At 62.0% G+C, this 51,181-nt stretch carries 54 protein-coding genes; 12 read left to right on the top strand and 42 right to left on the bottom strand.

What is annotated here, in order from left to right; genetic code table 11:
• The 4 genes from F3J14_RS14070 to F3J14_RS14055 form a co-directional block, all read left to right on the top strand.
• Positions 1 to 1,264: tyrosine-type recombinase/integrase (locus tag F3J14_RS14070; RefSeq protein WP_166723501.1), on the top strand; the 1,264-nt coding region annotated here is incomplete at its 5' end.
• A gap of 338 nt (positions 1,265 to 1,602) precedes the next feature.
• Positions 1,603 to 2,019: a surface-adhesin E family protein gene (locus tag F3J14_RS14065; protein ID WP_166723500.1), complete on the top strand. Its 417-nt coding sequence runs from the start codon at positions 1,603 to 1,605 to the stop codon at positions 2,017 to 2,019.
• A 60-nt stretch (positions 2,020 to 2,079) separates the two neighbouring features.
• Positions 2,080 to 3,123 carry a hypothetical protein gene (locus F3J14_RS14060; protein WP_166723499.1) on the top strand — a complete coding sequence of 348 codons (1,044 nt, stop codon included), beginning with the start codon at positions 2,080 to 2,082 and terminating at the stop codon, positions 3,121 to 3,123.
• Positions 3,124 to 3,437: 314 nt separating this feature from the next.
• Positions 3,438 to 3,881 carry a hypothetical protein gene (locus F3J14_RS14055; protein WP_166723498.1) on the top strand — a complete coding sequence of 148 codons (444 nt, stop codon included), beginning with the start codon at positions 3,438 to 3,440 and terminating at the stop codon, positions 3,879 to 3,881.
• A gap of 176 nt (positions 3,882 to 4,057) precedes the next feature.
• Here F3J14_RS14055 and F3J14_RS14050 read toward each other — a convergent pair whose 3' ends face one another.
• The 3 genes from F3J14_RS14050 to F3J14_RS14040 form a co-directional block, all read right to left on the bottom strand.
• Complete coding sequence (locus F3J14_RS14050; RefSeq protein WP_166723497.1) at positions 4,058 to 4,489, bottom strand: hypothetical protein; 432 nt, start codon at positions 4,487 to 4,489, stop codon at positions 4,058 to 4,060.
• Positions 4,465 to 5,748 (bottom strand): DUF6402 family protein, encoded by a 1,284-nt coding sequence (locus tag F3J14_RS14045; protein WP_247682214.1) that lies wholly within the window; start codon positions 5,746 to 5,748, stop codon positions 4,465 to 4,467. Before F3J14_RS14045 ends, F3J14_RS14050 begins: the two co-directional genes overlap by 25 nt.
• 231 nt (positions 5,749 to 5,979) lie before the next feature.
• Entirely contained in the window at positions 5,980 to 6,273 is a 294-nt protein-coding gene (locus F3J14_RS14040) for an H-NS histone family protein (RefSeq protein ID WP_166723496.1), read from the bottom strand.
• Positions 6,274 to 6,455: 182 nt separating this feature from the next.
• Between F3J14_RS14040 and F3J14_RS14035 the strand changes: the two genes are divergently transcribed.
• Positions 6,456 to 6,917, top strand: a complete 462-nt coding sequence (locus F3J14_RS14035; RefSeq protein WP_166723495.1) for a hypothetical protein — start codon at positions 6,456 to 6,458, stop codon at positions 6,915 to 6,917.
• Positions 6,918 to 7,036: 119 nt separating this feature from the next.
• On the opposite strand, the gene F3J14_RS14030 is transcribed toward F3J14_RS14035, so the two are convergent.
• The 4 genes from F3J14_RS14030 to F3J14_RS14015 form a co-directional block, all read right to left on the bottom strand.
• Positions 7,037 to 8,098 (bottom strand): hypothetical protein, encoded by a 1,062-nt coding sequence (locus F3J14_RS14030; protein WP_166723494.1) that lies wholly within the window; start codon positions 8,096 to 8,098, stop codon positions 7,037 to 7,039.
• A gap of 128 nt (positions 8,099 to 8,226) precedes the next feature.
• A complete protein-coding gene (locus F3J14_RS14025) occupies positions 8,227 to 8,502 on the bottom strand; it encodes a hypothetical protein (protein ID WP_059475720.1) in 276 nt (91 codons plus the stop codon).
• Positions 8,503 to 8,828: 326 nt separating this feature from the next.
• Positions 8,829 to 9,356 carry a hypothetical protein gene (locus F3J14_RS14020; protein WP_166723493.1) on the bottom strand — a complete coding sequence of 176 codons (528 nt, stop codon included), beginning with the start codon at positions 9,354 to 9,356 and terminating at the stop codon, positions 8,829 to 8,831.
• Between the two features lie 354 nt (positions 9,357 to 9,710).
• The gene (locus F3J14_RS14015; protein WP_166723492.1) at positions 9,711 to 9,848 is read right to left on the bottom strand and encodes a hypothetical protein; all 138 of its coding nucleotides are present in this window, start codon (positions 9,846 to 9,848) and stop codon (positions 9,711 to 9,713) included.
• 103 nt (positions 9,849 to 9,951) lie between these two features.
• On the opposite strand from F3J14_RS14015, the gene F3J14_RS14010 reads away from it, so the two are divergent.
• Positions 9,952 to 10,737 (top strand): hypothetical protein, encoded by a 786-nt coding sequence (locus F3J14_RS14010; RefSeq protein ID WP_166723491.1) that lies wholly within the window; start codon positions 9,952 to 9,954, stop codon positions 10,735 to 10,737.
• Between the two features lie 228 nt (positions 10,738 to 10,965).
• Here F3J14_RS14010 and F3J14_RS14005 read toward each other — a convergent pair whose 3' ends face one another.
• Positions 10,966 to 11,379: an antirestriction protein gene (locus F3J14_RS14005; RefSeq protein WP_043172972.1), complete on the bottom strand. Its 414-nt coding sequence runs from the start codon at positions 11,377 to 11,379 to the stop codon at positions 10,966 to 10,968.
• Positions 11,380 to 11,556: 177 nt separating this feature from the next.
• On the opposite strand from F3J14_RS14005, the gene F3J14_RS14000 reads away from it, so the two are divergent.
• Positions 11,557 to 13,542 (top strand): ParB/RepB/Spo0J family partition protein, encoded by a 1,986-nt coding sequence (locus tag F3J14_RS14000; RefSeq protein ID WP_166723490.1) that lies wholly within the window; start codon positions 11,557 to 11,559, stop codon positions 13,540 to 13,542.
• Between the two features lie 190 nt (positions 13,543 to 13,732).
• Entirely contained in the window at positions 13,733 to 14,575 is an 843-nt protein-coding gene (locus F3J14_RS13995) for a DUF932 domain-containing protein (protein ID WP_166723503.1), read from the top strand.
• 36 nt (positions 14,576 to 14,611) lie between these two features.
• Here F3J14_RS13995 and F3J14_RS13990 read toward each other — a convergent pair whose 3' ends face one another.
• The gene (locus tag F3J14_RS13990) at positions 14,612 to 15,175 is read right to left on the bottom strand and encodes a hypothetical protein (RefSeq protein ID WP_166723489.1); all 564 of its coding nucleotides are present in this window, start codon (positions 15,173 to 15,175) and stop codon (positions 14,612 to 14,614) included.
• 847 nt (positions 15,176 to 16,022) lie between these two features.
• Complete coding sequence (locus F3J14_RS13985) at positions 16,023 to 16,610, bottom strand: hypothetical protein (RefSeq protein ID WP_348771993.1); 588 nt, start codon at positions 16,608 to 16,610, stop codon at positions 16,023 to 16,025.
• Positions 16,611 to 16,637: 27 nt separating this feature from the next.
• Here F3J14_RS13985 and F3J14_RS35675 point away from each other — a divergent pair, with 27 nt between their 5' ends.
• Positions 16,638 to 16,883, top strand: coding sequence for a hypothetical protein (locus F3J14_RS35675; protein ID WP_247682213.1), 246 nt, complete (start codon positions 16,638 to 16,640; stop codon positions 16,881 to 16,883).
• On the opposite strand, the gene F3J14_RS13980 is transcribed toward F3J14_RS35675, so the two are convergent.
• The 27 genes from F3J14_RS13980 to F3J14_RS13850 form a co-directional block, all read right to left on the bottom strand.
• The gene (locus F3J14_RS13980; RefSeq protein WP_348771992.1) at positions 16,844 to 19,873 is read right to left on the bottom strand and encodes an LPD7 domain-containing protein; all 3,030 of its coding nucleotides are present in this window, start codon (positions 19,871 to 19,873) and stop codon (positions 16,844 to 16,846) included. The genes F3J14_RS35675 and F3J14_RS13980 overlap by 40 nt on opposite strands.
• 1 nt (position 19,874) lies before the next feature.
• A complete protein-coding gene (gene mobC / locus F3J14_RS13975; protein ID WP_166723486.1) occupies positions 19,875 to 20,276 on the bottom strand; it encodes a plasmid mobilization relaxosome protein MobC in 402 nt (133 codons plus the stop codon).
• A gap of 29 nt (positions 20,277 to 20,305) precedes the next feature.
• Positions 20,306 to 20,812, bottom strand: a complete 507-nt coding sequence (locus F3J14_RS13970; RefSeq protein ID WP_348771994.1) for a phospholipase D family protein — start codon at positions 20,810 to 20,812, stop codon at positions 20,306 to 20,308.
• Between the two features lie 111 nt (positions 20,813 to 20,923).
• The gene (locus F3J14_RS13965; RefSeq protein WP_166723484.1) at positions 20,924 to 21,574 is read right to left on the bottom strand and encodes a hypothetical protein; all 651 of its coding nucleotides are present in this window, start codon (positions 21,572 to 21,574) and stop codon (positions 20,924 to 20,926) included.
• Between the two features lie 42 nt (positions 21,575 to 21,616).
• Complete coding sequence (locus F3J14_RS13960; protein ID WP_166723483.1) at positions 21,617 to 22,123, bottom strand: hypothetical protein; 507 nt, start codon at positions 22,121 to 22,123, stop codon at positions 21,617 to 21,619.
• Entirely contained in the window at positions 22,120 to 22,860 is a 741-nt protein-coding gene (gene stbB / locus F3J14_RS13955) for a StbB family protein (RefSeq protein WP_166723482.1), read from the bottom strand. The genes F3J14_RS13960 and stbB overlap by 4 nt, the downstream gene beginning before the upstream one ends.
• Positions 22,861 to 22,896: 36 nt before the next feature.
• Positions 22,897 to 25,788, bottom strand: a complete 2,892-nt coding sequence (locus F3J14_RS13950) for a DUF5710 domain-containing protein (RefSeq protein WP_166723481.1) — start codon at positions 25,786 to 25,788, stop codon at positions 22,897 to 22,899.
• Positions 25,781 to 28,078 carry a type IV secretory system conjugative DNA transfer family protein gene (locus F3J14_RS13945; protein WP_166723480.1) on the bottom strand — a complete coding sequence of 766 codons (2,298 nt, stop codon included), beginning with the start codon at positions 28,076 to 28,078 and terminating at the stop codon, positions 25,781 to 25,783. The genes F3J14_RS13950 and F3J14_RS13945 overlap by 8 nt, the downstream gene beginning before the upstream one ends.
• Positions 28,075 to 28,788: an FCD domain-containing protein gene (locus tag F3J14_RS13940; protein WP_166723479.1), complete on the bottom strand. Its 714-nt coding sequence runs from the start codon at positions 28,786 to 28,788 to the stop codon at positions 28,075 to 28,077. The genes F3J14_RS13945 and F3J14_RS13940 overlap by 4 nt, the downstream gene beginning before the upstream one ends.
• The gene (locus F3J14_RS13935) at positions 28,785 to 29,903 is read right to left on the bottom strand and encodes an ATPase, T2SS/T4P/T4SS family (protein WP_166723478.1); all 1,119 of its coding nucleotides are present in this window, start codon (positions 29,901 to 29,903) and stop codon (positions 28,785 to 28,787) included. The genes F3J14_RS13940 and F3J14_RS13935 overlap by 4 nt, the downstream gene beginning before the upstream one ends.
• Before the next feature lie 31 nt (positions 29,904 to 29,934).
• On the bottom strand, positions 29,935 to 31,137 hold the full coding sequence (gene virB10, locus F3J14_RS13930; RefSeq protein ID WP_166723477.1) for a type IV secretion system protein VirB10: 1,203 nt from the start codon (positions 31,135 to 31,137) through the stop codon (positions 29,935 to 29,937).
• Positions 31,130 to 31,969, bottom strand: coding sequence for a TrbG/VirB9 family P-type conjugative transfer protein (locus F3J14_RS13925; protein WP_166723476.1), 840 nt, complete (start codon positions 31,967 to 31,969; stop codon positions 31,130 to 31,132). Before F3J14_RS13925 ends, virB10 begins: the two co-directional genes overlap by 8 nt.
• Complete coding sequence (locus F3J14_RS13920; protein WP_166723475.1) at positions 31,966 to 32,892, bottom strand: type IV secretion system protein; 927 nt, start codon at positions 32,890 to 32,892, stop codon at positions 31,966 to 31,968. Before F3J14_RS13920 ends, F3J14_RS13925 begins: the two co-directional genes overlap by 4 nt.
• Before the next feature lie 150 nt (positions 32,893 to 33,042).
• Entirely contained in the window at positions 33,043 to 33,402 is a 360-nt protein-coding gene (locus F3J14_RS13915) for a hypothetical protein (protein ID WP_166723474.1), read from the bottom strand.
• Between the two features lie 25 nt (positions 33,403 to 33,427).
• Positions 33,428 to 34,357, bottom strand: a complete 930-nt coding sequence (locus tag F3J14_RS13910) for a type IV secretion system protein (protein WP_166723473.1) — start codon at positions 34,355 to 34,357, stop codon at positions 33,428 to 33,430.
• Positions 34,358 to 34,372: 15 nt separating this feature from the next.
• The gene (locus F3J14_RS13905; protein ID WP_166723472.1) at positions 34,373 to 35,020 is read right to left on the bottom strand and encodes a type IV secretion system protein; all 648 of its coding nucleotides are present in this window, start codon (positions 35,018 to 35,020) and stop codon (positions 34,373 to 34,375) included.
• Between the two features lie 31 nt (positions 35,021 to 35,051).
• Positions 35,052 to 35,396 (bottom strand): hypothetical protein, encoded by a 345-nt coding sequence (locus tag F3J14_RS13900; RefSeq protein WP_166723471.1) that lies wholly within the window; start codon positions 35,394 to 35,396, stop codon positions 35,052 to 35,054.
• 2 nt (positions 35,397 to 35,398) lie between these two features.
• Positions 35,399 to 35,911, bottom strand: a complete 513-nt coding sequence (locus F3J14_RS13895) for a hypothetical protein (RefSeq protein WP_168736213.1) — start codon at positions 35,909 to 35,911, stop codon at positions 35,399 to 35,401.
• A 2-nt stretch (positions 35,912 to 35,913) separates the two neighbouring features.
• Positions 35,914 to 38,319, bottom strand: a complete 2,406-nt coding sequence (locus F3J14_RS13890) for a transporter (RefSeq protein WP_166723469.1) — start codon at positions 38,317 to 38,319, stop codon at positions 35,914 to 35,916.
• Entirely contained in the window at positions 38,310 to 38,519 is a 210-nt protein-coding gene (locus F3J14_RS13885) for a hypothetical protein (RefSeq protein WP_166723468.1), read from the bottom strand. The genes F3J14_RS13890 and F3J14_RS13885 overlap by 10 nt, the downstream gene beginning before the upstream one ends.
• The gene (locus F3J14_RS13880; protein ID WP_089471789.1) at positions 38,512 to 38,940 is read right to left on the bottom strand and encodes a VirB3 family type IV secretion system protein; all 429 of its coding nucleotides are present in this window, start codon (positions 38,938 to 38,940) and stop codon (positions 38,512 to 38,514) included. The genes F3J14_RS13885 and F3J14_RS13880 overlap by 8 nt, the downstream gene beginning before the upstream one ends.
• Positions 38,941 to 38,945: 5 nt before the next feature.
• Positions 38,946 to 39,335 (bottom strand): hypothetical protein, encoded by a 390-nt coding sequence (locus F3J14_RS13875; protein ID WP_166723467.1) that lies wholly within the window; start codon positions 39,333 to 39,335, stop codon positions 38,946 to 38,948.
• A gap of 11 nt (positions 39,336 to 39,346) precedes the next feature.
• Positions 39,347 to 40,000, bottom strand: a complete 654-nt coding sequence (locus tag F3J14_RS13870) for a lytic transglycosylase domain-containing protein (protein WP_166723466.1) — start codon at positions 39,998 to 40,000, stop codon at positions 39,347 to 39,349.
• A 59-nt stretch (positions 40,001 to 40,059) separates the two neighbouring features.
• A complete protein-coding gene (locus F3J14_RS13865; protein WP_166723465.1) occupies positions 40,060 to 40,269 on the bottom strand; it encodes a hypothetical protein in 210 nt (69 codons plus the stop codon).
• Positions 40,270 to 40,290: 21 nt separating this feature from the next.
• Positions 40,291 to 42,363: a DNA topoisomerase gene (locus F3J14_RS13860; protein WP_166723464.1), complete on the bottom strand. Its 2,073-nt coding sequence runs from the start codon at positions 42,361 to 42,363 to the stop codon at positions 40,291 to 40,293.
• A 2-nt stretch (positions 42,364 to 42,365) separates the two neighbouring features.
• On the bottom strand, positions 42,366 to 42,584 hold the full coding sequence (locus F3J14_RS13855) for a hypothetical protein (protein ID WP_166723463.1): 219 nt from the start codon (positions 42,582 to 42,584) through the stop codon (positions 42,366 to 42,368).
• 24 nt (positions 42,585 to 42,608) lie between these two features.
• Complete coding sequence (locus tag F3J14_RS13850; RefSeq protein WP_166723462.1) at positions 42,609 to 43,265, bottom strand: hypothetical protein; 657 nt, start codon at positions 43,263 to 43,265, stop codon at positions 42,609 to 42,611.
• Positions 43,266 to 43,594: 329 nt separating this feature from the next.
• Here F3J14_RS13850 and F3J14_RS36085 point away from each other — a divergent pair, with 329 nt between their 5' ends.
• Complete coding sequence (locus F3J14_RS36085) at positions 43,595 to 43,876, top strand: Arc family DNA-binding protein (RefSeq protein ID WP_166723461.1); 282 nt, start codon at positions 43,595 to 43,597, stop codon at positions 43,874 to 43,876.
• Here F3J14_RS36085 and F3J14_RS13840 read toward each other — a convergent pair.
• From F3J14_RS13840 to F3J14_RS13820, 5 genes are all read right to left on the bottom strand, one after another.
• Positions 43,873 to 44,610: a 5-oxoprolinase subunit PxpA gene (locus F3J14_RS13840; RefSeq protein WP_166723460.1), complete on the bottom strand. Its 738-nt coding sequence runs from the start codon at positions 44,608 to 44,610 to the stop codon at positions 43,873 to 43,875. The two genes, F3J14_RS36085 and F3J14_RS13840, sit on opposite strands and share 4 nt — an antisense overlap.
• Positions 44,597 to 44,833, bottom strand: coding sequence for a hypothetical protein (locus tag F3J14_RS13835; protein ID WP_166723459.1), 237 nt, complete (start codon positions 44,831 to 44,833; stop codon positions 44,597 to 44,599). Before F3J14_RS13835 ends, F3J14_RS13840 begins: the two co-directional genes overlap by 14 nt.
• The gene (dctP, locus tag F3J14_RS13830) at positions 44,830 to 45,894 is read right to left on the bottom strand and encodes a TRAP transporter substrate-binding protein DctP (RefSeq protein WP_166723458.1); all 1,065 of its coding nucleotides are present in this window, start codon (positions 45,892 to 45,894) and stop codon (positions 44,830 to 44,832) included. Before dctP ends, F3J14_RS13835 begins: the two co-directional genes overlap by 4 nt.
• A 108-nt stretch (positions 45,895 to 46,002) precedes the next feature.
• The gene (locus F3J14_RS13825) at positions 46,003 to 47,031 is read right to left on the bottom strand and encodes a hypothetical protein (protein WP_166723457.1); all 1,029 of its coding nucleotides are present in this window, start codon (positions 47,029 to 47,031) and stop codon (positions 46,003 to 46,005) included.
• Positions 47,021 to 49,270: a diguanylate cyclase gene (locus F3J14_RS13820; protein ID WP_166723456.1), complete on the bottom strand. Its 2,250-nt coding sequence runs from the start codon at positions 49,268 to 49,270 to the stop codon at positions 47,021 to 47,023. The genes F3J14_RS13825 and F3J14_RS13820 overlap by 11 nt, the downstream gene beginning before the upstream one ends.
• A 101-nt stretch (positions 49,271 to 49,371) precedes the next feature.
• Here F3J14_RS13820 and F3J14_RS13815 point away from each other — a divergent pair, with 101 nt between their 5' ends.
• Positions 49,372 to 50,283 (top strand): SOS response-associated peptidase family protein, encoded by a 912-nt coding sequence (locus F3J14_RS13815; RefSeq protein WP_166723502.1) that lies wholly within the window; start codon positions 49,372 to 49,374, stop codon positions 50,281 to 50,283.
• Between the two features lie 71 nt (positions 50,284 to 50,354).
• Entirely contained in the window at positions 50,355 to 51,071 is a 717-nt protein-coding gene (gene imuA, locus F3J14_RS13810; RefSeq protein WP_166723455.1) for a translesion DNA synthesis-associated protein ImuA, read from the top strand.
• Positions 51,072 to 51,181: the final 110 nt, after the last annotated feature.

Here is a 51,181-nt window from a genome sequence, read left to right as displayed (position 1 = left end):
CGTCACCGCCGGCGTCGGGCAGCTGGCCCCGCTCGAGCGCCTGGCGCTGCCCGTCGAGCTGTCCGGCGCGCACGGGGCGAACCGCGCGCCCGTGTTCGCGTATCTCGGCGCGGCGCACGATCTCGATGCGGTGCGCGCGTACCTGCACCGATACGACGACCGGCCCGCGACGCAGCGGGTCTACAAGAAGGAGCTCGAGCGCCTGGTGTTGTGGTGCGTGGCCGAGCGGGGCGTCGCGCTGTCGTCGATGCGGGTCGAGGATTGCGAGGCGTACAAGGCGTTTCTCGCCGCGCCGGGCGAGCGCTTCACGGGGCCGCCGGTCGCGCGCACGAGTCGCCAGTGGCGGCCGTTCGCGCCGGGCGGCCTGGCGCCGGAAAGCCAACGCTATGCGGTGCGCGCGATTCGCGCGGCATTCACGTGGCTGGTGGCGGTCCGGTATCTGGCCGGCAACCCGTGGGCGGCCGTCTCGGATCCCAGTGTCGTCAGGCGCGTGCGCAAGCTGCAGGTCGAGCGAGCGCTACCGCTCAACCTCTGGACGCGAGTACGCTCGACGCTGGCCGACCGAAGCGAGCTGCAGGGCCCGAGCGGGCCGCGCTGGCGTGCCGCGCGTGCGCTGCTGCTGCTGATGGGGGATGGCGGCCTGCGGATCGCCGAGGCGGCCGCGGCGAGGCGTGCGGCGCTCGTCTGGATGCCGGCGGATGACGACACGCCGGCCAGCTGGTTGCTCGAGGTGATCGGCAAGGGCAACAAGCAACGCTTCGTGCCGATCAGCGACGAGTGCGTCGACGCGCTGCGCGCACACTGGCGCGATCGCGACCAGGATCTCGACGCGGCGGCCGGGGCGAAGCCGCCCGGGTTGCCGCTGGTGGTGCCGCTGGTCATCCCGCCGACGCTGCGGGCCCGCGAGAAATTTGGCGAACCCGTCGACACTGACGAAGCGGTAGCCGGCGCCGCAACGGGAGGCGGCTATTCCGTGCGCGGCGCGCGCGGACTCACGCAATGGGCGATCGTGCAGCTGCTCGAGGTGATGTCCGATCTGACGGAACCGGAGCGGCGCAAGCTGGCCAGCACGTCGCCTCATGCGTTCCGCCACACGGTCGGCACGCAGATGCTGGCCGCCGGCGTCGCGCTCGAGGTCGTACAGCGCACACTCGGCCACGCGTCGCTCGGCACGACGTCAATCTACGTGTCGCCCGAAGAGGCGCGAATGCGTCGCGAGGCAGCGAAGTACCATGCGCGACTGACCCGTAAAACATCACCGTAAAGCTGATTCAGGCGGGAGGTTACCGTCGCGCTACGAGGTAAAGACGCAGTGAGGCTCAGGCCGTGCGCCGGACGGTCGAACGTCACCCGCGACGTCAAATATCGAAGAGCATCCTGCATTCCGCCTCGATCGTCCCGCTGGAAGGAGTTCGACATACAAGCACGCACACAACCAACGTCATCGAATTGTCACGCATTAGCGGACATTCACACTTGAAGATGCTGGAGATCTCCTACCACTCAACACCTGAAGAACTGGCCGAAAAACTGGGGTAAGCTGCCGGACGGGTCGCTAACACGACCTGTCCAAGGTGACAAAAGCTATCAACGGGGTGGGGGATGAAGAAGCTCGTTTGTGCTGCACTTGCAGTCTTCGCTGCTGGCGTTCACGCGGAAACTAAGGCATTCGATGGCAACTGGGTCGAAATGCTCAAGGAGCAGGACCCCGGAAAAACCGCTTATGGGGTTTTCTACTACGACGCCAATTCGTTTGAGCGCAACGGAGAAAAGGTTTCGTTTTGGGAGAAGTTCATGCTAGCCGACACTGCCAGCAACTTCAAATTTGTCTCCGTGAGTCACGAAGTGGCCAATTGCGAAACGCAGCAACATGCTCAGATTGCATTCATAAGCTCGGGGCCTGACGGAGTGTTGAAATCGCCTGACCGTATGATCGAACAAGATCCCGTGTACAAGTCGTACCCGCCTAACAGCCCTGGCGCGAAGGTGATCCGTTACATCTGCAAGGTAGGGAAGTAAGCCACGGAAAACGGCCATGTCCTCCATGTTTAACGAATACAGTCCCCCTCGGAGGCGCCTTTGCATATCTTCATCGACGAATCGGGCACTTTCACGGGCATTGGCGCGGGTGCGCCGGCCGTCTCAACGATTGGCGCGTTGATCCTCACCTCGCACAGCCTGTCTAAACTGTTTAGAAGATATCAGCGACTACGCATCAATCTTCCGAAGAACGGCAAGGGAGAGGTAAAAGGGAGCAAGCTCAATGAAACGCAGGTCGCGGCGGTAGTGGAATTGCTGCGCAAGAACGGTGCGATTTTCTGCGCGTCGATGATCGATCTTGCCGGGCATACGGCCGACGACATAGCTGGGCACCGTGATCGCCGAAGCGCTAGTCTGGCCGCCAACCTTACCGATGGCCACACGCAGGAACTGCGCGACGCCGTTGCGGCTTTACAGGCGAGGTTGGCCGGCTTCCCTGACCAATTGTACGTACAAAGCGCAGTGACGATCGAACTGCTCTATCGGATCATGCAGGACATGATCATGTACCACTGTCAGCGGTTCCCGAAGGAGCTTGCCGAGTTCCACTGGGTCATTGATGCGAAGGCCCCAGCGGTGGTCACCGATTGGGAAGATTGGTGGTCGAAGACCTTGGTCATATGGCTACAGGCGATGTCTCTAGACCGGCCTGGCGCGATGCTTCCCGGCGGCGACTATCGGCATTTCCGGCGGTTCATCCTAGCCGAACTACCGGCCTATCTCCGCGATGTTGCGCCGCCTGGGGACCGAGCATACGGAGCAGGCGTTGATCTCCAATTGATGTATGCCGAGAGCTTTCGGTTTTCGAGCGAGCCTGAGCCTGGTCTCGAACTGGTTGATATCGTCACCAATGCTTTACGGCGCGGGCTGGCCGGAAACTTGGGTGAGGAGGGGTGGCTCCCGTTGCGCGGCCTCATGATCCACCGCAGCGATGTTTATGTAAGCCCCGTCGGTCTCATCCCCGATGACAATCGGAAATTAGCGCAGTCGCTGCTCCCAGTGATGAACAAGTTCCGCACGGGCGGACGGATCATGGCCACCCGAGGTCTCCAATGGCCAGATGAGGACGGCGCGGACGGCTAGCCCATCCGCGTGCCTCGGATTGGCAGGTGTCGCTCTGATGGCGGCCACGATGAGGAGAAGCTCGGCCTCGCCGCGGTACTTGAACACACAGACGTGGCCGTGGCGAATGGCCGCAGCCGCTCCGCCCGCGCTACCGCGAAGCCTCGGGCGCGGCTTCGTCGCCCAACCGAAGCCGGGCAAGATTAACGGATTCTGGGCGCCGTCCGGGCCGCCAGGGGATAAAAACTGGCACACGTTGACATTGCCGGCAAATGCCGGCAAACTGAGCCGAGTAATGCCGGCATTTGCCGGCAACTCTCTTGGAGGACTGCCTCATGTCAACGGAATACAAGCCCACGCTACGTTTTAACGCGCTTGAAACTCGGCGCATCAACTCCGCAGCCAGCAAGGCAAAGCTGAAACCGGCCGAATGGATGCGCAAGCTGATTCTCGATCACGCCCCTCAGCTGACAATCGCCGACCCTCTGGCCGTGCGTGTGGCCGGCTTTGAAGAACGGTTTGGCTGGAACCTCATTCACTACGCCGAAGCGCTGGCCCATGCCGAGACCTTCCAGGCGGACGTCAGCGATATCGCCAACTACATGGAACGCTACACGACAATCGAGGACGGGGAGGTGTGGATCGACGGCGACAAGCTCCCGGGCGTGTCAGCGGGCAATGTGACCAGTGTAGAGGCGAGGGCTGTCGATTTGTGCCGGGCGATCAATCTTGCGCATATACGCGCCCTGCTTGCGAGTGAGGGGGCCTCGGCCAGTTGAACAGCCGCTGGTCGTCGACTCAGATCGGGCCGATCAGATGGGGTACGAACTCGACCTCGCGGTAGAGCCGACTTCCCGTGATAATGGAGGCGACGCTCGCGAGGTCGGGGTACGACGTCGATCTACGTGTCGCTGGAGGAAGCCCGATTGCGCGAGTCTGAACGCTTCCCTTGACCTTATGAAAAGAACGCGAGCAGTCGTTGCAGCAACGGTATGTGTGCCGTCCACCAGTCCGTCCGGGAAGGCGGCATGGCAATGAAGCGCAACGGTGACGACTTCGACTGGTCGAAGTAGAAAATGTTGTCGTCGCCGTACTGCAGTTCCCTGGGTGATGCATCGTTAATCGTGCGCACCGCAAAATATCTCTCCGCCAGCACATCCCCTGCCGGCCCCATCACCTGGAGTCGAATTTCGTCACCATCGCCAAAAGAGCGAGGCGCCCCACACATCTCAATTTTGTACTTCTCGCCGCCGAACTCTTTCGTTCCTCCGTTGAGAGCCTGGGTATAGCTCTCGCAACCTTCGTATGACTTCCGTAACACAACAGACGGAATCGCCAACACCAAGACTAGTGCGATCGCGATTACATGTTTTCTGGTGACCTGCATATTTCGCCGAGGCTGATCTTAATGGGATTGGTCAACTTGAGATATTGCAGGTTTGAATATATCACGAAATCCTCTCCGCGATTATGCATGTTTCTCCAGTCGTTGTAAGTCCTGTTGAAAACAGGATAGTGCACGTCACAAGCTCTAAATTTCTTGACGACGCCTTTTCGTGTATCGATTGGTTTATCTAGAAAATCATCAATCAGATACTTCCATTTAATCGTCGATTCGACGTCTGGCGAATTTCCAAGGTTCGAGTTGACGCCGCTCCGATACAGAAGCTCCCGGATCCTCCCGCCATTCGTAATCACCATGCTGCTTTTGTTCCAGTGTCCCAAATACTGGCTGCTCGATGGCGGTTTCCCGTCATTGAAGGAGTAGCTGTCTTTTATGTATGCGTAAATATGAGTTATGGACGCGGTTAATTCTGCGCAGTAGGATTTTGTCCTTTCATGGTTATTGTATTTGTAATAGCGGTCGCCGGAAAACTCAACGCGCCCGATCGCGGCATAGATGTTGAAATTCGCGAGGGCAGCGGTCAAATCGGTCGGCGCATACGGGAGGCCTCCCGTCGTGTCAAAGCTGGACACATTGACCAGCTGAAACTGCCACTTCCTGCAAAACTCGACGAGGTTGCCTTTGTCGCCAACCGTCTGGAAATCAAAATCCACCGTGGATCCGAATTTTTCCTTCACCACATGCCGCAGTAGATCTCTCAAAAGCGCCCGGGCATTCTCGTTGTAGATATTTTTCGAGATGAGCTCGTCATAACGCTCGCGGACCTTCCCAAACTTGAGCGCCCACTCAAGCGTCACGATGGTGTTGTCGAACGGCTGGTCCGTTTTGAAGCTGTTATCCCAAACGTGCTTCGGACCGCTGAACCATCGCCTGGCAAGCTTGGCCGCAACGGGCCATTTCATCCGCTCCATCGCATCAGGAACGTCCAGTAGATCAAAGGGAGGGGGATTCTCGCAATCCTCCGCGTCGGCTGGTTCGGACGACTTGGGAGGCGGGGCCTGCTTGGGAGGCGCCGCCTTTGCCGGCTCCGGCGCTTTCGTCGGCTCGGGCTTTGCCGGCTTGGGCTCAGGAAGCTTGAAGGGTTTGGGCTCGCCAGGAGCAAGCCTGTCCATGCAAACACCGCGGGGCGTATTCAAAGGGATGCATCCATCGGCGCCGGCGTACTCTTTCCACTTCGGTAACGAGAATGGAATTGACGACGCCTTTATTTCATAATGCGGCACTTTTTTGACGTCTGGCATAGGGCCTTAGATAACGACTTTTGAAGTGAAACGACCAGGTTAATTGATGCTCCATGAAATCGAGCGGCAACATTGAAAACAACTGTTAGATCGGGTCGCGTGCTGGCAGGTCGTATAGCTGCGGCCAGGCCAGCGCGCGAGGCGAACAAAGGTTATTGCGGGCAAGCGCGCGTCCCTACATCCGATGTCGATCTACGCGTGCCCGCGTGACTCGCGATACGGCGTCGCTTCCTATTGTTCGATCAAGAATCGATTGCGATTCTTTCCCGCAATCCATGCCGGTGGTTTGCCGCGCCCGCTCCAGGTCGCGCCAGTCTTCGGATCTCGATACTTCGGCGCCAAGGGCGTGTGAGTGCTGCGCTTACGACCGAATATATCCTGGGCGGTCAATCCGAATTCCGCGACCTTCTCGCGGATCGCAGCAACGACTGCCGCGACCTCCTGCTGTCGCAGCGCTTCTGCCTCCTGCTGCAGCTTTTCGAGTTCCGCTTTGACCTGCCGATAAGTACGGGTAGCTTCTGCCATCGTGGTTGGTGACTCCAGTTAGGTGAATTGAGACCTGTCGATTCTACCGGGGTGCGGTAATGCAGCCACAAAGGCCCGGAAAAATCGACTTATAATCGATCGCCAATTTGGCAGTCTAGTTTATCCGCGCGTCGCTAATCGCGTTTCTCGAGTCAGAGAACCTTACTACCGGAGACTCACACATGAGCGTTATTCGTTGGGAGCCTGAAAACACGGGAAAGAACACGCAAGCGCTGCTCGCAGCGATCGCCGATCCAAGCATCGCGCTCGTGACGCTGTTTGCGTCGCCCACGAAGCCCGACGCCGATTTCGCACATAGCGATGGACCGGATAGCAATCTTCCGTTGTTGGCCGCGCTAACAGAATCGGTCGAAGGCAATTTGTGCGTGTATGACGGCTTATTCCTGACAGCTGCACGACGGCCGCGCTATCTGGAAGTGCGCGAGGTGCTGGATGCCGCCGAGCGAAGCGCCAAGGTGTATTTCGCCGAGACGCGTGCACCGTTCACGTCGGCCTTGTCAGCGGCGCAAGCTGCCGAGAAGTTGCGTGCGATTGCCGCGTCGACTCGGTTGACGAGTGCGACGCGAGAGGACTTCTTTCGGTTGCTCAGCAACTTGACCGAAGCGCAATACAACGCTGTTTGAGTTTCAGTCGTGCGCCCGGGCCGAGGCCTTTGCCAGCGACGCACGGTCGAGATGGCGCGGCCCTAGAGGTCGCCGTCGAGGACTGCGAGAAAGGCCGGATAGTCCGGCCTGTGAATGCGTCAGTGGATGCCGGCGGCCTGGCGTTCGCGGGGAGAAAATTTGCGCAAGCTCGCGTAGCGATCGACGAGCCTGCGCGGTAGACGGAACAGCTTACACAGCGGTGTCAGCATCCCGCCCATGCCGATACCCGCGACAATGCCGGTCACGATCCGCAGAGTCGCCCACTCCGCCGGCAGGATACTGAGCAACCCGATTGCACCAATGCTGATGCAGGCCATCGCGCTCAAATAGTCCCAGGGGATCCTCATCGGCTCGATGTCGAGCAACGAACACGAGATTTCTTCCGACTCGTAGGCCTCTTTCTCGCGGATCAGATCGAGGTCGAGCGGTGCCGGTCGGCCCGTGACGGGATGAACCAACCGGGAGGCGAGTGCGGCAGCGGTCTGGTCGATCGTCGGAAAAGCGTGTGACCACTGATGATTTTCCCTTACGCCGTAGGCGCGCAGGACCGGCATCGCCCAGTTCGGATGATTGATGGGCTCCAGCAGCTGCCCATCCAGCACAAGCCAATACACGGTCTGATGCTTGCATTGCACCCTGTAGATCGCGAGGCGATCCGCGGCCGGGTAGTCGTAGGGCGTTACACGCGCGGGAATCCATTGCGCATCCATATCGCGGAAGAAGCCCACGCGGTTCTTGCCTTCGTGCGCGAGGAAGAGACCGAGTGGCTTGACCCACATGTAGTCGGCGTCATCCGGCGTGGCGCGCGCTGGATCCTGCAGCCAGGCGAGTAGAGCCGGCCGTTCGGCCTCTGCCACCGAGCGTGTCGTCCAGCTGCAGCTCGCGCCGATGGCCTGCGAAACCGGTACGAGCGCGTTGAACGCATGGCCGCACATTTCGAAATCGCTGAACGGCAGGATGGTTTGGAAAAAGTCGGTTCCGAGGCGCGGCCCGTAAGCGCCGTCATGAAACGGTGTCGTCAGCCGTCGTCCGGCAATGCCGTGGCGGGCGAGCTCGTCGACCTCGTATTTCGCGTCGACCAGCTGCCGGATCTCGTCGCGCAGCTTCGGAGAAATATTGTCCGCGACGGGTTGGAGTTGCGAATGCCGGGTTGCACTCATCGATGCCCTCCTTTATGTGGCCGCCCTCAATCGGCTGAGCAATTATCGGGGTGAGCTTGCTATGGGCGTAACCTCCGGACCTACATACCAAGTTGGCGCGCCCAAGCCTTAAGCGAAAATTGAGTTGGTCAAAGGGCGTCGCTATCGCCTCGCCAGATCTGCCCGAGGCCAGCAGCATCGCAAAGCAGCGCCCAGGCCGAATAGGGGATCGGCGAGTCACCGGAGACCCATCGGCGGATCTGTCGGCCATCCCCGTCGGCCAGGCCGAGAAAGCGGGTTGCTGCGCGGCCGCTCATCCCAGTGCGACGCACGACCTCCTGAATTTCAGCGCCGGTAGGTGACGCCCAGTTCGCTGCAGGTTGCAGGCACTCGGGCCGGATTTCGATATGGGGTGTAGTGCTCATCAGTTGCCTCAATAATCTTGGAATTAGCCGGGCGCGTGTGCGCGAACTTTGGCGACGACAGAAGAACACTCAGACGGAGGGTCTGTCGCCGCCGTACCGCGCGGGAGTGCCATGGCCATCGTCAAGCATTCGTTCTCGAGCATTTGCTCATAAGTCGGAGACCGGGTCACGCCGCGCGGATGTGCATATTGGTATGAGAGTGACCCGGCCAGGGCACCGGCGGCGCCTACTGCAAGCCCAAGCGCGAACGCGATCAGCTCAGCGTTGCTTAGCCGCTTCGTGAGGGACAAAGGTATCGAATTCTTCACGCCAGATTCTCCTTGTTCTCAGAAAAAGAACGTGCCGATGATGATGCCGGCGACCAGTGTCGCCACGCTGAATCCGGATTTCGGTTGTGCCGCTTCTCGTTGTTTGCGCCGGAGCTCGCGTCGACGCTCCCGCGCTTCGTAGATCTGACGCTCGCGCTGGGCCTCCGCTCGGGCTGCTCTCACTTCGTCGCAATACTGATCGAACCCGACCATGTAGATGCGTGCTGCAGCGCGCGTGCACGACTGCTCCAGGAGACCGAGTTGGAGCCACACAGATATCCCGACCAGGAAGTACGTTCCCTTTTGGATCCACGCCGGCACCTGATCGTAAAAGTTTGACGAGCCGGTATCGACGTAAAGCAGCTGAATTCCGAGTTGTTGCTTGATGGCGGCCGCAAACGGACGGCCGATATACTCGATCGCCTGGTCGAGGATCGGCGCGCCGATCGCACCCTGGCAGAAGCGAACAGCCTGATAGGCGATGAGCAGGCCAAAAAACGCACCGATGATCTCGATCGCTTTGGCTACGTGTTCTTTGTTCACCATAAATTTCTCCCTCTCAATCTCAGAAATTGCCGGCTGCACGAGCCTTTTCACGGCGCAGTGAGCCGCGATACGCGAGCCACAAACGACCGCATATATCAGGATCGACGGTCCGAGCCAATAATTCTCAGTCGTCAATTTTGGGTCGCATTCATTTATCGCTCTGGCTCGGGTTTTGGCATTGCGCGGGAGTCGACGAGTAGCGCGGGCACATTTCAACGGCCCTCTGCTTCAGTGCCGGGATCACGACCGTAAAGAACACGATCGCGACGGCCGCAACCGCGAGCCCCCAAATGCAAGCCTTAACAAAAGTGCTTTGACCTTCCATTTTCTCACTCCACGTGCCGACGGTTGAATTCAAAGAGTGGCGTTGATCACACAAGCCAAAGCGCAGCCCGCCACGAACGTCCACGGAATCCGGTGGTAGATCGCATCGCGCATCGACGTTGCGTCTGCGTCCTGCCCGATCACCATCGCGAAGCCGACGCCGAGCATCTAGACAGCTACAATTCCCGAGCCAAGGTGTCGGCCCCGCACGACTCCGATTACACAGGTAGCGATCAACAGGACGACGCCAATCGCTCACGGCAGCGGCGGCATGAACAGCACGAATGTCCCGAGCGAGTGCATCGCGAACGCAATGCCGCTTGCCACACATAAACCCAAAATCATCGCCTCAAACAGATTCCCAAGCAAACGCATATTCACCTCGTCTTTTTCAGAAAACCCGCCAGTTTCGCTGGCGAAACTGTCACTCGCCGAACTCCGGCCAGCCTTCCATCGCTGGGTCAACGAGCGGCGCTTCCTGGCGCTGCAACTCGTCGAAATCCGGGGTGACTTCCTCCCACGTATCCGCATCCGCGAAAACCGGTCGCTGGACGTCGTATCCGATAAAACGCACCAGCTCCTCGTAGTGCGCGGTCGGTGTGCCATCTCCGTCCTCGAGCAAGAACACGCAAACATACATTGCGCCGCGCTCGAGCGGTTTTCCTTGAATGTCTTCCACGATCATTCTCCGGTGGTTGCAGTCTTGTTAGAGCGGCGCCGGCGCGTCCGACGCATCGACCATTCGATAGTGGGTAAAGCCTTTGCGCCGGGCGTCGCCCAATACGAGGCTAACCGCGCGATCGCGGGCTGCCTGGTCGGCGCCATGCACAGCGCCGCCGACCAACTTCTGGCCGGCCTCATCGTAGAGGCGAAAAACCCAACCGCCAGGATCCGGGCGCAGCCCCCTCACGCGATCGAGGCGCGGATCCGGCGGGTTGAACTTCACTTCGATACCTGCGACGCGCATAACGTCGGCCCCCATTCCAGCCCCCACGGCTTCGCCGTGGAGGAAACACGATTGCCCCGCGATCACTTCGCGATCGCGGACCAATCTTGACGACCCCGCGGTGGTCCGCGCTGGCCTCACCGAATCGTCCCTCCGCTACGCTCCGGGCCGGGCCTCTCCCCGCGCTCCGCGCGGGTCCCCGTGGCCCTCGATTCGGGCGCGACGGCGCGCGCGATCCCGACTCGTTCCGTTGACCCCTAGCCATCAGGAGGGGGTATTCGCGTGCGGAGCGCTTCGCTTAGTGGGCGCCCGGTCGGTGGACCGAGCGCCCCATGTCAATTAGTCAATCGCTCGGAAAATCTCCCGGCTCTCCGGATGCTGCGCGGCAAACTCGCGCAACAGGTGGTAATGCTCGATGTGCGTTTCGTCGCCGAAGCACTCGGCCATGTGGCACAGCGCGAACAGTGTCACGACGATACCGAAGGCTTCGACGCCCATCGAGCCCTCGTAGCTGTTCAGGTTCCAGCGTACCGATACCGGCGCGGCAATCTCCGGTGCGAGGTAGAACCCGCCATTGGTCACGCGGAAAAACTGCCAGTGGCTGCCGTTGTATGACGAGCAAAGGCGACGTGCCCACTCGAATACGTAGCTTTCGCCGTGCAGATAGCGCGCGCCGAAGTAGTGCGGCAGAAACTTCATGCGCTGTTCCTCGACGACCAGTTCCGAACGAATCTCGACAACGTTTTGTTCCACGGTTTTTCTCCGGTTAAGGACCGCTGCGATGTGCTGCGGCCATATCGATATATTAGGACATAAAGACCGTTAAAACAAGAAGTATTTTATTTTTATTCCACCCTCTAACGGTCATTATGTCCTATACTTGTTTTGTGGCCGTGGCGTCGTGCTACGGTCCTTAACCGGAGAAAACCCGTGACTGAAACTGCAACGATTGAGATTCCCAATGGCGAGGCCTTCGCGCCAATCCAGTATGTGCGGCTCGGCACGCTGCGCGTGTCGCCGCGTAACGCGCGCAAGAAGCCGCCGACGCGCATTCGCGAACTGGCCGAAGACATTGCAGCGACGGGCCTGCTGCAAAACCTCGTCGTGCATCACATCGAGGACGAGCCGGGTGAGCATGGCGTCTGTGCGGGCCAACGTCGATTGGCTGCGCTGGATTTGCTCAAGAGCGAACGCCGCGCGACCGATGACACGCTGATCCCCGTGCGTATCGTTTCGATTGGCGAGGCCTTGGCCGTGTCCCTGATCGAGAACGCGGAGCGCGAAGGCATGCACATCGCCGACCAGTGCGAGGCCTTCAACCAACTGGCAACGGAAGGCCGCTCCATCGCGGATATTGCGGCCCGCTTCAGCGTCGCAGAGCGAGACGTGCGGCGCGCACTGAAACTCGCGAGCGTCGCGCCCAAGTTGATCGACGTGTTCCGCGACGATGGCATGACCTACGACCAGGTGTGCGCGCTCGCGTTGAGCGACAACCACGAACAACAAGAGCGAATCTGGTTCGACGCCAAGCAGCCGTGGCAACAACGAGCGAACGAGATTCGCCGTGTCATCACGCAGGAGGAAACCCACGCCAGCGATAACCCGCTCGTCGCGTTCGTCGGGCTGGATGCCTATGAATCCGCAGGCGGATACGTGCGTCGCGATTTGTTCAGCGATGCGAAGAATAACGGCTATATCAACGATCTCGAATTGCTCAACCGACTCGCGGTGGAAAAGCTCAGTGCGGTTGCGGTCGACATCGGCGCGGAGGGATGGTCATGGGTCGAAACGAATGTGCAGCGCGACGGCCTGCAACTGGCGAAGTATGGGCGGTTGCGTCCCGAGCAGCGGGATTTCACGCGCAAGGAAAAGGCCGAGTTCCGCAGGCTCGAAAAGGCCCGCGACGAGGCGCAAACGGCGTTGAACGCGTACTACGACGCGGAAGAAGGGGACGACGACGCGAAGCGCGAAGCGCTGGAGGAAGACGCACAGGTTGCCGATGAGGCAGTGGATGCCTACGCGGAGCGACGCAACGCATGGACCGACGAGCAGAAAGCGCGAGCGGGCGCGTATATCTGGCTCGACTACACCGGCGGACTGCAGATCGAGCGCGGACTCGTCAAGCCGAGCGAGAAAGCCGCAGTGAAGGAGGCTGGCGTTGCCGGTGCCGAGCGCATCACGCCCGAGAAGGCCAAGCCTCTGCACGGGGAAACGCTGTGCGAACGGTTGACGGCGCACCGCACCGCTGCCGTCCAAGCCGAATTGATGAAAAAGCCAACCGTCGCACTGGCTTATCTGATGTTCGCAATGGTGCCACGCGTGTTCTCTGAGCACTACACGGGGGCTTCGCGCGATGCGCTCGACGCACAGTTCACGCCCACCCATGATCGCCTGTTGCGCGTGGCCGACGACATGGCGGACAGTCCGGCATGGCAGTTCATCGACGGCCAGCGCCACAAGTGGCGCGCCATGCTGCCGACCAAGCTTAACGGCTTGCTGCCGTGGCTGCTGTCGTGCTCGGAGGACGTGCTCGCGAACCTGTTCGCATTCTGCGTCGCAGCGAACGTCAACGGGTTGAGCCGCTGGGACAGCCCGCACGACGTGAACACGCTGGCCGATACGCTCGAACTCGACATGGCCGCGTACTGGAAGCCGACGCGCGCCAGCTATCTGAACCACGTTTCGAAGCAGCGCATTATCGACGTGGTAACGCAAGCCGTATCGGCCGAAGCGGCCGCGCCACTGGAAGGCATGAAGAAGGGCGAAGCGGCGGCCGCCGCCGAGCTGCGGCTCGCAGATAGCGGCTGGTTGCCGGAAGTGCTGACGAACCGGCAGACGGCGCGGCATTGGGAGGACGACGAGGAAGTGGACTCCGACGAGCCGAGCGTTGACCAGTCCGAAGAAGAGGCGGATTGATGCCCTGAGCAAGGCAGACGCCCCCGCATGGGGGTGTCTGATCTGGCTGACCTGAGAGCCTGTCGCCCACTGGGCGACGGGCAGAATATCCATTCCAAAATGGTTATTTTTCTTGTTTAAACGGTCATTATGTCCTAATATATCGACATGGCCGCAGCACATCGCAGCGGTCCCAATCCGGAGAAAAACCGTGTCGATTACCCGCCTTTCCCGCAGCTTCGCCCACCACGCCCCGTCGCTTCGCTCGGACTCGCCGCTGTCGAATGAACAGATCGCCAGCGTCGCGCCGTCGATCCTCGCGACCGAGGCGCACGCCAGCCGGTCGGAGCGCTATACGTACATCCCGACCATCGAAGTGCTCGACGGCCTGCGCAAAGAGGGCTTCGAAGCGTTCTTCGTGTGTCAAACGCGCGTGCGTGACGAAGACAAGCGCGAGCACACGAAGCACATGATCCGCCTGCGCCACGCGAGCCAGATCAACGGCGCAGAAGCGAATGAAATCATCCTGCTCAACAGCCACGACGGCACCAGTAGCTACCAGATGATCGCCGGCATGTTCCGGTTCGTCTGCAAAAACGGCATGGTGTGCGGCGACACGCTGTCGGATATCCGCGTGCCGCACAAAGGCAACATCGTGCATAACGTGATCCAGGGCGCTAACGACGTGCTCGACGGCTTCGACCTGATCCGCGAGCAAAAGGAAGGCATGCAGGGCGTGACGCTGAAGGCAGAGGAACAAGCGCTGTTCGCTGAAGCCGCGTTGTCGCTGAAGTACGAACCGAGCGCGGACGTGCCCGCGCCGATTACGCCCGATCAACTGCTGCGCGCGCGCCGGACCGAGGATCGTGCTGACGACCTGTGGACGACATTCAATCGGATTCAGGAAAACATGATCCGGGGCGGGTTGCGTGGCCGGTCGGCCACGGGCCGCACGATGCGAACTCGCGAAGTAGCCGGGATCGACCAAAACGTGAAGCTCAACCGCGCGCTGTGGGTGCTGGGCGAAGGCATGCGCAAGCTCAAACAGGGCTGATCCCCCGCCCACCGGCCAGCAGTCCCGAAACCCCGCTCAGGCGGGGTTTTCGTCTTTGGGCGGATCGAAGGGGTTAGGCCACAGGCTTTTAACCACGGCGTCCGCGCGCGCGCGGCGCTGGTCGGGCGTCAACAGCCGTTTTTGTTCGCGCGTCAGGTCGGCAGTGAGCCAGTCGTCAGGAAGCTTCGCACCGACTGGCGCAATCGCGCGGCGCTCGCGTACAGCGGGAACCGGCGTCGGCGTGTCCGGAGCGGCCCCGGCATCGGTGGCAGTCGCGGCAGGTGCTGGCGACGGATGCGGCGCTTCCTTCGTCCGGCTGATAACCGGGCGGGCTTCCGCGCGTGCCGCCTGCGAGGAGCGAGCCACGATTCCGCGTTCGCGCCGGATTCTTTTGAGGGTCAGAGCGAAGGTTTGATAGGTGAATTCGAGGCCGGTCGCGGCAAGGTCTTGAATGATCGCCGTATATCGGACGCCCGCGCGTATGGCCCGCTCGACGCTATCGAACACGTCGCGAAGCTGGGCGGTTTTCGACCGACCATCGGACGCGGCCGACAGCGCATCGAGCCGCTGCGCACGTTGTACGGAGATTTGGGCGTCCATTTGACCGCTCCCTGAGAAAAGAATCGACACCAGTATGCCGTGAATGATCGAAAGATGCACCAAGAACGATCAATCTGTGATCCCCCCTTATCTGCAAGCTATCCAAAATTGATCCAAAAGCGATCAATTCCGTTCTAGCAGTGATCTAACGTAGGGCGGTCGGCTGGAAGCCGAGGCACGACAGATATGTAAACGGAAATGCTGACGCATTTCCCTTTCCATATCCCGTGCTCCAAGGGGATGCCCCTTGGAGAACCCGGCCGGCTTCGCCGGCGGTGCAACATCGCGCTCTGCGCGATGTTGCCGGCGCGCCACACGAGCGCGGCCGCGTGCTGGTCGACAGTCGCGGGTGCTGCGAGCGAGCGTGTGTGAAAACACGATACCGGGCGACTCGAGCAGTCGCCCGTGGCAAGGGACGAAGCGCCCCCACCCTGCCAAGCTGGTTTTCAGATCGCGTGACGGACCGCTGGCCTTGCTGCGCCCACGCCAACCGCGCGCTTGAGGCACCCCGCAGTTGGGGGCCGTCAAGGCGCGTAGCGCCGGGTGTGCCCCCGCTTGCGGGGGCGTGGATTCGACTTCCCTGCGTACTGATAAAACTGCGCTGATTAAGGTCCGACAATTAAGTGCTGTTCATCCCGACAATTAACAGCGCGCACATGACCCACCGGCGCAGTGGGCAGCTCAAATCTGTGGATAAGTCGCCTCAATGGAAGTCTGTGGGACGCAAGCGTGAAGTGACGAACGTGCTGGCCGCAGATCGATCGCGCTCACGCGCGCGCCGGCGCCCGCTTGGACGTCAGCGCCAGGCAACCAGATCAGCGGTGGTGGAAGATGCGGGCGCGGCCCGCTATTCGAGTTCGCTGCAGGCGACGTCGTAGCAGCGTTCGCGATCCCAGTCGGGATGAAGGGCTTTCAGTATGCCGATACGGCGTGCAATCGCTTCGCCGCGATCGGTTGCCATCGTCGACGTGTCGGCGGCCGCCGGCGCGCGCGCGGTGCGTCGACGCTGCAGGCGTTGCGCGATTCCGCTGAGCGCGAGCGAGGCCTGCGCTTCGGCGCGGCTGTCGCGCAGCTGCTCGCGCTCTGTCTTGGCGGCCGCAGCCGCGGCACGATAGCGGCGCATCACGGCCTTGCTGCGCTCATGGCGCAGCCATTTCGACATACCGAATGCGCCGAACAACGCCGCCGGCAGCTGGCGAAGTGACGCCAGGCCACGATAGCCGCCGTCTTCCGTTCGCTCGGCGCGCTGCTGAGCCGTCACGAGGCCGGCATGCAGCAGATCGCGCATCGCGCGCTCGGCCCGACGTACGGGCAGGCATGCGTGCTTGGCAAGGAACGGCATCGTAACGCTCATGAACCCGCCGTCGCGCTGCGGAATACCGACGCGTAGGCTGGCAAGGTCGAGATATTTGAGCATCGCGCGCAGCAGCTGCACGCAGGCGCTGCGACGTTCGAGGCGCTGTTGACGATCGCTGCCGTTCGCTGCGTTGAGGGTCGGCAAGTGTTGGTCAGGATCGTTCAGGTACGCATCGAGACGGTTCTGCATCTCAGTCAGGATGCGCGGGCGGCCGCCGCGCTGAGCGGGCGCGTGCGATGGCACCGGCTCGGCATCGAGCGGCGCGGTGGCGCTGTAGGCGGTTACGGGTTGCGGCCGATCGTGATCGTGCATCAGAGGGTCGGCTTGCTGTTGTCGGAAGGCGTAGGCTGATCCGGCGCCGGTCGCTCTGGACGCGGCTGCGGATTCGCCGTCGCGCCGGCGCCAGGTGTGCCAAGGACGTCGCGCACATGCTGGTCGACGCGGGCATGGCGATAGTCGTCCATCGCGCGGTTCAGCCGTGCGTCGCTGAACTGCACGCGCAGTCCTGCGTCGACGGCGACCTTGGCGGCGGCCAGCTGGTGGGCGTCGTCGCCGGCGAGCTCGAGCGTGCGGCCGAACTTGCTCTGCGCCAGGCGCAGCCCGGTTTCAATAGCGGACCGGTCAGCCTGCAGGACCTGCACGCTGTTGCCGCGATCGCGCACAACGTCGCGGCCGTCGTGCCGATAGGTGACGTGACCGCGCTCGTTGACTGACCAAGACAAATCGGGCGACCGGAAAATGATTGCGTTGTGTTCGTCCTGGTCGTGCGACCGAGGCGTGTTCGGCCGAATCACGTTGAACGCTTCGTCGCCGGCGTCAACGTCGGCCGACGACCGCTCAGGTCCAGCCGTTCGGCGCAGCTCCTCGAGCGCCCGCTCGTCGCCTTGCTCCGCGCGGGTGCGCAACCAGTCGGAAAAGCTTGGGCCGCCTGCAGGACCGAACTGCGCCTTGAGCGAGGCCCGCTCGAGCGCGATCGACTCTCGCAGCGCGTCGTCACGGCCCAGCTGCTCAGCGCGCGCCAGCGACGTCGCAGCGCGCCGGTCCGCCGGCGAGAGTCGCACGTCTTGCTTGATGGCGGTCCGCTTTGTCTCGAAGGCGGTGCGGATCTCGCCGCGGCGCTGCTGTTCGCTGGCGCGCTGCGCAAGCCACGCGTCGCTGCGCGCGGCGACATGCGCCTCGCGCGCGACGGAATACTCGCGCCAGAGCGCTGCGCGCGGCAGCTCGCGTGGCGCGGGAATCGGCTCGCCCGCCTGCTGGCGCTGATACACCGCGCGCAACATCGGCGCGGCCTCGCGCCACGACAGATTCAGCTCTTTCGTCAGGAAGTCCGACACGTTCAGCGCGCGCTTGCCCGCGCGAATGCGATCGGCGCCGTCGCGGCCGGTGACGACCACGTATTTGGCCGGCCGAACGCCATGCGTGTGCGACAGCTCGGCCAGCAGCCGGCGCGCATCGAGACCCTGGCGGATCGCGCGAAACTCGCCGGCCTGGCCCGCGACGTCGTCGCGCTGGCGGCGATCGCGCGCCAACTGCGACAAGACGTTGTCAGACACGCGGCCGGTGTGGCGCGGCGTGTTGAATGCGTCGTCGCCCGCCCGTGAACGGCGCGAGCGATAGGGCGCCACGTCGGCCGGGATCTCGGGCGAGCGTGGCGCGATCGGCCGGGCGGCATCGAGATGGAACGGCACGTCGTATGGATCGAGAAACGGATCCGGCCGGCGATCGGAAAACCAATCGGGCGGCGACATGCCGGTGGGCACCTGCGTCGCCGGCGGCCGCATCGGGGGCAGCTGGTCGAACGGGTCGCCGAAGGCGTAATGCGCCTCGAGCGCGCGGTGATAGGCATCCAGCTCGCCCGGCGTCGGGCCGCTTACTCGTTGCGCTGCAAGCTCTCCATCGCGATCTGGATGCCATCGCATGCCGTCCGTGGATACGGCGCCATCTGGCTCCAGCTGGTGAAGCGCATGATCCGGCAGTAGCACTGCAGATCCACTTCCGATGCCGTCCACAGGGCGGCCGGGCACGTTTCGCAGACCGTCGAAGGGTTCGGCCGCCGGGCTCGACTCAGCTGGGACAAAGTCAAACTGTGCATCGAGGTCGTCGTATCCATCGGCGAAGCGCCCTGGCGCATCGCTGGCGTTCCAGTCGGACTCCCACTCGGGGGCATTGACGTCGAGTTCTCGTGCGCCTGCGTCGAGCTCGTCGAAGGCGTCGGACGGCTGGGGGCCGTATTCAAATGCGCTTCCATTTCGTCGAAGATGTCCTTCGAGGCCTGGGAGGGTGTCGTCTGCTCGGTCATGATGTGCCTTTAGGTGTTGTGCGTAAAAGCCGCGTTCGAGTTCCGCGAGCATTAGCTGGCGGTCGTGGGGGGACGATTCCTGGTAGCGCTGGTACTGGCGGCTACCGCTATTGAGGTATTTCAATTCGCGCGCGCGCGACGCGTACCATTCATCGAGCAACGCTGTGACTTCGTCCGGCGTGCGGCGCGGCGCGACGCCATCCTCGTACTGGTCCGCAGCGTCGGCCGACAGCGCCTGCAGTTTCTCGGTGGTCGGCAGTTCGATGAATGCGGGCGTGAACACGTATTCCTTCAGGTTCACACCCTTCTCAGCGCCGGCCGGCTTCACGTTCGGATACGAGTCGTCGCGGCCGGCGTTCCGCATGCGCACGGCACCGTGCTCGTGCAACAGCGCCATGAAGTCGTCATGGTTCTCGATCTGGCGATCGAGCACTGCGTCGAGGATCTGCTCCTTCAGCTCCCGACTGTTCGCGCGGAACAGATCCCCGCGATAGCGGCTGATCATTTCCGACGCGTCAGTCAACAGCGTACGGCGATTGTCCTTCGGGCTCGCGAGCCCATACTTCGCGTTCGTGTGTTCCTGGAACGCGTCGATGAAATGCGTGTTGTGCTTGTCGAAGCCGAACGGGCGCAGCGTATGACCCGAAATGAGGTTCAGCTTCGGAATCACGATATGGATGTGCGGCTTGCGCTCGACCAGCTCGCCAGTCGCCTGGTCGACATAGCTCTTGACGCGCGGCAAGTGCGCCTCGGCATAGAAGCTGTATTCGTCCGGACGGTACGCGTGCATCGCGAACGCTTCGAAATCGCGGGCGATCTGAAACAGCATTTCGCGATCGACGTGATCCTCTTTGAACGACAGGGTGATCGACAGGTAGCGCTCAACCTTCGGTGGTGCGTCGATCGACTGAATCACCGCGTCGGTCAGGTCGAGATCACCGACGAGCACGACCCGCTCGTCCAGGTCATCGCGATCGAGTTCTCGGCCGACCTTACGGCCTTCCTCGAGGTACTGTTTGACGCCGTCGTGGCGGCCGGACACCCTAATCAACACGATGGAGGTGCGCCTTCAGTAGTTGCGTGATCATTTCCAGCTCGTCGACCAGCGCGGCGAACGTGGATTCGGACAGGTGGCCGGACACACGCGCCGTGTTCGCCACGTGGGCCAGCTGGTTGAGGTTGTTGCCGGTCTTGTTGATCACGTACATGATCCGCTGGCGCTCGACGGTCACCCGCGGCCGCTCGACGATCTGCGTGCGGTTCGTGAGGATGCAGTCGCGCAGGAATTCGGATGAACTCATGCCCGAGCGCACGACCTTGTCGGTGAAGATCTGCCACTGTTCTTCCGTGAGCCGCGTGCTGACCGGCTTGCCGAGCGCCGACTGAGCCTTCCTGCGGCCGCGGCGCTTCGGTTCGGTCAATACATTGAGGTCGTCCTTGCTCATCGTTCACTCACCGGTCTACAGTTCGTGTCTCAGTACGACGAGCGATACGGCTCGCCCTGCGACCACCGGCTTTGCCAGTGAGCCTCGTACGCACCAGCGAGCGACGGGCAATTGGCAATCACCACCGCGTTCTCGCTATTACGACGCGCAGCAGCGGTGCTGTAGTTGTATGACCCTGTCTCGACCGTTTCGCTGTCGGCCACGATGTACTTGTCGTGATGGATCGCGTATGCCGAGACCGTGCGGACGGGAATGCCAGCTTCGACGAGTAGATTCAGCGCAGCTTGGCCAGATCGGGCACCGCGGCCGCCCGTGTTTTCCTTCGCATCGGCGATCACGGCGACGTCGACGCCGCGGCGCTTCGCCGCGATCAACCGCCGCACGACGTCGGGTGATGTGAACGTATAGGCGGCCAAGCGCACGCGCGCACGTGCCCGATCGAGCACGTCGGCGACGAGACGTGCTGCGCTGCCCTCAGGCGAAAATCCGACTTCCGAACTGCAGGTTCGACCGGCCGCTGCCGGCCGGCTCGTCATCGACGACCATGGGGCAGTGAGATCGAACGCGCGTGCCGAGTTGGCAACGACAAGCAGACCGGCAAGCGTGACAGCGCGAAGGATTCGACGGTTCGACATGATCTTGTCCCCTTACCGTGCGGAGCGGTCGATCACATTTACCTGATGAGGGCTACGCCACGCGAGCCGATCCGGTTCGGTCAGGACGAGCGACAGGTCGCCGGTACCCGGCACACGAGCGGCACGGCGAACACCTTCCCACCACCCGTCGACCACGTAATCGTGTGCGCGACGCCGGCAGCCGAACATCGACGCGAAGACGAAATAAACGAACGCGATCATCGCGCCGAACTGCCAGAACATGGTCCAACCGCCCTGCAGTTGCGCTTCGGACGCGGAAAATAGCGCGTGAAGCGCATGCCCGGCACCGAGCGGTTCACCCTGAATGCTCAGGACGATGATGATCGCCTCGATCGCGAGCGCGACGGCGACGCTGACGATGGCCAATCGCACGAACGTACCGAACTCACTAATCGCGGTCAGCGCACCCCGCCACCATTGGCGATCTATTTGGCGTTGAACGTCGGCGACGACATGCTCGCGAATCGTCGTGACGGGGATATCGTTCAGTCGGACTTCCCACACGATCGAGTCCGTCAGTACGAAGGGTTTGGTGGTCGACGTGCGCCGCGCGGCAGGCTTATAGAGCATCGCAAAACCCACCAGCACAACAACAACCAGCATCGGGATGAACACTTGGAGAAACAGCTGTTTGCCGTTCATGAATCAACTCTCCTCTCAAAGACTTCGTGTTGGTATTGGGGACTAGATGCCGAAAAAATGGCCGACCGCCCACACAAGCGCTGCGCCTGCACAAAACGCGGCGGCGATCTGCCCGGCGAAAGAGCCAAGCGCCCCGAGCGGCGAACGAACGGATCTCCCAGACGCAATGTGACGGGCCGTGCGATCGTGTGATTCGACCGCGACGCGCAACTGGGCGAGCGCGTCGACCACTTCCGCGGCCGCCGCGCGACGCGCCTGGTCGGCGGCCTTCGCGGCAACTTCGCCGACGAAGGCCTGACGCGCCTGCGTGACCAGCTTCGTCAGCTGGGCGTTCTCATCACGCAACGCCTGCACGGTCGCGGTCAACTTCTGGTCGGTGGATTCCATCAGCGTGACCACGTGGTGTTGTGCGTCCACGACCTTCATCTGCTCGATCAGGATCTCGGCCAGCACCGCCAGCTCGTTCGACGCCGGCATCGTGGCGAGCACCTGGCCAAGGCGCTCCGAGGCCTTGGCCGTGCGATCCGATTGCGGCGTCGGGTCGCTCATGCAACGACTCCCGCCAGCAGCGCGTTGAACGCGCTGTCGAGCAACGGCTCGATCGACAGCGCCTTACGCTTCAGGCCGACCAGTTTCACGAGGCGATCTTTCTCCGCGCCGGTCTTCGCGTCGACCAGCTGCGCCTTGTAGTCGACGCCGTCTGTGGCGATGTCGTGAATCGTGCGACCGGCCGCCGCCGCAAGCGTGAACACGTCATTCTTCGGGACAAGCGCATCCTCGTTCAGCACGAACGACCCCATCCGTTCGTGCAGCTCGAAAAGCTGCCCGAAGTGACGACGCAGCGTGATTTCGCGTGCCTCGCTCTTGACCAGCTCGACCTTGTTCAACAGCACGCGGATACGCTCGGGCTCCACACCGAGATCGGCGAGCATGTTGATCGTCTTGATGGTGTCCTTCAGCTGCTTGCTTTCCGGCTCGACCGGTACGATGAAGCACGCATAGTCCTCTTGCGCACCTTCGGACGAGTCGAGGCGGTTCAGGTATTCCTCGACGTTCGACGCACCAATGTCGACCAGCAGTTCGCGGCCGCGCATCAACTCCTCGTGCAGCTCGTCGAAGCGCGCGGCGATCATCACTTCGACCTTGGCGCCGGCCGAGTCGTCGGTGTTGATCGACTCGATCTGGCGCACCGACATATGCGGCAGCCGTGGCGCCAGCAGCTCGCGCGTCAAGGTGGTCTTACCGACGTTTCCGGTGCAGTTCACGGTTGCAAAGCTCAGACTCATTTCAGATTCCTCGTGTAGATAGGTGCGACCAGGCGCTTACATCACGCTCGGCGTTTGGCCACGGGTCGGTTGTTGTTCCTGTTTCGGGCCGTTCGACGGGCTTGTGGTCGGCGCGGCCTTCGGTGCCGTCCATGCCGCATGCAACTCGGCCGCACGTTTGTCGATCTCGGCCGCACCCGCATCGCGACTCAGCTCGCCACGCGCAATACGCGCTTCTACCTCGGTGCCGGCCTGCATCCGCGCATCGAATCGGTTCAGCACTTCGGCGCGCTGCCGGGCGGGCATCTTCTCGATGACCTTGCTCAGCTGCTCGCGCATCTGCGCGACGGTCAACGACTCGCGCTCGGGAGCCTTGGACTCCGCTGGTGCCGGGCCAGGCGACGTGCGCGTCACTTCCCACGCGTTACGGATAGCGTCCTTAGGCTCCGTCCCGATCACCTTGCCCGCTTCATCACGCACGGGCGCTTGAACTGTGACGGGTGTCTCGCCAAGGTTTTTGAGCGAAATAGCATCACCTACCTTCGCGCCGGAGACCTCCATCGCCCGTTTGAGATCGACGCCCCAGACTGTCTGCTCGGTGCCAGCATCGTCCCGGTACCGCACGAAATACGAGTACGACGCGTCTTTCTGGTGCTGGTATCGCGCACTGCCGTGCTCGAGTAATTCGCCGGACAGCGAGTCTGTCAGCTTGGCCGCCGCCTCCTGCGATGGCGCAACCTTCGGCGTATCAGCCACGGCGGCTCGCGCCGGCGTCGCCGGAGTGGCAGGCGCGGCTTCAGCCTTCGGCGTCGCGTCCGCTTTCGGGCTGACGGTCGGCTCGGGTGACGTGCCGGACTTGATCGTGAGCGCCGCGCGTTCGCGCTTCGCCGCCTCGAGCAACGCGAAGTCCGCTTCCTTCGGCTTGAAGTTCTTGACCTCGATGCCGCCGTCGAGCGACGCCTCGATCCATGCGTTGCGCCGGAACGTCTCACTGCCCTTCACCGTGATCGAATCGATGTTCTTCGCCTTCATCACGGCCAGCATGTCGGCGATCGTCCCCCGATCGTTCTGCTGGGTTTTCAGGCGCGAGCCGACGTCCTCGAAATGTGGCTTCGTCGTCGGCTCGCTTCCCGGCTTTGCCTCCATGCCGTCCAGCTTCCAGAACCGCCCTTCCTTCACCATGTAGCGCGATGCGATCTGCGGCGGGATCGTGTAGCCGTCTCTCGTCGTAATCGGCTTGCGCAAGGACGGATCGACGTCGATCTGGTTCTCGCTGGCGTCGACGTCGACCGTGGCCGCCGGCGCACCGGTGGCAACATCCTCCGGCTTCGGCATGGGCTTGCTCTGCTCGCGCAGCAGCGTTTCGGCTGCCGCGCGCTCGCTGGCGCGCACTGCGCCGATGCGCTGCAGGTCTTGAGGCGACACCGTGTCGAGCTCCGGCCGCACCGGATCGTTGACCGGATTTTTCGCGTCCGGCTCGTTTCTGGCGTCCGACTGCGTGCGCTTGATCTGGGTGTCGACCTGCCCAGGCTGGACCGACACATTCATGGACTTGTCGTTGACGGCTTGGCCCGGCTGGACGTCCGGCTCGTTCGCCACCGTCGCGCCAACTGTCGATCGCGCTTTGTCCTGGGTCACGGATACCACGTCGGCCGTCAGCCCGCGGCTGCGCATCGCGTCGTCGATCGGCATTGCATCGGTCACGCCAGCGAACGTCACGGTCCTGCCCTCCGGCGTGACAGCCGGCATCGGTTGCGCGACGACCGGCTCTGCCGGCGACGGCGTGCGATCGCCCGGCGCGGTGTCAACCGCCGCAGCCTCGCCAACATCAGCGAACGTGACGGTCTCGCCGTCCGATTGCGAGACCGGCCCCAGTTCGCCTGTCGCCGGGCCCGCCTCGGGAGCGCGCTCCCGCACCGCCTCATCGAGCTCGAACGCTTCGGCGACGTCCGCGAACGTCGCAATACCGTCGTCGCGTTCCGGCTCGCGATGACGGTGCGCATGCGATGGCTCGCCCATGATCGGATCGACCTGCTGTTCATCGTCCACCGGGTCGGATTCCGTCACATCGCGCACGGGCGTACGCTCGTCGACCTCAATCGGGCTCAATTCGGCTTCGGCGCGCAGCTTGCTCAGCGCCTCAGCCGCCATCGGCGGCAACTCGTCTGCGGCGAAGCCCGTGCGCGTGCGGATCTGCTCGCCGATCGCGCGATCGCCGGCAGCAGCGTCGTTGGACTTGCGCCACGCGTCGCGATGAATCGACTCGAGCCGATGCTCGAGCGCGAGCGTGCGGTTCACTTCATCGCCGCGAAGCGTGACCGTCGTCGCGATCGACTGAATCATTTCGCGGTAGCGGCGGCCAAGCGCCGCATCGTCGAGCTTCGGGCGAACCCGCCGGGCCGGCGCCTGGCGCGGACCGCGCCGAGCGGCGCGCCCGGCCGTAGCCGGCGGTTGCTGCGCGCTCTGCGCCGGCGCATACAGGTGCTGACGCTCCGCAAAATACTGATTCCGCGCCTGGCGCACCGCTGCGCGCACGGCGTCGATCGCATCGAATGCGGAACCGCCTTGGCTCTGAATTTGGTCCCGTGCCTGCAACGCGGCCCGCTCCTCGGCACCACGCACCGATTCCCGGACGAACTCGCGTGCCTCTTCGATCGGCTGCCCCATCAAGTCACTCAGGCGAACAGCCTCGCGCTCGAAATCGGCCTCGCTGCCGTATTCGTTGGTATCCGATTCCGCCGCACGTGCAGCGTCAGCGGCCCGCTCTCCGGCCTTCGCGTCCTGCGCAGGCATCCAGCGTGCGAACGGCGCGACGTCAGTGCCACCCGGCACGTACCACTTCTTCGAGCGGCGATCGAACTTCGCACCCAGCTCGTTCGCTGTGTCTTTTTCCTTGAACGGCACATCCAGATATGTCCGTTCGCGTTTCGGTTTTTTCTCGTCAGCCATGCGCCACCTCCTTCACTTCGTTGTCTGCCGGCGCTGCCGGCTCAATCTGAGAATCGACAGCAACCTCCGTCGCTGTCAGGTTGAAATCGAACCGAATGCCGGCCAGCATTTCGCGCACGTCGTCGCGCACCAGCATGCCGAGTTCGGCCAAATCGGCCTCGAAACCGGCCAGCGCCATGTCGGTCGCCAGCGGCCCCGGCTTCTGTTGATCGAGTGCCAGCAGCTCGGCCGCGGTCAGCGGCTTCGCGCCAGCCTGCCGCGCGAGCCGGATTTCGCCGGCAGCCTTCGCGGACAGTGCGGCGTGGTACGTCTCGGGGTTGTTGAGCGGAATGCCTGCGGCGCGCAGCTCGCCGGCCTGCCAAGCCGCCTTGATCTCGTCTTCGGTCGGCAGGCGCTTGTCGATTGCCGCCAGCATTGGACTGACCGAGCGCATGCGGTCGATGAACAAGTCATCCTTGTAATAGGTCGCCTTCTCGCACAAGATCGGCCGCTGGAAGCCAAGCACGATTTCCTCGTGCTGCTCCATGCGCTTCAGTTCCTGGTCCAGCATCAGCGCACGGCCCTGGTCAGACGTGCTCGTTCCGGTCGACGTGTTGCGGCCGTGATTGCGACTCTTCGATGTCGCCTTTTCGGTGAACGTGCCGAGCGTCTCCGACAGTTCCTTTGCGTCGTGCTGGTTGCCCGGTGCATACGCGACCAACACGGCATGGTTGGTGATCAGCGTGCGAGCGCCTGCCGGACCGTACAGCTCGTTCGGCTCCAGCTGCGCCTGCGACTGCAGGATCGTCAGCAAGCGAATCCAGTAACCCGCGATGAACGCATTGCCCTTGTCGAGCACTTCGATCCGGCCGAGCGCGGTGAACTCGTCACCGATGGCCAGACACTGAAATTTGATGGTTGGATCCGCGCCCGGCAGCACGTCGAGGTTGTCCTCGATCAATTGCGTATAGAACAGGTTGCCGAGCAGGCTTGCGACCGCGATTTCGCGCACTGGCATCACGATGTAGATCGACGTCAGCTCCCGACGCACGCGATCTAGTTCGAAATCACACGCGCTCGTCGCTTGGTCGACGATCGGGTTGCTGAACAGGCGGAGGCCAGCGTTGAACGTCGCGACAATGTTCAGCATCGTCTCGTCGGGTGACGCCAGTACGCGTGACAGTGCGCCCAGGCAGTCGCCCGACAGCGGCACGCCCTTCTGAGGCTCGTGTTGCATCAGCTCCGTCAGGTGTTCGCGCACCTTCTTGTCGGGCGTCGTCGCGAGCCGCAACACCTGGCCGAACGTGCAGTCGCCGGTCATTTCCATCAGGTACAACGCGAGACCCATGAACAGGTCTGCTGCCTGTTCGTAAAAGAACTTGTTGCGCGCGTCGGCCGTGTGATACAGCCGTGCTGCGATCGCCTGCAGGCGGCCGACCCGCACGAAGGGCGGGCTCTTCGCGATCTTGAACAGCGGATTCCAGCGATGCGTGTAACCCTGTTGATCGAACGGCGCCCAGCGAAACACCTTCTGTCCGCACGCCTGCCGATAACGCGACGTCAGGTCGAAGTTCTCGCCCTTCACGTCGAGCACAGCAACCGAATCCGAAAAGGTGAGCAAGTTCGGGATCACGATGGCCACGCCCTTCTGCGAGCGCGTTTTCGCAGCGACCATCACGAACTCCGTTCCGCGAAACGTCAGGTACTTGCCCTTGTACCGGCCGACGATAATCGTCGGATCGCGGTAATCGCCCTTGCGGCGTGACCGGCCGTTCGCCTCGTCGAGCAGCCCGTAGCGCCGGATTTCGTAGCTGTGGGCAAAGCGCGCGTCGCCGTGCAGTTCGCGTTTCGGCTTCATCACCAGCGCGGCGATTACCGCCGCGACCGGGACAAGCGGCACGAGGATCGACGCCGCCGTGGCGATCTGCAGCGACCGCTTCACCGCCTTGATGTCGCCGAAGGCATGCCAGTAGTCGCGCAGTGTCCAGAGGCCGACCGCCGAGTCGGGCAGCTTCTCCAGCTTGGCAAACAGCGTCGCGCCCGCGAACTGACCAGCCACGGCCAGCCCCGTCAACGCCACGAGCGCGAACAGGCCGCCAGCAACGACGCGATCGAGCGTCGTCGCCGTTTTCAGTAGAACTGCGCTCGCACATACTCCCCACAGCATGCATAGCGCCATCATCAGCCCGATCAACGCGGCGATCTCGACGGGATCAGTCATCGCGTCGAGATGGAGAAGACGGCCGGCGCCCAACACGGCTGCGCCACTGAACACGCTCAGGATCACGGCAACAATCAGACGAGCTTTCATCGTTTCGCCTCCCCACCCGTGACCGGGTATGGCAAATCCCAGCGGTTCAGGCGCTCGATGCCCGCGCGTGCCGCGTCGGCGTCCCCGTTGCGGATCGCCGCCTCGAGCAACACAAGCGCCTGGCGCTCACCGTCCGAGATCGACGGTGCGCCGGCGGCCGGATCAATGGCGTGATCCGGAATCGGTACGAGACACGTCAGCTGCTGCAGGACTTGATTGGCGCTGGCCGCGAGAAGCGCCACATGCAGCTCGTGGCGCGCATCGAGATAATCGGCGCACGATGTTGCGGCGAGCCGGGTTGCACACGCGATCGTTATACGGGCGCGTTCCGCCGGGCTCGCATGCCGCGCAGCGTCCGCGGCCGCGATCGGTTCAAGTGCGGCACGAATTGCCGCGATGTCCGCCACAAAGGTCGGATCCGTCGCACGAGCCAAACGCCAGCTGACAACGTGTCGATCGACGATCTGCCACTGCCTCTCGTCGACCACGCGCGAGCCCACCTTCGTACGCACGTCGACGACACCACGCGCGACCAGCTGGCTAACCGCCTCGCGCAGCAGCGCCCGGCTCACGCCCAGTTCCTGCGCGAGGATCGCCTGCGACGGCAGCGCTCCGGTCGAGTCGCATAGCGCCGGAATCCGCTCGGCCAACCAGTCCGCGGCCGCGTGCGGCGGCCGTTCAAGCCCACTCACTTCGACGCGCGCGTTCATGCCAGCCCCCGCAGCAGCTTCCACTTCGTGACCGGATCGAAGTAGATTTCCTTGAGTTGCTTGTTTTCCATGTAAAGCACGACGTCGATCGTGGTTTTCACCTCGCGCATCAGGTGATCCCACGTCAACGTCTGGCCAACCGGGCTCTGCTTCACAAGCGTGGCGATTCGCGACAGCGCGGCGATTGCATCGTTCGCGTGCACGGTCGTGATCCCTCCCTGGTGGCCGGTGTTCAGCAGGGTCAGGTAGTCCCACGTCTCGTCGCCGCGCAGCTCGGCCAAGAACACACGGTCGAACTTCATCCGCAATGTCGCCTTCACGATGCGCCGCGCCGGCAGCGATTCGCTGTAGAACAAGTGCACGTGATTCGGGTGGTACGGCAGCGGCAGCTCGTGGGTGTCTTCGATTGTCGCAACACGAGTCTCCAGCGGCACCAGGTCAGCGAGCGCCTTCGTGACCGTGGTTTTGCCCGATCCAGTACCGCCAACAAGCACGATGTTCAGGCGGTTGAGAATCGCCAGCGTCAGGAAGCGCTCAACGTCACGTTGCGCAAGCGCGTCGAGCATTTCCAGCTCGAAGCGCTGCAGCGTGACGCCGGCCGGCGCCGCGAGCGCCTGCGCCGGATTGAACACGGGCGTCGCGCTCTTCACGTCGACATCGCCCGTGTCCAACTTGGCGACCACGCCATCAACCGCATGCCCGACAACATCGCGAAACTTCGACGAGAACCCACTCTCCACCAGCTCCGAAACCGCAAACCGGGTCGAGCTCGGCACACGCATCGTCAGCGACACCGTGCCAGGTTCACAGGCCGGTGGGATCACGATCTGACCACGCTCGCCGTCAGGCAGGCGCACCGGCTTTTCAGGCTCGGCCGGCGACAGCGGTGGCTTTGCCTTGTTGTAGATCGCAAGCGCCGGCGCGAATTGAAGCAGCGCCTCCAACGACGCATTCGGCAGGTCATGCCGCTGCCAACCGTCGCGCGTCTCGGTCCAGCCCTCATAGGGCCGGTTAATCGCGACCTCGGTTACACCCGGCCGCTTCAGCCACTCGCCAATTCCGAGAGTCTTGAGGTGACTGCGCACCGTGACGCTGTCGTCATATCGCATGTTCATGAGCACTCCGAGGAAGGGATGTCGGTTCGAGTCAGGGCGTGGCCAGCTCGTACACGTCGGAGAAGTCGACGTCGCGCGCAACGAAAATCGTCGTCACCGACCCGTACTTCGAGTACGCGGTCGGCGGCACGTTGATCGTGTTCTTCAGCGTTTCGGCCGCCACCGATTCGCCAGCGCTCGACGTGTTGTTGAACTGGATCCGGTTATTGCCGCTACCCGAGTTCGAGGCGAGACTCGACAGGGCCTGGCCGGCGTCGCCGATCAGACTGACCATCAACGCCCCACCAAAGCGAGTCCAGAAGTGCGTGTCGACGTAGGCAGGCAAGCCGCTACCGCCCAGTGCATCCGCCGCCGGCGAATCGAGTTGAACCTTCACACCTGCCGGTGTCGTCAGGCGCGTCCAGATCACGAAGATCCGGGCCTGACCTTGCATCAACGCCTGTCTCTGCTCGCCCAGCACTTCCGAACCGCGCTCGATCAGCAGCACCTTGCCGTTCGCCGAATACACGTCCTTCGACACGGCGCACGTCGTCATACCTGGATAGTCGGTGACGATCTTCGAGTTCTGCACACATGGGATCGTGGTCCCAGCGATCAGCAGCATGTCACGGGATGGCATAAGCTCAGCCTTGACCGTGTCGAGCTTCGACGCCCGAAACTTCGCGTCCAGGCCATCCTTTGCGTATTCGACCTTCGAACCGCCGCCACTGAGGGCGTTCGTACCACCGGGCGTCTTCTGGTCGTCGAACTTCAGCACTACGTCGCCATCGAGTTTGCGCATCGCGGGCGTCTCGACCGCACTGGCCGGCACCGCCGCCCTTGTGCCACCGGCCGCAGTGGTCGCAGGTACAGACGCGGCGCTGGCAGCATCGGCATGCGCGGGCTTCGCGAGTGCTTCGCTCGCTGCGGCAGCGGCCGCAGCTTCCTCGGCCTGCTGCTTTCTGATCCTCGCCTGGTCACCCGCGAAATCATGGCGATCGTCGGACGGCTTGTCTTTCGCCGCCTCAACCTTCGCGGCCTCCGACTCCGCATGGTGCTGCGCCGTCCAGCGCTTTATCGCAACACCGACCGCGACCGCGCCGAAGATGAGAATCAGCACGAGTCCGATCACAATCGGCAGCAGCCGGAACGGGCTCTTGCGCTTCGTGCGCCCCACGCCCGGCACACCACGCTCACCGATACCGGTCGGTTCCACCGGCGCCGGAACGGCATTCTGGTTCATGTCGTTATTCACCGCTCGCCTCCTTCTGTTTCACGAGCCGCGCCGTGCCGGGAATCGTGGTACCCGACGGATTCAGCTGGCCGTCTGGTTGATATGCGTTGTTGCGGATGCCCAGCACGGCATCATTCAGGCGCAGGTTGAATCGGCGAGCCGTGTCGTGGACGACGAGCACCGGTCCGCGCACGTCGTCAGGATTGACTAGACCTTCAGAGCCGTCGTCATACACGCGATAGATCTTCGGGAGGTCACGGCTGGTCTTGAATTCGAAATACGTGAATCGACCGTCGTCCCACAGAGCGGTCGGGGCCAGCGCCGTGTCGCCCTGCATGTCATAGTCGGAATTGCTGGTCGACGCCGCGTTGCCGGTCTGCTCGAGCAGCGCGCGCGCTTCGATCGAACGCGCTGCAGCGGCCGCCGACGCCTTCGCGCGCGTATCCGGGTAATTGAATGTCAACGACCAAACCGCATCGTCGTGCTTGGCTACCGGAACCAGCTTCAGCACGTAACGACGCTTGTTCGTCAGCAGAATCAAGTTCGTGCCCGCTTTCACGGCTTTCGGTTTGAAGAAAAAGCCGTTGCCTGCGGGGCCCGCAGTCCACGCTTTGCCGTCACCCATGCCACCGCCCTCGAGTTTTTCGCCCTTTTCGAACTCGATGACAGTCGCTTCACCTGGGCGATAGGTGATCTGATAGCTCTCGGTCGGGTCATACACCGCGCAAACGATGTGCGGATCGCTACCGCACGCACCCGGCACGACCTGGGCGACGGCCGACTGAGCCATCGCAAGCGCAGCGGCGGCGGCAACCGACGTCACGGCCACCGCTTTCCGGAATCGGGTATTCATCGGCTGGCCCCTCCTTGCGTGTTCGCCGGCGCCGATTCAGGCGACGTCGCGGCCGACGGAATCATTGCTGCGCCGTCCGGTGCGTTACGTGTCCAGTCGCGGTCGACCGAGTAACTGGTGACGCGGAATCCGATCGGGTTCAGCACTTGCTCATTGCTCTTGGTCGGCAGATCTCCCACCTCGTACGTGATCGTCGCGACCCAGTATTCGGTCTTCGGCGGCTGAGGCGCAGCACCACCCTGCGTCGACAGCGATATGGTTTTCTTCGAGAAAAACACCTGCGCAGTCGTCCCGACGAACGTAATCGCACCAGGTTGAGCAATCACCCGGTACTTGTCCTGAAGCACGTTCAACGGAGAGTTCTTGCGACTGTATAGCGTCGAATACAGCGTCTGCTCGCGCGGCGAGTTCATCAGCGTCACGGTGTCGTACGCATCCTGAATCGTGTACCAGTCGTAGCCTTCACGCAGTTTCACGTAGTCGCGCAGCGCCTTGCGCACTTCGAGTTCGCCGAACGTCACCGAGCCACTACGCGCAACGTCGATCACTTGCACATCGCCCGTTGCGGTGTTGTCTTTGATGATTACGGGCGGCGTCGGCCTCTTTAGTTGTACTAAAGCAGCCGAACCAAGAATTGAAGCAAGTGCGACGAACATGGCACCGCCCGCGACACGCCATGCGATCTTCGTCATGTTTTCCTGCATGCTCTGCTTCGACTTCTCGAATGCGAGCGCCTGCCTGAAATACGTGCGCGCCATTTCGCGCGGATCGGCTTCGGCAAGCTTGGTCGCGAGGCTCTGCAGCAGCGCCGCGTAATTGCCATCGGCCACGACCGCGGCCGACATGCCCAGCACCTCCGTCGATTTTTTCCCTGGCCACTTCATTGTGCGTTCCCCTGTTTCGTATGGTTCACGGGCATCCACGGCCCGCTCGGTTGCGTCGGCTTAGGCACCGACGAGCACGCCGCAAGCAGGACGGCGCTGCAAAGCACGACGATGAATTTCATGTTCCACTCCTATGGTTGGTTCGCCAGCTCGTACCGAAAACGAACAAGCTGGCGAACAAGCCCTGTCTTAGTTGCCCTTCTTCTGGTATTCGGCACCAGGGGCCACGAGGTGCCCCGATGACTTCTCGATCGTCAGCGCTACGGGCACACCCGCCATCATCATCAGCTTCCCGTCCGCATAAAGAGCCGATGATCGCTGCAACCTGAACGCATCTTTCGCGCTCTCTGCGGCAAGATTCGGCACTTTGCTCGCGACGTAGAAGTCGTTGCCATCGCCATTACGGCTGATCACCATCTCGGGCGAGCCGCGGCCGCTGAGCTTCTCCCAGTTGCCAACAAACTCCTCGCCGTCTTTTTTTCCGCAACCGAATTGCGTCAGCGTCACGATGACCATCGTTGCTGCTGTCACGAATCGAAGTGCCCTCATTACCTTCTCCTGGTAGTTGTCAAGATCATGCGCGGCCGAGCGAGTTGCTAGGCGCCGACGCTCCACCACGGCCCCCGCCCATCAACTTCATCGCCTTCATGGCGGCACTGGCCGCGTTGCCGATCTTACCGACCATCGACGAGATGCCAACGCCACCAGCCAGTTGCGAGGCCAGAGACGGCATGCTCAAAGAGACGACAATGAACACCAAGCCGGCGCCGACGATCTTTCCCTCAATGGCATAGGTCAGCATGACGTCCTTCGCGCTGAAGCTCGTCGGCAGCACCGATGTCATGAACCGCACTTCGATTGCGCCGAGTGCCCCGAACAGGGCGACGAGAATGCCGTAGTTCAAGCACTGTCCCACCCAGTTCTGAAAGAACTGCCGTGTAGCCGGGAACAGCGCCGCGACAACGAAGGCCGGGCCGAGCGCGAGCAGTAATCCCAGCGCGAATTTCGCGAGGATGATGTATGCGGCGGCGATAGCAAGGAACGGAACACCAACCAAAATGATGCACGCCGCGAGCACGGACACCTCGATATAGAGGCCGATGTCGGTAATGCTGAGCCCTTCGTACAAACTCTTGATCGCGTCGAAGTAGAGACTCAACAGCGTGTCGAGGCCGTTGCTGAGATCGCTCCCCCCCATCAGGGCGCGGCTGAGATCGTCGCCCAGTCCGTTGAAGAACGGCACTACGTATTCGCTGTAGTAGCCGATGTTCATCCCCGCCGTGAGCACGGCGGCCCACGCTGCCATCTTCAGCAGGAAATCCACGATCGGCTGATTCTCATGGCCTCGCCAGTACGACACCAGAATGAGAAGCACGTAGAGGCTGAAGCCAGCAGCGACCAGCGGACTGATCAGCGAGATCATCTTGGCCGAGCCAGTGCTGATCGTGTTCAGCACGTCCTTGTCGAACGCATTGAACATATCGGTAAAGATTGTCAGTTGCATGGCCGCGCTCCTGGCTTACTGGTCGATCGGTTCGTCATGCAGGCGACGCTGCATGTCACGATGCGCGGCCTGCTGCGCAAACTCCTTCTCGGCGTCCTGCAGCTTTGCCGCCAGATCGAGACGCATCTTGTCCGCGTTGATCGACGAAATCTCCGCCGACCAGCGGTTCTGAAGATCCGCCTTCGCCGCGGGATCCTGCGTCAAGTTCGATTGCTGCATCAGCTGCTGGATGTTGTTCAGCCGGTCGATCGACGCCTGATACGCGCGCTCCACCATCGCCTTGTTCGCGGCCAGCGTGTTATTCAACCGGGTCTGGCCCGGCGTGTACGCAGTCAATCCCTCCTGGCGCAGGATACTGTCGGCAGCGCCACTGATGCCATTCAGCTGCCCGTTCTTCACTGCGTCGTAGACCGACTGCCATTCATCGGGCAGATAGTTGCGCAGCGACGGATTGTTGAGGATGTCGCCGAGGCCGCGATTGCCTATCATCGACTGATACTGGCTCGTGATGGTGATGTATTGCTGCTTGAGTTGCTGCACGGTAATGATCGCCTGCGCGAGAGTCGACGCATCGAGCACGGGGATGCCCTGCGCGTGCGCGGCCTGGGTCGAGCAGAATGCTGCGATCGCTGCAGCGCCGATAAATTTTCGGATGGTTTTCATTGTCCTGTTCTCCGGTTATATCGTGGGGCGCTCAGTGCGCTGCTGTACCAATGGCGGGCAAAAGTCCCACGCCCCTCGCGCGGTCGAACTCGAGCGTTTGCTGCAGCGTCGTATCGATGCGAATCAGCGTGGCGAGAATCTGTTGATTCACAGCCAATTGATCGGGCGCCGACGCGGCCTTGCCCACTTCCGCGTAGGTCGACGGCTGCGCCCCGAGGTTCGCCGGCAGCTGAGCCTGCAACGCTCTCACCTGCTCGATCGCCGCCGCCACTTGCGCTCTTCCACCATCATCGACAACCGGAAGGCCGGTCGCATGTGCGGCCGTGGCCACTCCAAGCGCAGCGGTAAAAATCAGACGCTTGATTGGGAGTTTCATCGTCAGGCTCCTTCGTGGGACTGCTGTTGCTGCCGGACCATCGCCAGCACGTCGAGGTCATGCGGCACGATCGAACGGCGCTGGTGCCGGATTGCGTCCAGGTACGCCAGCGCAGCTGGACACGCCGCGTTGCGTTCGTCCGCCTCCAACTCGGCCGGTGCCACGTCGATCGGGCGGTAAGGATTCACCGGGCGCGAAATGGGGCGGATCAGGCGATCCCACTGGTAGATCGCCAACAGGCAGACAACAACCTGCACAAACCCGACCATGACGCCATTAAGAGCCGGTCCGCTATCCCACCAGTGGTGTCCCGAAATCGCTTGCGAAGTCGCGTTGAACTGGTGCACGAGCACGGCACCAGTCAAGAGCGTCAATCCGCTGAACCCGACGCCAAACACGATTCGACGGCCCCAGGTCTTCCGATCCCACATCCGGTCGTGCGCGACCGCCAACTGTTCCAGCTGGTCGCGCGTGGCCGGCCCGATCGCAGATACGAAATGCAGATCGCGTTTCATCGTCACTCAACCTCCTCCGCCGGCGCGGCCTCTGCCTCGGGCTTGCGGTCCCGCTTGCCCTTGCGACGTGCCTGGAACAGCTGCATGCGCAGATCCGTATCGCCATGCGCGTCACGCGTGCATTCTTCCCAGATCGCGACGTTGTCGAGACTGCTGGAAAGGACCGCAATCTCGTCGTTCATGCCGGCCAGGTCCAGCGTCGCGAACGCAGACTGGTTGCTCTGCTTGATCAGGAACGTGCGCGATTCCTTCGACAGGGCCTTGAGTGTCCGGAACTCACGATCGGTCAGGTTCAGAAGCTTGTAACCGTCCGGCGTTGCGTCCGGGTTCGGCAGGTAGATCTTCGTGGCCGTGAGGTCTCGAATCTCGGCGAACACCGGACACTGAATCGCGTCCTCCGGCGATTGCGAATCCAGGATCAGGAATTCGTCCGCCTTCCGGCCGGTCTTCAACGACTTGCGGATCAGCTCCTGCGTGGTCGGATAGCTGGCCGGCAGCCAGAACTCCGCGATCACCGTCGCAAGCAGGCCGCCCTTGCGCTGCATCTGCTCTTTCAGGTACAGCAGGTGTGCGAGCACCGGCTCCGTGGCGGCATAGCCCTTCTTCAGGAAGTCCGTCACGTCAAAGCCAATACGACGCACATCGGCGATGTTGGTCAGCGCGCTCGGTTCGTTGTCCAGCGCCCACGCGAATCGACCGTTAGTTGCGTGACACCATTGGCTCAAACGCAGCCACAGGCTGTTTTCTTCGCCGGTATCCGGGATCGACTCCATCAAGCGGCTGAAGGTCTTGTGTTCGATGTTGTCCAGCGACATGACCGTGTCGACCGCATGCTTGATCTGGCGCTGATCGTCCGCGCTCAGCTTGCCGTTCTCGTCGCGGCAGCATGCACCGACCAGGTCGTAAAGATGCGCGCGGTTGCGCTTCGTATCGGGCAGGCCGAGCGGCGCAAGACCGGTCGGCTCACCTTCGCGCAGCGTGTAGTAGATGGCGCCCATCTCCTCGAGGAAGATTCGCAGGCCTTGGTCGAGATCGAGCGCGAAAATCTTCGGGTCGAACCGCTCGAGAAAGGCAAGCAGCATCGTCTCGAGCGTCGTCTTGCCTGTGCCGGTCGAGCCGAGAATCAAGGTGTGGCCGGCAACCTTCTCGCCGACGCTGTTTTCGTCGAGGCGCGACGCGTGGCAGTTCAAGCTGAACAAACTTTTCGCAACCGTCTGCACCGGCATGAGCGCCGAGCCGTCACCGAGCGGATTGCCGCGAGCCTTGCCCGCCGAATACGTATGCATCGAAAACGACGACGCGAGGTTGCGGGTCGACTTCGGCATTGGCCGTGGCTTCGTCTTGAAGCCGGGCACCTGGCTCATATACGTGTACGGTGCCGAGGCAGTTGCCTTCACGAACTTGAAGCCACAATCGTTCAGCGCACGGCTCGTCACATATGCACCGTTGCTGATCGCCGCTTCCGCCGTGTCGCCATACACGATCAGCGCACCGTGATAGTCGCCGAATGCGAGATCGCGCCCGGCGATCAGCGCGAGCGCATCCTTCAGCTCGTCGATCTGGTGCGTGGCCTTGTCTTCGACGGACTCCAGGTTGTTGATCTGCGCCTGAATCGCGTCCATCGCGTCGGCGGTGCTCAGGCAGCCAAAGCTCTGCGTGAACGTGAACTCGACCGGCAACGTCAGCAACGGATTCGTTTGCCCCCATCCAGCCTTCGGGAAATCCTTCAGGTCGTAGCAGGTCGCAAAGCGAGTCGAGCGGTCCGTGCGGATCTCGACCGTGTCGTAATGAAAATGCAGATGCGACGTCGGAATCAGATCGCGCCCTGTTGCCTGCGTAACCGGCACGCGCTCATCGATCCCGTTCACCAGCTCGCCGATGAACTGATACGGTTCCGAGAACAGGATTCCGTTGTGCTCGTATGTTTCGAGCGGCTGCGGATCGTAGGCGATCAGCGACTTCGTCAACGACTCGCCCAGTTCCTCGAGCTCACGCACCGACTCGTCCAGGTCGTCGCCCTGCAGGATCGCGCTGATGTAGAAACTGTTCTCGTAATGATGGTGCTTACGGAAACGCTGCAGGTACTTGTCGACGGCCTGCTGGATGAACGGGTTGTAGAAGCGGTACTCGTCGCCGAACGACACGCGACGCCGGCGGAACGTGCTCCACAGCGACAGGCGATTGCCCTTTTCCAGTGTCATCGCGGCCAGCTGGCGATTCCAACTGTCGTAGCGCGCCTCGATCTCGCCGCGGCTGACCGATTCGAACGGCACGCCGTTCACGCGCAGCACCATCATCGCACCGCCGTTGTCGATGCTCGTCGTGGTCACCGACACCGGGCGACCAATACGCGGCAGCTTATCTTCAGCGCCCGCGACGAGTCGATTCAGATCGTTCGTTACGCGCATGCTTCGTCTCCTGCAGCCCCGGTATCGGGCTGCCCCTTAACGAGGCCAAACTCCGTCTCGGTCAGGCGCAGCATGTCGTAAAGCGCGGCGCTGGTACTCTTACCCGCGCCGGTGGTGCCTATGACCATCGTGTGGCCCAGCTCGACCGGCCACACACTTGCGGCACCGCCGGCGTGCGGGATGGTATGGCGGTTACTCATCGTTATCCTCCTGTACCTGCGTAAGCAGGCTTTGACGCAGCGCCTCGAAGCGCTCCAGATCCTTGCCACGCGCGAACGAGCGTGTGTAGACGCCGACGTCACGGCCATAACGCATCGGCGCAAGCGTGTAGGTTTTGCCGAATACCGACACGCGTCGGCGATCGAACCAGCAGCGGAACTCCAGCCAGAACAGGCGCAGCGCCTGGTCGTCGGTTTCGCAGACGAACCGGAAGAACATGAAGATCGGCACGCCGGCCGAGCCGATCAACAGGCCGCCTGGACCGAGCACGAAGCCGCCGATCATGCTGGCGATCAGCGAGGTGCACCCGATGATCAGCGCCGGAAACATTGGGACGCCCCCGATCATCGCGACACGGTTCAGGCCCGCATAGGACGGATACAGCGTGCGTTCATCTTCCATGTCGATCAGCCGAACAGCCCAAATGCCCAGCCAGCCAGCACGAGCGCGGAGCCGACGCCCGCCACCTTCGCGATGCCGCCGCCGAAATCGTGAATCCAGTCCGCTTTGTTGCTCCAGCACTGCACACCTTGCCAAACCAGGTAGGCGCCAGCACCGATACCAGCAAGGCTATAAAACCAGGTTGTGAAGGTACTGACGGCTTGCGTGCCGGCATTCAGGCCGCCTCCGGCGTATGCAGCGTGCGCGGCTACCGACATGACAACGCCGGCCGCAACGCGGCGGGCGGCACTCCCGCGTTGCGGCGCAGCTCCGTCGACCAACGCCGGCACTACGACACTCGGACGCAGCGTTGCCGCGACTCGGTTCAGTGTGGTTTTAGGGAAACTCATCTTCATCGGATGCTCCGTTAAAAATCGCCCAGGGCGTCCCAGGCGGGGTGATGGTCTGTCTCGCGGCCACGATCGGCCCCGGTTGTAGATGAATCGTCGGCCCGTCGCAGGCGCGCCGGCCGCGCTGCGCCACGCGAAGCTGGTGCCGCACCGTCCGGTACGACTGCGATCGGTGGCACGACCGTCGCACTGGCGCCGACGCTCGTTGCGTTCGCGGCCACGCGCTGCACGTAACTCGTGCCGCCGAAATCCCGTTTGAAGCCTCGTGTGAAGTTGCCGCTGTAGTAGCAGCTGAGCGCCGCACGCACCGCGTCTTGCGGCACGCGACCACCGGCCGTTGCACGCGTGTAGCAGTCGGCGAGGATGGCGCCGCCGGCGCGCAGATTCGCGCACGGGTCGAACACGGTTTCGGACGTGAGCCCGTAGATGCGAAGGTTCGCGCGGTTGACTTGCGCGAGGCCCATGCTGTAATTCCAGCCGGCCGCCTCGAGCGCACGCGCGGTTGCCACCGCCTCATCGCGCGAACGCGGCTGACGCGCGAGACGGCCCCCAACCACGCCGATCGCATACGGGTTGAAACCAGATTCCGTCTTGACGACCGCCTGCAGGGTGGTCGGATGCACGGACGGCGCACACTGTTGCGCCAGCGTCGCGAAGTCGACGGGCATCATGCGCGCTCACCGATCACGAGCAGTTTCGCCAAGGAATGTTTGAAGATCTTGCGCATATCTCACCACTCCGCGTCATCGCGCGGCCAACCGCGCTTCCACATCAAGAATGCGATCGCAAACCAACCGCACGCCACCAGGCCAGCGCCGACCAGGTCGTTGATCGACCGCCGTTCGATCAGCCAGTACACGGCGCCAAACATCGCCGTCGCGACGATGAAGATCAGCAACGCCCGCACGCTTGCTCGAATCAATCCGAAAATCCTGTTCATTGCATGGCCCTCTCTCTGTTGTTAGATCCAGCCGCCCATCGCGAAACCGCCCCGCGGTTTCTTGCGCTTCGGCGCGAGATTCGGTGTGCCGTTCGCATCGGGATATGACGCCTTGCATGGCTGCTCGGCCTTGTAGTTCGAGCACCCCCAAAAGGGGCCGTCCTGTCCGTTGATCCGACGCAAGTGGCCGGTCTTGCATACCGGGCACGGCTTCGCGCCCGGCAGTTGCATGGGGGCCTCCGCGATCACTCCGACAATCCGCGTAACCATCCTTTCGCTACGCTGCATGAACGCGTCGAACGTCATTTCGCCGGCGGCCACTGCGTCGAGCGCGATCTTGAACATGCCGGCAACCGTCGGATCCTTGACCGGCTCCGGCAATGCGGCGAGCAGCGCGCGAGCGGTCGGGCTCGTCATGAAACGGGTCTTGGAACCCTTCACCGGAACCAGGAAACCTCGTTCGCGATGCTCCGCAATGATTCCGGCGCGTGTCGCGCCCGTGCCGATCCCGTTGCCCACTTTCAAGCGCGCCTTGGCGGCCGGATCGTCCGTGTACTTGTGCAGGTCGATCATGGCGTCGATCAACGTCGCCTCATCGAACCGCGCGGGCGGCCGCGTTTCTTTCGCCTGCAGATCAACGTCGATCACCAGCAGCTGGTCACCCACCGCTAGCTCCGGCAACATCTGCACGTCATCACCGGTTTCAGGCTCGGACGGCTTCAGCACCGCAAGCCAACCGCTAGAAACGGGCGTGCGACCGCCCGCGATCAGGCGATTGCCGGCGGATTCAACTTCGATCGACGTCTGCATAAACGTCGCGGCCGAATAGAACTGCACCAGGTAGTAGCGGACGATCAAGTCATAGACCTGGTGCTGGAGCGGCGTCAGCGTGCTCAGGTCCGCTCGGCGGGTCGTCGGCACGATTCCGTGGTGCGGGTTGCCCTCCATCTTCTTGTCATCGAATGCGCGCGAGCGCAGCGTCGGATCCGCGCGATCGACGAGCGGGGCGAGATCCGCGCGGTTCGCGGCGAGCGCAGCCAGCACGTCGGGTGCCTCGCCGTGCTGCGCTTCGGCCAGATAGCGGTTCTCGGTACGCGGATAGGTCGTAAGCTTGTAGCGGTCGTAAAGCTCCTGGGCGGCTTCCAGCACCTCGGCCGCCGTGCAGCCGAAGCGACGACACGCCTCCACCGTCAGCTCGTTCAGCGACAGCGGGAGCGGCGCCAGATCGCGCGCCGGCTTGCGCTCGAATGCGCTCACCGACGCCGGCGCATTGGTCAGGCTTTGCGCGAGCGCAGCGGCGACGTCGGAATCGACTAGCCGGCCGTCCTCGTCCAGGCCTGGTTGATCGTCTGCGGCCCGCCATTTGGCTGTAAATGCCCCCTTCGCGTGCTGCAGCTGCGCGGACAACAGGAAATACGACGTCGCCGTGAAGCGCTCGATCTTGTCGTCGCGCTCGAACACAATCTGCAGCACGGGTGTTTGCACACTACCGACGCTCAGCAACGCATCGAAGCCAAGCGATTGGGCACGACAGGTCGCGGCACGCGTGAAATTCAAACCGAACAGCCAGTCGTATCGGCTACGCGCAAGCGCCCAGCGATGCCACGCACGGAATTGCGACTCGTCGTTGTCGCGCAGATTCGCGAGCGCCTTGCGGATCTCGTTCGGGTTGTTGTTGTTCACCAGCAGCCGCTTGACCGGCAACGTGTTGCCTAGGTATTCCAGCACCTCGTCGACCAACAATTGGCCCTCGGCATCCGGGTCGCCCAAATGCACAACCTCGTCCACGTTGGCAAGCAACTGGCGAATCGCGTCCAGAATCGGCGCATGCTCCTCTTGCGGCTCCAGAACCCACGTCGGCGGGACGACAGGCAGATCGCTCGCGCGCCAGATCTTCTTGCCATTCCGGTTGAGCGGAACATCGTCCGGCAGATAGAAATCGGGCATCGCCTGGGCCAGGATGTGCCCCTTCAGCGGCACGAAGAAGTCGTCGCCAACCTTGTAGGCCACACCATTGCGCAACGGGCGACCGTCGAGCACTGCCATCACGTCCTTGGCAAGAGACGGCTTCTCGGCGATGTACAGGCGCGCCATGCTTATCGCTCCTCCGATCTGGTCACGCACGCGCGCACATAGCCCCCATGCGGCAGGTCATTCTTCGGTTGATCGAAAAAACGACGCGTGCTCAGCGAGTCCTGCGTATGAAACGCATTGGGGTGCGCCACACGCAGGACTTCGGTCAGCGCATCGACGGCATCCGCGCCTTCGAACGACGCATTTAGGAGTGCTTGTTGTTCTACGGTGGTCAGTGACATGGCTTGGTCCTCCGGGAGGATCAGTCAGTGACGGTTGCCGAGCCCGAACCAGGGCGACGGCGAGCCGTTGTTCCCGATGCCGCTACGGTTGTTCTCTTGGTCGTCGATCCAGCGCTTCGCGCTTTCGGCGGGATCGTAGAAGGGGGTGGTCGAGCCGCCGCCGAAGTATTCGGTGCGCGAACTGGATTTCGTGCCGAGGCCGCCGACGATGTTCCACCAGACACGCGTAAAGACCTGACCGTTGAGCTTGACCTGGATAACGCTGTGGGCGCGGCAAGCTGGCCCGTAGAGGTTGCTGTAGTACATCAGGTCATACGGGCAGAATGAGCCGCTGGCACCACTGTTGCCCCCGGTGATCGTGGTCGACTTCACCAGTTGAACAACATCGTCCGGAATGGCGCGACGAAACTCCTCGGGCAGAGCGTCCCAGCTTTCCATCAGGTTGCAGGTCGGGAACGGGTGGCCATGGCTGAGTTCGTCCCAGAGCTTTTCGATGGGAGGCACACATTCGCCCTCGTGCTCGGGGCCGCGGGGGTCAGAGAGACACAGCATGACCTGACAGCCCCAGCCGTCAGCGCGCGCTGGCGCGGCGGGCGCGAGCAGTGCGGCCGCAACAGCGAACGCGTGCAGGTTTACCTTGGTCGCGCGACGGGACCAATGCGCTACAATGGGCGTAGCCATTCCTGTTTTCCTCACAGTTACTGCGTAATGGTCAGGTTGATGTCAGTGCGCCAACACCGACATCAACCGCTTCAAGCACTCCCTCCGTTCTCGGAGTCGTTCGCCGTCTCTGTTTTCGCCAAATCGGCGGCCATCAACTTTTTCAGTTCGCTCACGAGTTGCGCATTCTTGGATCGCCCCTCGACCTTAGCCCGTGACTTGAGCCATCGGTCGACCTCTACCGGCAATCGACATTGCGACCGCACTACATCCTCCATGAAATTAGTCACTCCGAGTGATGTTTTGCGTCACTATACGATGGTGTCTGCGTAGTGTCAAATACTCCACCTATGGATGACACTTACCGCTCCCAATTCCGACTCCCGTGGTCCGTCTACCTTCAGCTCAAAGAGGCGGCCCAGGAAAGCGGCCGCTCTTTGAATGGTGAGCTAGTTGCTCAACTTAGCGCCTCTCTGGCCCGTAAATCGGGCGAGCCCGCGAAGCCAGCCCCGCTAAGCACGGAGCAACTGGCGAAGGTGCTACAGCAAATCTCGTTGCCAAATCTTTTGACCGTCAATGAGCTTGAAACTGTTGCGAAGCGTCTCCAGAAACTTCTGGATAGTGACACCTAGTCGACTTGCCTGGTAGGCGCGCTGCGCAGTGCCGCGTGCACTGTCTGCGCAAACATGATCGCGTGCTCGCCATCACCATGCAGGCATAAGGTCTGAGGCGATAGCCTGATTCGATTCCCATCACGCGCTCGCACCGTACCCGTTTCTATCAAATCACTCACTCGGCGAGTCACTTCGTTGACGTCATGGATGACTGCGCCGGGTTCGGCCCTCGGCAGCAAGCGTCCATCGGCCGCATAGCCACGATCCGCGAAGGCCTCGTCACAGGCGTGCATGCCGAGCTCGCGGGCGAGGCGAACAAGCTGGCCACCCGCCAACCCGTAAATCACCAGCGACGGATCCAGGTCGCGCACGGAGCAAACGATTGCTCGGCAGACCGCGATGCTCTTTTCCGCGTCGTTGTATAGCGCCCCGTGGGGCTTTACGTGTGCCACACGTCCCCCGAACGCACGCACAATTCCATCCAGTGCACCGATCTGATACTGCACGCCCGCGTAAATCTCTTCGTATGTCAGTTCCATCGATCGGCGGCCGAAGTGCTCTCGATCCGGGTAGCCCGGATGCGCACCCACCGCGATTCCGCGCTTCAGTGCCGCTTTTACGACGGTCCTCATCGTCAACGGATCGCCCGCATGCCAACCGCACGCAATGTTCACTGACGTCGCGTAGTCGAGCAATTCGAGGTCATTGCCGCTCCCCTCTCCAAGGTCGACGTTCAAATCAATCTTGCGCATTGGACTGCCCCTCTTGATCAAATCGATTGCAGTGCTTATGAATACGCAATGCACCATCACCGATGTACACGTTGTCGTACTCGCATCGAGAACCGCCGTTTTCGACGGTGAGAGTGGTCAGCGAAGACGAATTTGAAGCTCCACCCGTCCCAACAATGACGGCGAGGACATAACCTACAGCGACCACGATCAGGGTGATCGCACTCTTTCTCGCTGAATTCATCGGGTCACCTCTGTATCAGCAACAGCCGCACAAGCTCGGCATGCCCGAGGTTGGCACGCCCGGAACCGCGCCAACATCTGCGCCGTTTCATAGTCGCTCAACAACGAGTCGCGACTATCGTCCTTAGCGGCGCGAGAAATCGCATCGAGAAGTTCTCGGGGCGCGGGATCACGAACGGTTACACCGCTAGCGGCCATGCCTTCGTAGTTCTGGCGCACACGCTCAGGCAACCGCTCCCATGCGTGTTTTTCAGTTTGCTGGCCGGCAGCAAAGATTACGGCGCGTTGGTGCTGCGATAGTCCGTCGAGAAAGTGCCTATTGGCAACGAGAAACGAAACCGGATACGCGTAGCCGAGAGCGGTGAAATTTGGCAAAACTTCGGCGTATGCTCGACCGGCAGCACCATCACCGGACGACATTACCGCATCAACTCCGCCGGCTTTTATTTGGTCGAGCGCTTCCTGAATCGGCAGAAAAACCACGTCGGCGCCGAGCATTTGCATCACCCGCCGAGACGATTCATCGTATGTGCGGATCCTCATGCCAACCAAGTCCGACGGCGAACCGATCGCTGTTCGCGACCAGATTCCAGTCGGTGGCCACGGTATCACCGCAAGGAGGACAAGATCTCGGTGTGCGAGGGCAGCCCGGTAGGCCGGTTTAGCCACTCGCGACATCTCGCGCGCCTCGGCAATGGAATTCACCTCATATGGCCGAATCGACAACGCCAAGATTGCGTCGCGGGAAGCCAAGTCGCCGGCGAAAAGCACACCGAATGGTTGTCGGCTGATCCGCTCCTGAACCCCAGCAACCCCATGTTTATCGGTGAAATGGGGAATGGCACGGGTAGTGTCCTTGCCCGCCTCGTTCAGCAGGCGCGCGAAATCCTCGGCCGCCTGCCCTGAAACGGTGTCAGCTGGGTAAGCCGTCGCAATGGACCACTCGGGCCTCGGCGCCCCCCGCGCAACGTCGATCGAACTCGCCATTGGCGCAACGATCGCTAACAGCAGGCCCGCCAACCCCTGGGCCGTCACTATCCAGGCTCTCTTTCCTTTCGGCATTCCGCCGCTCCGTATTCGCTCGAAACCTCACGGAATGAAGCGTAACGGACGGTAAGAGGTAATGGCTATATCACTGTTTTTCATGATTTTAGACGCCTTTATGTCTTATCAATCAACTTGATCGATCAGACCAGCGTCGGACGCCATGCGAGCACAGGCGCGAATATCGTCGCGACCCATCTTGATTTTGATCGACTTGTAAAGTCGGTATATCTGTCGCTGGGTCAGTGCAAGATCTGCGGCAGCATGTGTGGCGTCCCCCCCTCGCCGAATCCACTGCAGGACGATTCGCTCGGCGTCGCTTAACTGATACCGCGACGCTGCCACCCGCCGAAACCGGATCGCGGGCCAGTCCAGCAGTTCTTCGGCGAGGCCCCGCAGTTCGCGCTGGCCTTGCCAAATCGTATCTTCACCGGCTGGCCGCGCCTCGCTTGAGCTGACGTGCAAGAGGCCAAATACCTTCCCCTCATCCGAACCGCGATTTGCCGGTAGAAACACGTTGCTTCGCAACCCATATAGGGCGGCCTCGCGCGCGAACCACGGCCCGTTCGAGCTACCGAAGGATTCGAAGCCACGCGCGGGCATAACGTTGCTTCGCGCATATTCCAAAACGGGATCCGTAACCACACGGCGCTCGTATACCTGCAGCCAACTAGGCGGACAAGCTGCCAGAATGACGTGGGTGTCGATCACTGCGCCGCCGACCGGGGAATTTGTCGACATAGACAACCAGTGGAACAGCGCGTGAGTGCCGCCACGTGTTGCACAGACCGTACGCATCAGAGTCAGTACATCCAGTTCGCTGTTGCAATCGGCGACGCTCGCAATAGCGCGGACGCTCGGCTTGCGATGCGAGCGTCGCTCCACAGAGTCAACGATTGAACGGTAGTGCGGAGCCAGCACCTCATTGTATGGATCGTTTTCCAGAAACTCGGTTAATTGGGCACGATCGGATCCGTCGAATAGCAGCACGACGACGGTTCCATCGCGTCTCGTATGGATTCGCTGCAGCAATACTCCGCGTTCACGGCCATCGACCAATCTCAGCGCAATCGAGCCATCCCGCACTGGTATTTCGGGAACGGAACCAACATGTTCGCTGGTATCGCCGAACAACTGATGAAGCTCACGATTCATGACCCCGTGGCTCCACCAAGTTGTTCGGAACTTCGACGAACTCTTCTGCGGAGAAGAGACTCCCATATACCACTACATTTGGAAAGCCCTTAAGCCGGGATAGCTGTTCCAGGCTACTCACGCCGGCAACTTGAATTTTCAGCCCGAGTTCAGCACACGTTGTCAAAATGCCGCTAAGCATCGACTCCGCAACTTTATCCTCCGCCGCTGCGGCCAGCAGCTGTCCTCCGACCTCGACACCAGCAAGCGGCAACAAACGAACGATGGAGATTGACCAATCATCGCCCGTTATATTCGCTGCATAGATCTCTACCCCCCGCTCGCGAAGCTGCCTCAGCGTCTGGATTGCACGCGGGTGCCCAATGAGATCGCCGGGTTGAGAAATGCCAAGGCGCAGGCGATGGCTATCGAACGCGTGCGTCGCCTCGATGTACGCAAGAAGCTGATCCAGGTCGCCCTGAAGGACGACAGCCGCAGGGATCGCCGCATACGTCGGGATTTGAATGTTCGTGTCGCGAGTACATACTTCGTTCAGCTGGTAGGTTCCCAATCGGAACAGGAGATCATGCCTATCAGCAAGCTCGTGGAGCTGCACCTCCTCACGCACATCGTCAACTGATCTCGGCCACGTCAACGACGCGCGCAGCGCAATCAACCGACGGAATTCCGCCTCGACAATCGGTTCATATCGAATCACCAGTGCCCGGCGCTCCATTGCCTGCAACAGCTCCCGAAAATCGTCATCGTCGAGATCTAGCCGATGCGCCATCGCGTCTGTATAGATCCGCACCTCGCTCTCGCCGGAGTTAGCGGCCGCGCTCTTTGCCTCGGCCATTGCACGGTTTGCGTTCCGCCATAAGTCTGCCCCGGCTGTCGGCGACAACTCGAGCGACGCTATGCCAATGGAAACCTTCATCAAATAGGTGTGGCCGCGCAAACCGAACGCCATCGAAAAGGCTTCGACGATAAGCCGGGCCGTCCCGAACGCCTTCGACAATGCATCGTGATCTTGAATCAGCAAGCTGAACTCATCACCACCAACGCGCGCTACCCGTATGCTGTCAGCAGCAACACCTCGCAGTCGATCGGCAACAAGCCTCAGCAACGCATCGCCGGCGTCCTGACCAAGCAAGTCATTCACTCGACCGAAATCACGCAAATCTAGAGTGACCAAGGCGATTGAATTGGCCGCGACTGGGACGTGCGCGCAGTGCGCATCAATCGCGTCCCGAAAACTACGTCGATTTTCCAACTCGGTCAGAGGATCCGTTTCCGCTGCCTTGCGCATTTCCTCCTCGGCGTGGATCAGTTTGCTTGCATGGCGCACCGCCAAGAGCGTTGCTACCGAAACGATCATCAAGAGAAGTGCCAGACAGGCCACGTATGCGCCCAGATGCCCGCGAAATGGCAGCATTGCTTCGTCCTTCGACAATGCCACAGCTGCAATCACCGGATATCCGTCGACATGGGCGTAGGCAAAGATCCTCGTTGACCGATCGACTGGATCGGTCAGTTCACCAGATCGGACATCTGAATTGTCGAGGTACGTAGAGAAACTTGGACCTGTAGCCGTGGCAGGCGCGCCAGGTTGCGAGCGCGCAAGCAAAGTACCATTGCCGAGGAATGCGGCCAACGCTCCATGTTCGCCAACGTTTGCGCGACTAAGAAAGCCTTGGGACAGGTATTCCGGGTGCTCGGATGTCACGACTACGCCGGCAAAGCCGCCGTCGGTCTTGACCAAACGTCGGCTGAATTGGATTGTCACGTCACCGGAGACTCGCCCCTTTACTGGCGCCCCGATGTACAAGGCCGCATCAGAATTATTCTTGTGGAAAACAAAATGCGGGCGATCGCTAACATAGATCGGCTTGCTTAGAGCGTGAGGCCAGGTTTGCAGCACCTTGCCGTCTGCCCCGACAAGAGTGATCTGTGCGGCGGAGTCCGGAGTAATGGCAGCCCCATCAATGAGCGATCGCAGATCGAATGCCGCAGGTGCCCGATCATACTCATATCGAATCACCCCAGTAAGCGCGTCGGCATTCGCCAGCACTTTCTCCAGGTGCACGGCATACGATTTGGCAACGATCTCAGCAGATCGTCGCGCAGCAGCGTACGTACTCCGCCATTCATTGAATGCAGCGGCAACTACTGCGATGCAAAGCACGACGCATAACAACGAGCCTATGCTCAAAATTCGACGACGAATCAAGGCCTGACGTCGTTCAATAGCGTTCGCCACTTTATCCTCCGACAATTTCTAGCCGCCACTATAACTGACCGGCGACGGCGATGGACTCAATGCGCTACTCTTGCGAAAACGGGAAATTGATGGGGTCGATGATGTGCTATTCCGCCAAGATCCAAGCCAACTACCGAGAGTACGTGCGCCTCTACGGCGCGGACATGGACATCGAGACGTTCCGCCGCCTGTTCTTCGCGCGGGCGGCCGGGAGCGATATCAAGATCCCGAAAGCGGTCGAAGCCGCGTTCTCCGGTGTCGACGACGAAATCTCAGCCGCGATCGCCGCGTATCGAATTCAGCGAGCACGAAAGCTGGAGACGGATCTGTTCGAGCAGCGCACTCGGCTCGCCGCGGCAGAGAAGAAGCTCGCCGTGAAGATTACGAAGAAGGCCAGCGAGGACGTCCGGATCGCCACGGACAAGATCGATGCGGCAACGCGCGGGCTCGACGACCTTCGCCGGCAGGACCTGCAGGAGCGTGATTCGCGGATCTTCCCCGGGTGGTATGCGCCCGTGCTGATCGAGCTCGACGGCAAGCGCCTGGTCGTGCCGATGCGGTATCGATGCCGTATTCCGGGCTGGACCGAAGCGGACGAGAAGCAAAAGAACGGAAGCTATAACGCGCGGGCGGACTCGCTCAGTACCGCCTGGCGGAAGGTTTTCGGCTTCACGCATGGCCTCGTGCTCGTCGACACTTTTTTCGAAAACGTGAAGCGCGACGGCCAGAACGTCGTGCTGCGCTTCGATCCAACGCCGCCACAGCAGATGCAGGTCGCCTGCTTGTGGACGCGCACCGAGATCCCGGGCGGCGACGACCTATGGTCGTTCGCGGCGATCACCGACGACCCACCGCCGGAAGTGGCGGCAGCTGGCCACGACAGGTGTATCGTCCCCATTAAATCCTCGAACGTCGACGCCTGGCTCGCGCCTGACCCATCCCGGCGTGCGCAGCTGCGCGAGATCCTCGCCGACCACGAACGGCCGTACTACGAGCACCAGCTCGCAGCGTAACCGGGGGGTTGGAGGGACGGTAATCTCTGGCATATACTGTATAAACATACAGTGTTTGCGTAACCGACCCCATGCATCCCGCCCTCGCCCATCCCGAAGCAATTCACCCAAGCCTGTGGCGAGCCAGCCAGCTGGCGCGCTCGAGCGCGCGCGGCGTCGACACGGGCCATCCGGAACTGACGGCCGAACTCCCGGGCGGTGGCTGGCCGGCCGGAACGCTGGTCGAGCTACTCACGCCGCAGCCTGGCATCGGCGAGCTCCGGCTGCTGGTGCCGGTGCTCGCGCGCGCGGCCGGCAAACCGGTCATCCTGATCCAGCCACCGCATGCGCTGCAACCGCTCGCGCTCGCGTATTGGGGCATCGATCCGTCCGGGTTCGTGACGCTGCCGGCGCCGCGCACGGCCGACGCGCTGTGGGCCGCCGAACAGGCGCTGCGTGCTGGCACGTGCGCCGCCGTGCTGCTCTGGCAGTCGCACGTGCGCGCGGACGCGTTGCGGCGGCTCAATCTGGCCGCGCAGAGCGGCCAGGCGTTGTTCTATCTCTTCCGGCCGGTGGCCGCCGCGCGCGACGCGTCGCCGGCACCCTTGCGGCTCGCGCTGACACCAAAGCGGGACGGCGTCGACGTCACGTTCGTGAAGCGCCGCGGGCCGGCACGCGATACGCCGCTGTTCGTCCCCTTGTCCCCCTCGCCGATTTTGTTGAACCGCCATGCAAGTCTGGATCGGCGTGCATCTGCCGCACCTCAACCTCGAAGTGTTCCGGCCGCGATCGCCGGCGCCGTCGCCTAACGATGCGCGCGGACTCGTCGTGCTCGAGGGCGGCCGTGTCGTGGCGCTCGATCGCGCCGCGCGCGCGCTCGACCACGACGCGTCCGCGCGCACCGTGAGGCGATCGGCGG

The organism is Burkholderia sp. Tr-862 (assembly GCF_011753085.1).
Taxonomy (GTDB): Bacteria; Pseudomonadota; Gammaproteobacteria; order Burkholderiales; family Burkholderiaceae; genus Burkholderia; species Burkholderia ambifaria.
The sequence above is the reverse complement of the archived record's forward strand: the minus strand, read 5'-3'. Positions and strand labels throughout refer to the sequence as shown.

Bases quoted from the DNA above. Each gene is read 5' to 3' on its own strand.
- F3J14_RS14065 (WP_166723500.1), top strand. From the start codon at position 1,603: ATGAAGAAGCTCGTTTGTGCTGCACTTGCAGTCTTCGCTGCTGGCGTT.
- F3J14_RS14055 (WP_166723498.1), top strand. From the start codon at position 3,438: ATGTCAACGGAATACAAGCCCACGCTACGTTTTAACGCGCTTGAAACT.
- F3J14_RS14050 (WP_166723497.1), bottom strand. From the start codon at position 4,489: ATGCAGGTCACCAGAAAACATGTAATCGCGATCGCACTAGTCTTGGTG.
- F3J14_RS14045 (WP_247682214.1), bottom strand. From the start codon at position 5,748: ATGCCAGACGTCAAAAAAGTGCCGCATTATGAAATAAAGGCGTCGTCA.
- F3J14_RS14040 (WP_166723496.1), bottom strand. From the start codon at position 6,273: ATGGCAGAAGCTACCCGTACTTATCGGCAGGTCAAAGCGGAACTCGAA.
- F3J14_RS14035 (WP_166723495.1), top strand. From the start codon at position 6,456: ATGAGCGTTATTCGTTGGGAGCCTGAAAACACGGGAAAGAACACGCAA.
- F3J14_RS14030 (WP_166723494.1), bottom strand. From the start codon at position 8,098: ATGAGTGCAACCCGGCATTCGCAACTCCAACCCGTCGCGGACAATATT.
- F3J14_RS14025 (WP_059475720.1), bottom strand. From the start codon at position 8,502: ATGAGCACTACACCCCATATCGAAATCCGGCCCGAGTGCCTGCAACCT.
- F3J14_RS14020 (WP_166723493.1), bottom strand. From the start codon at position 9,356: ATGGTGAACAAAGAACACGTAGCCAAAGCGATCGAGATCATCGGTGCG.
- F3J14_RS14015 (WP_166723492.1), bottom strand. From the start codon at position 9,848: ATGCTCGGCGTCGGCTTCGCGATGGTGATCGGGCAGGACGCAGACGCA.
- F3J14_RS14010 (WP_166723491.1), top strand. From the start codon at position 9,952: ATGAACAGCACGAATGTCCCGAGCGAGTGCATCGCGAACGCAATGCCG.
- F3J14_RS13990 (WP_166723489.1), bottom strand. From the start codon at position 15,175: ATGGACGCCCAAATCTCCGTACAACGTGCGCAGCGGCTCGATGCGCTG.
- mobC (WP_166723486.1), bottom strand. From the start codon at position 20,276: ATGAGCAAGGACGACCTCAATGTATTGACCGAACCGAAGCGCCGCGGC.
- F3J14_RS13970 (WP_348771994.1), bottom strand. From the start codon at position 20,812: ATGACGAGCCGGCCGGCAGCGGCCGGTCGAACCTGCAGTTCGGAAGTC.
- F3J14_RS13965 (WP_166723484.1), bottom strand. From the start codon at position 21,574: ATGAACGGCAAACAGCTGTTTCTCCAAGTGTTCATCCCGATGCTGGTT.
- F3J14_RS13960 (WP_166723483.1), bottom strand. From the start codon at position 22,123: ATGAGCGACCCGACGCCGCAATCGGATCGCACGGCCAAGGCCTCGGAG.
- stbB (WP_166723482.1), bottom strand. From the start codon at position 22,860: ATGAGTCTGAGCTTTGCAACCGTGAACTGCACCGGAAACGTCGGTAAG.
- F3J14_RS13950 (WP_166723481.1), bottom strand. From the start codon at position 25,788: ATGGCTGACGAGAAAAAACCGAAACGCGAACGGACATATCTGGATGTG.
- F3J14_RS13945 (WP_166723480.1), bottom strand. From the start codon at position 28,078: ATGAAAGCTCGTCTGATTGTTGCCGTGATCCTGAGCGTGTTCAGTGGC.
- F3J14_RS13940 (WP_166723479.1), bottom strand. From the start codon at position 28,788: ATGAACGCGCGCGTCGAAGTGAGTGGGCTTGAACGGCCGCCGCACGCG.
- F3J14_RS13935 (WP_166723478.1), bottom strand. From the start codon at position 29,903: ATGAACATGCGATATGACGACAGCGTCACGGTGCGCAGTCACCTCAAG.
- F3J14_RS13925 (WP_166723476.1), bottom strand. From the start codon at position 31,969: ATGAATACCCGATTCCGGAAAGCGGTGGCCGTGACGTCGGTTGCCGCC.
- F3J14_RS13915 (WP_166723474.1), bottom strand. From the start codon at position 33,402: ATGAGGGCACTTCGATTCGTGACAGCAGCAACGATGGTCATCGTGACG.
- F3J14_RS13910 (WP_166723473.1), bottom strand. From the start codon at position 34,357: ATGCAACTGACAATCTTTACCGATATGTTCAATGCGTTCGACAAGGAC.
- F3J14_RS13905 (WP_166723472.1), bottom strand. From the start codon at position 35,020: ATGAAAACCATCCGAAAATTTATCGGCGCTGCAGCGATCGCAGCATTC.
- F3J14_RS13900 (WP_166723471.1), bottom strand. From the start codon at position 35,396: ATGAAACTCCCAATCAAGCGTCTGATTTTTACCGCTGCGCTTGGAGTG.
- F3J14_RS13895 (WP_168736213.1), bottom strand. From the start codon at position 35,911: ATGAAACGCGATCTGCATTTCGTATCTGCGATCGGGCCGGCCACGCGC.
- F3J14_RS13890 (WP_166723469.1), bottom strand. From the start codon at position 38,319: ATGCGCGTAACGAACGATCTGAATCGACTCGTCGCGGGCGCTGAAGAT.
- F3J14_RS13885 (WP_166723468.1), bottom strand. From the start codon at position 38,519: ATGAGTAACCGCCATACCATCCCGCACGCCGGCGGTGCCGCAAGTGTG.
- F3J14_RS13880 (WP_089471789.1), bottom strand. From the start codon at position 38,940: ATGGAAGATGAACGCACGCTGTATCCGTCCTATGCGGGCCTGAACCGT.
- F3J14_RS13875 (WP_166723467.1), bottom strand. From the start codon at position 39,335: ATGAAGATGAGTTTCCCTAAAACCACACTGAACCGAGTCGCGGCAACG.
- F3J14_RS13870 (WP_166723466.1), bottom strand. From the start codon at position 40,000: ATGATGCCCGTCGACTTCGCGACGCTGGCGCAACAGTGTGCGCCGTCC.
- F3J14_RS13865 (WP_166723465.1), bottom strand. From the start codon at position 40,269: ATGAACAGGATTTTCGGATTGATTCGAGCAAGCGTGCGGGCGTTGCTG.
- F3J14_RS13860 (WP_166723464.1), bottom strand. From the start codon at position 42,363: ATGGCGCGCCTGTACATCGCCGAGAAGCCGTCTCTTGCCAAGGACGTG.
- F3J14_RS13855 (WP_166723463.1), bottom strand. From the start codon at position 42,584: ATGTCACTGACCACCGTAGAACAACAAGCACTCCTAAATGCGTCGTTC.
- F3J14_RS13850 (WP_166723462.1), bottom strand. From the start codon at position 43,265: ATGGCTACGCCCATTGTAGCGCATTGGTCCCGTCGCGCGACCAAGGTA.
- F3J14_RS36085 (WP_166723461.1), top strand. From the start codon at position 43,595: ATGGATGACACTTACCGCTCCCAATTCCGACTCCCGTGGTCCGTCTAC.
- F3J14_RS13840 (WP_166723460.1), bottom strand. From the start codon at position 44,610: ATGCGCAAGATTGATTTGAACGTCGACCTTGGAGAGGGGAGCGGCAAT.
- F3J14_RS13835 (WP_166723459.1), bottom strand. From the start codon at position 44,833: ATGAATTCAGCGAGAAAGAGTGCGATCACCCTGATCGTGGTCGCTGTA.
- dctP (WP_166723458.1), bottom strand. From the start codon at position 45,894: ATGCCGAAAGGAAAGAGAGCCTGGATAGTGACGGCCCAGGGGTTGGCG.
- F3J14_RS13825 (WP_166723457.1), bottom strand. From the start codon at position 47,031: ATGAATCGTGAGCTTCATCAGTTGTTCGGCGATACCAGCGAACATGTT.
- F3J14_RS13815 (WP_166723502.1), top strand. From the start codon at position 49,372: ATGTGCTATTCCGCCAAGATCCAAGCCAACTACCGAGAGTACGTGCGC.
- imuA (WP_166723455.1), top strand. From the start codon at position 50,355: ATGCATCCCGCCCTCGCCCATCCCGAAGCAATTCACCCAAGCCTGTGG.